Here is a 57,671-nt window from a genome sequence, read left to right as displayed (position 1 = left end):
GAGACCAGCGACCTGAGCATCGTCGAAGTGGGTGACGATGTGTCGCCCCTCACGGCCGGCCTTACTGGCGATTCGTGCCTGAGCCACGGCAGCAGGAACGGCGCTGAGGCCCGAGAATGGTCTGCTGACACCGACTTTGCGGAACTTGAGCCGCGAGACATGCTCCGATACCCGCAGTACGTCGATTTGGCCGGCCACCGCGACAAGACCGATGTCCGACCGTGCCTCTGATTTCCAGACCGATTGCAGCCCGATTCCCGCCAGCGAGGTGCGCGCCGTCTCGGGCGTATCCGGGTCTGGCGCTGAATGCTCGGTCATCAAGACGACAAATGTTCCTGCGGTAGGGAATTGCAGTTGATTGGCGACGTCGACCAGCGTCTGATCGTATCCTGGCTCGCCACTGAACAGCATTGTCAGTAACGCCTGACGCCTGCGCTGGTTCCGTTGCTGGCGCTCGGCGGCGAACGTTTGATAAGCCATCGCGATTTCCTGCGAGTACTTTTCGAAGGTGGTCCACAAAACCGAGGCCGACATGAGTAATGCACGGCTTGCGGGTGCCGGGCCGTCCGCGCCGAAGGTCTCGCGATCCGCTTCCTCGCAGCCCAACACCAACTCCTGCCAGATATGGATGACGCCGATTCGGAAGCCCGACAGCACGGTCTCGAGCGGCATTTCCTGTTCGGCGCGGAGGAGTCCGGTACTGTGCGGCCCAGGAACGGATAAGGAGCGATTCAATCGCACACTTTCGATTAGTCCCTCGATGTTCTGATGGACCGCGGGAACGAGTTCATCGATTGCCATCGCCGCAGCGAAATGCGGCAGTTCGGCACGCAACTTTTCGGCGATCTCGATTGCGAGCTCGTCGAGGCGCGCACTCAACCCTTGGCATACTGCAGCAAGGCGCTCGTCCACTGCGGACAGGGTTTCTGCACCCGTCGGCCCGGCAGCAGTCACATCATTGCCGTCTGCTGGTCTGACGATCACACCTACCTTCGTTCATGTCCATGGCGGCAGACCTTCGCAACCGTGGTCGGCAACACCAGTCTACGCGGGCGGTTCGTCGGACGTCGGCCGACTCGTCGGCCATGCCAGCGATGAGATGAACCTGTACCTGATCGCATTGGCGGCTGAAGCTACCTTGCATGCTGCAGTAGGCCTTCTGCACCCCGCACCGGAGTCGCTCGTAGCGGCCTACCGTGACAGCCGCCGAGGAAACACTGTGCTGACAACGAGCGCACATATTGCGACGCTGACGCTGACCGTCCCGAAGGTAGACATCAGGGCTTCCCATCGGTTGTCCAGTAGTGGATACGTTCGGGTTTGAGAATCATGTTGTGTCGGACTCGACGCCGATGCTCGGTGCATCGAACGGATGCGTAGGAGAGCGGTGTTGCCGGTTTGGATAACGCTAGGGTTCGATCTAGAAGGCCTACTCCCGACGGATATTCGCGTGCCTATTTTTTTGCGAGAGTGACTGCATCGATCTACCACGGCGAAGTCCTGTCTGCTATTCGACGCACAGCAAGCTGCACAACTTCATGTAGAAGAGTACCGAAGGGTCTGTTCGTGAAGATCGAGATCGCTAATAGGAGCAAGTCCAGTGCTCGGTTTTCTAAACTGCGAAGAGCGGAGGTATCTTTTCCGCTGAGAGGGCCGCTTTCAGCGGTTGCGGGTTGGCTGGATTGGCGAAGCGGGAGGTGAGCACGGTGAAGTCTACTGACGGAGTGCAGTATCGTCGCCCCCGCGCCGATTCGGAGCGGAACCGTTCAGAGATCCTCAGCCAGGCAGAGAAGCATTTCACCGATCACGGAGTGAACGCGTCCCTGGAAACAGTGGCGCGTAGCGCCGGAGTGGGCTCGGCGACGCTCTACCGCCACTTCCCGACGAGAGATGCCCTGCTCGCCGAACTCTTGCAGCGCCGAAATGTCCGGATTGATGAAGAGCGCGCGCGTATCAAGACTGTTGCCGATAGCGGCGTGGCGCTCGAGCAGTGGCTGGATGCGTTGGAGAGTTACTTCACCGCCTTCGACGGACTTCCGGAGCCGCTGCGCAACGCATTCGTGGAGGAGCACAACCCTCTCGCACTGACGTGCGAAGGCTTCGTCGACTACACCGAGGAGTTTCTCTCTGCCGCCCAGCGCGACGGCAAGGCATCGCCCACTGCGCGAGGCCGCGATCTTTTCCTCGCCGCACTGGCAGTGAGCTGGGTCCGGGACGCCGCTCTTTCAGACCATTCATCCCCTCGGCGACTTCGCGGGCTGATCGCGAACGGCTACACCAGAGTCTCCGCAGCCGAACGGAGTTGAGGCCGGAGCGCCGGACGGGCAGCGCTCCTATGACACCCCGGCCTCCGCCCGAGCCCGTAATGAGAATCTGAGACTCAGTGGGGCCGGCCATACGGCAGACTCGCCACCGGTAGCGGCGGACAGATGACCACTCGTGCCCCCGGACATCGAGTCCTGAAAGAGACCGTGCCCCTGCCCGTCCGCCGGAAGAACGGAATCGCTGACAGGTATCGTGCCACCGGAGCACTGCTTCATCAGCTTGCTGATGGTTTCCGGCACGCTGCCAGGCGTAGTGGCGGTGAACAGCGAGGACGGGTGGCGAGGCTGATGTTTGTCGGAGACTACTGGTCGGACGAGCATCACGATATCGAACGGATGGATGCCGCCCGGCACATACTGAGCAAATCCTGCTGTCGGAAGGAGCGGCCGAGATCGCGCGGTTGCGTGGCTGATCGGGGACCAACTCGGTGAGGAAGCCGACGAGTCCGAGGTTGCGATCGGAATCGACACCGACTTCAGCGCTGGTGGCCGCCGGTTACACAGTGTTCGCAGTGAATCCCTGGCAGGCAGCCCGTTTCGAGTTCTTCGGCGGGTCTCGGGCGCCGAGAGCGACATCGCCGACGCCCACGTGCTGGCCGACATGGTGCGCACCGACTCGCACCAGCTGCGGCCGGTAGCCGGTGACAGTCCCGGGGCCGAAGCGATCAAGGTCGTTGCCCGGGCGCACATGACCTCGGTTTGGGAATGCACCCGCCACACCCATCGGTTGCGGCATGCACTGCGTGAGCATTTCCCGGCCGCGGGAGGCGTTCGACGACCTCGACGGAAGCCGATGCCCTCGAGTGCTTGGCACGGCCCCGATCCCGTCTCGGCGGCGCGACTGACACGCGGCCAGATCACTGCCGCGCTGCGCAAGGCCCGCCACCGCGACCTCGAGGCCAAGGACGATCGGATCCAAGGCGCGTTGCGCGGTGAGCACCTCGGTCGGGCGGCGGAGGTCACCGCCGCGTATGCGGCGGCTGCCACTCATTTCGCCGTGGCCGTGCTGACCACGCTGAAGACTGATCACGGCGTTGCAGGAGCAGGTCGATGCGCATTGTGGCGGGCACCGAAGATGCTGAGATCATCTTGCCTCAGCCGGGGGTGGAATCGTTGCTCGGTCCTCGGGTGCTCGGCGGGTTCGGGACGACCGCGGCCGCTACGTCACCGCTAAACTAAGGCGCTCAAGACTGTGCCGGTACCAGTCCGGTCACTCTGACTTCCGGTAAGAAGAAGGTCGTTGTGGGCCGGTTCGGCCTTGGGTGATCGGCTCGTCGATGCGTTGAACTCACAGGCGTTCTCGGCGTTGCAGACTTCCCCGTTGCCGCGCCTATTAAGGCAAATTGCGCGACCGCAGTCTTGATCACGGTTCGGTTCTGCGGCGGCTGGCCACCCGGCTCGTCGGCATCCTCCACGGATGCTCACCACCCGCACCGCTTCGACGAAACGACCTCCTGGTCTTATCACGCCCCGAAGGCCGCCGCTGGACTCCCGAGCCCTGGGAGGCCTTTTCGCTGACAGCAAAAGTTCATTCAGACGCTGAACTTGCAAAATGGGGGCATCCCCCGTTTATATTAGTGGGGGCACCCCCCGTTTACGTTGCACGCAGTTGATTCGACGGGTGCCCGTTCTCCAGAAAGCGAGCACTCGCATGACTTCACGCGCCGCCTCCCCTCTTCCCGACTCGGGAACGACGGCCGAAACCCCACGTACCCCTGCTGGGGGTACGACGATAAGCCCGGCATCCGCCAGCAACAAGAAGCTCGCCCGCGCAGAGAAACTCGTTCTCGGCATCCTGATGGCCTCAGCGTTCATCGTGCTTACCAACGAGATGCTGCTCGGCGTAGCTATCCCGACCCTCATCAACGATCTCGAGCTGAACGCGTCAACGGCCCAGTGGCTCACCACGGGCTACCTGCTTGTAATGGCGATTCTGATCCCGACCACAGGGTTCATCATGCGCGCGTTCCACCTGCGAACGATCTACTTGACCTCGATGACACTGTTCATCTTAGGAACGGCGCTCGGCGCAGCAGCTTCCGGATTCGGGCTGTTGTTAGCCGGCAGGATTGTCCAAGCCGCCGGAAGCGCGATCTTCCTTCCTTTGCTGATGTCGACAACGATGCGGCTGGTGCCCGTCGAGCGCCGCGGCAGGTTCATGGCGATGGTTGTCGTCGTCACTGCCGTCGGTCCGGCTCTCGCCCCCGGCATCTCGGGCCTGGTCCTGTCCCAGCTGGGATGGCGCTGGTTGTTCCTGGGCATGCTTCCCCTTGCCCTGCTGGGACTTGCGCTCGGGGCCGTGAAGCTGAAGAACAGCACTACTCGTGAGCCCGGCAAGGTCGATCTTCTCTCCATCCTGCTGTCCGTCATCGGGTTCGGAACACTCGTCTACGGACTCGCAACCATGGGCGAATCGATCACCGGGCACACGAGCACGCCGCCCTTGATGCCGATCCTCGTAGGTGTTGCGGGAATCGCCGCATTCGTTTTCCGCCAGTCGGCGCTACAGCGCAACGGGGAGCCGCTGCTGGACCTCCGCATCTTCCGAGCTGGAGGTTTCGTCATCCCGCTGACCGCGATGCTCGGTCTGACCCTGACCGGCTTCGGAGCCGGGGTCATCTACCCGCTCGTGTTGAGTAGCATCCGCGGACTCGAACCGCTCGACATCGGACTGCTCCTTATTCCAGGAGGCATCACCGTGGCGATCGTCTCGGCCATCGGGGGACAGGTCTACGACCGTGTCGGGCCCCGGCCGCTGGTCATCTCCGGCGCCATCACGGTGGCAATTTCGTTCGCACTGATGACGCGGGTGACCTCCGACACGCCGACCACCTACATCGTCTCCGCCAACATCATCATGTTCGTCGGACAGGCCCTGATGTGGACCCCGCTGACGACGGCTGCGCTGTCTGCCCTCTCCCCGGCTCTGTACCCGTATGGCAGTGCCGCGTTCGGAAGCACGCAGCAGCTCGGCGGCGGCGCCGGAATAGCCGTTCTGATTTCCGCGTACACCTTGGGATCGAACTCCGGCGCCACGAGCGCACTGACTCTCCAACAATCCGTGTCTGCAGCGCAGGCTGCGTTCACCGCCGGGCTCGTCATCGCGTGCCTCAACATCCTCGTGACGCTCTCCGTCCGCCGTCCCTCATCCCCACGAACCCGACCACGACCGAGAACGTCACCTGACGGCTTCATCTCTCACCCATCCTCTCGAAAGGACTGCTCATGACGATCCTCGTCAGCGGCGCAAGCGGCCACCTCGGCCGACTCATCCTGAATAGCCTCATCGCACGTGGCGTCCCCACCCCGGAGCTCGTGGCCGGTGCTCGCTCGCCGCAAAGGCTAGATGATCTGCGGACGCGCGGCATCCGGACCGTGGCATTCGACTACGACGACCCCACCACGCTTCGCGCGGGACTCGAAGGAATCGATCGATTCGTCCTCGTGTCGGTCTCCCAACCCGACACACCTGTCACGCAGCACGATGCAGTCATCGCAGCTGCCGCCGCCGCCGACCTGCAGGCCCTCGCCTACACGAGCGTTTACCGCGCGAGCGAAAGCGCTCTTCCGTTGGCTCCCATCCACGCGGCCGCGGAGCGGGCGATCGCCGCGACGAGCATTCCCGCGGTGATCCTGCGGAACAACTCCTACACCGAGCTCTACCTCGGACCCCTCATGCAAGCACGGCAGACCGGCGTCATCGCGGCTGCCGCCGGAAACGGGCGCATCGCCGGCGCGACACGGCTCGACCTCGCCGACGCTGCCGCCGCCGCGATCCTCGACGACTCCTACCTCGGACAGGTTCTGGAGCTCTCGGGTGACACCGCGTTCTCCTACGCCGACATCGCCGCTGCGGCAACCGAAATCTTCGGCCGCCCCGTCACTTACCGCGCCCTGACGGTGGAACAGCTTCGCGAAGGACTGACCGCCGCGGGACTCGATGCCCACACCGTGGGAGTCCTCACGCGGCTCGACGCAGCGATAGCCGCGGGTGACCTCGACTCGACCGACCGCACCCTGGGCCGGATGATCGGCCGCCCCACGACGACCCTTCACGACGTCCTGCGCGCTGGTTCTGACTCGCCTGCAGGATCCGCGACGAATACGAAGGACATCCCATGACTCACCACACCGCACGACCGCCCGTCGATGCCGCTCTAAAGGAACCTCTCTCGGCCCTCGCCGAGCAACTGCCAGCATCGATGACCCCAGAGATGATACCGATGATGCGCCGGGGTGGTCCGACGGACGTCACCCCTGAGACGATCGCCGAGCACGGTCTTGTACAGAGAGATGTCACGATCGAGGGATTCGAAGGAGCTCCTATCATCGTGAGCATCATCGCCCGGGCGACTCACGCAGCCCACGGCGCCGGAATCTTTCACGTGCACGCAGGGGGGATGGTGGCCGGGACTCGCATGACCGGGCTGGCCGCACTGCTCCCCTGGATCGTCAAACACGACGCCGTCCTGGTGACCGTCGAGTACAGGCTCGCGCCCGAATTCCCCGACCCGTATCCGGTTGAGGACAGCTACGCCGCACTCGTTTGGATGGCCGAGCACGCCGCCGACCTCGGCATCGACCAAGACCGAATCTTGATCGTCGGCGCCAGCGCGGGTGCCGGGGTCGCCGCAGGCACCGCGCTACTGGCGCGCGACCGAAGCGGCCCGCGACTGACGGGTCAGCTCCTGATCGGCCCGATGATCGACGACCGCGACCGCACGGTCTCGACCACGCAGTACGAGGGCATGCCGCCGTGGGACCGGAACAGCAACCGCATGGGCTGGACCGCCCTACTCGGCGACCGCCGCGGCACCGACGATGTCTCCATCTACGCGGCTCCCTCCCGTGCCGTGGACCTCAGCGGGCTTCCTCCCGCTTTCATCGACTGCGGATCCGCCGAGGTCTTCCGAGATGAAGACGTCGCATACGCCAGCGCCCTCTGGGCAGCGGGAGTCCAGGCGGAACTCCACGTGTGGGCGGGCGGAATCCACGGTTTCGACTTCGTGACGCCCCATGCCGCCATTTCGCGCGCAGCGCGTGCGGCACGTGACGGATGGGTGGCTCGCCACCTCAGCAGCCGATAAACCCTCACCATATTCACGGAGAAACTCGCTTCGCTCGACGCGGCGGGCGATCTGGATTCATCCGTTCGCACCCTGAACAAGATAGATCGGCCACCCGACGACATCGCGGACAGACGCACTGCGCGCCGTCCTCTGACCTCGAGCGGCGTGCAGGCCTGGGCCCGAAATCCCAAAGTTGGAAGGAACTTTCATGGAAGACACGAAGGACTTGGTGGCGGTGATCACGGGCGCCAGTCGGGGGCTCGGCAAGGGCATCGCGCTCGAACTCGGCCAGCGCGGCGCGACCGTCTATATCGTCGGCCGGACCACCGTGAGCGGTAGCCAGGTGTCGGCAGGCGGCAGACCGGTGCCCGGCTCGATCCACGAGACGGCGGCTGAAGTCACCGCTGTCGGCGGACACGGCATCGCCGTTGCATGCGATCTCTCCAAGGACGACGATATTCGCGCTCTCTTCGAGCGAGTGAGGGAGGAAAGTGGCTACCTGAATATTTTGGTCAACAATGCTGCGTCGTTGCACGACGAGATGGGCAAGCGTCCTTTCTGGGAAGCTCCGGCCAATTTTGCCGACATCATCAACGTGGGGCTGCGCTGCCACCATGTCGCGACCTATTACGCAGCGCCTCTGCTGATCGAGAGCGGTCGGGGCCTGATCGTGAACATCTCCTTCTACGGCAACGCGAAGATCCATGATCCGGCCTACTATGCGGCGAAAGCCGGGCTGGACCAACTGGCGGCGTCCTATGCGGATGAATTCACGCCGTTGAACATCGCCGCCGTTTCGCTGTGGCCCGGCTTCGTCAGAACCGAGCGTGGCGAAGAGGTCCTTGGCGACTCCAAAGAGGTCTTCGAAGGCATGGGGATGGAAAGCCCGCGGTATGGTGGGCGCGTCCTCAACGCTGTCTGGGACGATCCGGACATGATGACGCTGACGGGCAAGACGCTGATCGCTGCTGAGTTGGGCGAGCGATACGGTGTGTCGGACCTTCCCGGCTTCGATCCGAAATCACTGCGTGAGGTCTACGGATCGCCGCATCCCCGGCTCGATCTCGATTGAAATGATCGATCGCGCGCACAAACTCTTCCGCCAAGCTTCTGCGCGCGATCGCGTAGCGGCGTTATGGCCGCCCGTCGCGACTTTGCCGAATGATCAGACCGTAGGGCAGGTCAGATACGGTCACGCAGCCTGGGAGAAATCGGTAGCCGAATTCTTCGGTCCCCGCGGCGGGCGTCGAGCAGTGCGTTCGCACGATATGCATGGTCGAGTTCGGCGTCGGTGACTGAGCCGACGAACCACCGGTAATACGGTTTTTGCTGAGTGGTTGGTGTGGGCGCTATCGGTGGTTGGTGATGGTGTGGAGGGTCTGGGATGCCTATTCGTCGGCTTGAACATCGAGGTCGCTCTATACGGAATCTGCGTTCTGCGAAACGAGGGGAGGGTCGAAGATTGTGATGTCGGGAGGAGGGCATTGCGGTCTCGATCTCGACCTGTAATCGAGATCCGGCGCATCCCTGTGCGAGGCTGGATGTTCCGACGTCGGCGGTCAACACATTGACATTGCCTGCGGCGCAGAGTGGGTACTCCGATTCGGGATCAACTGCGTCGAACTAGGCGCCAGTCGCCATCTGGACCACGCCCGCTGCGCTGCGGTCGGTGATTGTCGTGCCGGCGATCAACGCACCTCGGTTGTTGTACACGCGAACCAGGTCGCGGTCGATGATTTCCACGGATGCGAGCGTCCGCCGGGTTCATCAGAATCGGTTCTCTCCCTTTAACCTTCGATTCCCGCTGGCGTCACCCATCGCCAGTTGACTGTGAAGTCGGGCGCGGGGTTGTGTTACCAACAGGCATAGGGGATACTTGCGGCCTCGCTCCGAGTGTGGCCACTTGTGTGGTTCGTTCCATGTCGGGTGTCCGGGGCAGTCGGGGAGAGCGTAGCCTGCGATCGTGCTGGAGTAGAGTTCAATTCGCCCGCTCGGCGTTCGAAGTCGGTTGCGCTGCGATGAGCACCGCGGAGATCAAAGCGCGGATCGAGGCAATATTTGTCGACGACCGCAATTGGTCCACCACACGGGTCCGCGCTGACACACTCAGGGGGACAGGATGAATGTGCTGCTTCTGCTGGGTTTGCTGATCACCGCCTTCGCTACCGCATCTGGCGATGCACACCGTCGAGCAGTCCCGCTCTCGCCACTGACTGGCGCGTCACTGAGCCCTGCGACCGTGTGCACCGACCAAAACGGTTGGGGCTGCCCACGCCGGCCGGTGCCGTGGGGACGGAAATCGCGCTGGACACGGGCCGGGCCGGGTCAGGATCACGGACACCGTCGAGGCACTCCCCAAGATGTTGAATGATCAGTTCGTGCGGGTGATCTGGTCCCAGCCCTCGACGGACTCGGGGGTGCGGGGTGCCGGCCCGGTGTAGATGGCGGCGGGGCGGACGAGTTTGCCGAGGCGTTTCTGCTCGAGGATGTGGGCGCACCAGCCGGCGGTGCGGCCGCAGGTGAACATCGCGGGCATCATGTGCGCGGGGACCTCGGCGAAGTCGAGGATGACCGCGGCCCAGAATTCGACGTTGGTTTCGATGGCCCGGTCGGGGCGGCGTTCGCGCAGTTCGGCGAGGGCGGCCTGCTCAAGGGCGGCGGCCGCCTCGTAGCGGGGTGCGTTCAGGCGTTTGGCGGTGGCGCGGAGCACCCGGGCGCGGGGGTCTTCGGCGCGGTAGACGCGGTGCCCGAAGCCCATCAGCTTTTCCTTGCGGTCGAGGATTCCCTTGACCAGGGCGCGGGCGTCGCCGGACTTTTCGGTGTCCTCGATCATCGGCAGGACGCGGGCGGGGGCGCCGCCGTGCAGTGGGCCGGACATGGCGCCGATGGCCCCGGACAGGGAGGCGGCGACGTCGGCGCCGGTGGAGGCGATGACGCGGGCGGTGAAGGTGGAGGCGTTCATGCCGTGTTCGGCGGCGGAGACCCAGTAGGCGTCGATGGCGGCGACGTGGGCGGGGTCGGGGTCGCCCTTCCAGCGGACCATGAACCGTTCGGTGACGGTTTTCGCTTCGTCGATCCGTTTCTGCGGGACGGCGGGCTGGTAGATGCCGCGGGCGGATTGGGCGACGTAGGACAGGGCCATGACGGAGGCGCGGGCGAGTTGTTCGCGGGCGGTGTCGTCGTCGATGTCGAGGAGGGGCTGGTATCCCCAGATGGGGGCGAGCATGGCGAGGCCGGCCTGGACGTCGACGCGGACGTCGCCGGTGTGCACGGGGAGGGGGAACGGTTCGGCCGGGGGCAGTCCGGGGCCGAAGCGGCCGTCGACGAGCAGGGCCCACACGTTGCCGAACGTGACGTGCTTGGAGACGAGTTCCTCGATGTCGACGCCGCGGTAGCGTAGGGCGCCGCCGTCCTTGTCGGGTTCGGCGATGTCGCTGGTGAACGCGACCACACCTTCCAGACCGGCCACGAAATCGTCCAGTTCTTCCGCTCTGGCGGTGATCTCCGCGGTAATCATGTCCTCGTATTCCTCGAATGTTGTAGTGGCGGGGGTTGTTCGGCGGACGGTCAGAAGAAGAAGTGGAAACACGGCGTCGCGCGTCCGCCACCACCGAGGGTGCCGGTTTCGCCGCTGCATCGTTTCAGCTTGAGATCACGGTGTCGTCGGCTACATCCCCGACTTCGGGGTGTCGAACTCCCGATCCTAAGTGCGTCTTCCCTTTCCGCTGCACCAGGCGATACGGTTCCTGGGAAGATTCGTCCACACAGTGAACGACTCTGCAACGGGCTTGCTCCCACTTAAGGGGTTTCCGGATGCATTTACAAGCGTATCCAGCGCAATGCTCGCGGTTCGGACTCCGCAGATCAGACCGTTCACTGAGCGAACGCATCTTGTCACGGAGGTGTGGCATTGGTCAGCGAGCGCGGCTGCGCGAGGGTGACGGACGTGTCGGGTCGCTCTGATGGTGGAGGGGTGCGTGGGTCATGACGCTCCTCGGAGTGTGGCAGTCGTGATTGCGAACCCGGCGATGTATTCCTTGATCGGTTTGTAGAACTCGTAGCCGACCTCGTACTCGCCGCAGGCCCGTAATGCGGAGTAGGCGGCGACCCAGGTCCGAACCTCGTGGGAGGAGTGCCCTGCGACGGCGTCCATCTCGTCCGCGGTGTAGGCGTCGAACTTCTCGACCCGACCTGACCTGCAGACGTCCAAGAAGGCTCGATCCCAGTCGGGGTTGAGCTCCATAATGTCGGCCTCGCCGGCGGCGAACTTGATTGCGGTATCGACGACCCTGGCCTGGCGGGCGGCTCGCGCCTGCGGGGTCGGGTTGCGCCCGTCGGTCAGCATCCGGCGTTGAGCCTCGTTCGCGGTGGCGATCTGCGGTACCGGCGGGTCATGGGAGAGTCCGCCGGAACCGAGGAAGAGAACCTTCTTGTCGGAGTTCTTGAAATATTCGCCGATGGCTTGGCCGAATCGGCGTACACGGGCGACTTTAACGAACGGACGAGCGACCGAGTTCACGAACACGGGAACAATCGGTTTCGCGGCTACATCGCCGCCATAGAGGATTTCCATCGGCTGTACGGCCCCATGGTCGACTGTCATCTTCCGAGAGATCGCGACGTCGACGTCCCGATCGATCACGTATTCGGCCAATTTCTCGGCAATGTCGGTCGGCACGGCGAGTTCGCCGGAGAACGAGTCGTAGTCGCCGCTCCCCGTCGCGTTCAGACCGATGCAGAACGGCGGCATCAGGTCGTAGAAGAAGCCGTTGTAGTGATCGGGGCCGAAGTTGACGACCAGGTCCGGATCGAAGTCGTGCACGAATGCGCGGGCCTGTTCTAACGCGGCGTCGACGCTCGCCTTCACTTCCGCGGGCGGATGGGCGAGGTGCAGAAGCGGGCTGTGAGACATGCACACCAGGGCGTGAGCCATGACGACTATCCCTTTCCTCGATGGGGTTTCAGCGCGTGACGCCGTGGGAAGTGAGGTACTGCGTGATGACGGTGTTGAAGTCCTCGGCGCGCTCAACCTGGGACCAGTGGCCGCACTGGCTGAAAATGTGTGAGTCGGCGTGTGGAACCACATTGAGCAATTCCCATGTCCGGGAGACAGGGATTACTACATCCTGCACACCGTGGATCAACAAGACGGGGATCTCGAGCCGGCCCAGCACCTCGAAGTCCAAAGGCAGTTCATGACGGTCGCGATCGCGGGCGGCCACCACGTCGGCGAGGCGGTCCGAGGCGGTGTCGTTGAGGGCGGACTGGTAGCGCAGGGCCACCAGTTCATCGGTGACGAGCGACTTATCCACGACGAACAGTTCGAGGGTCTTCCGGATCCCGTCCTCTGTGAGGTTCGGGTTCGAGTGTCCGGCCAGGGCACCCGTCAGCTTCGCGCCGCCGGTGCCCATGGACACGATCCCCAGGAGTCGTTCGGGGAAGTCGATGGCGAACTGGAAGGCAAGCCAGCCGCCGAGAGAGTTCCCGACGATCCACGTCTTCTCGATGCCGAGAGCATCGAGCACCCGCACCGCGTGCCGGACCCATTCCTTGATGCCGTACGCGGTGCCTTCGGCGACCACGCTCTGGCCGTAGCCGATGGAATCGATGGCGATACAGCGGCCATGCTCGCTGATGGCGGGTAGGTTCAGCCACCAGTTTGCAGCCGCCGTGACGCCGGTTCCGGAGCCGTGCAAGAACAGGATGGGCGTGCCCTGCCCGAGTTCGTGGTAGTGGGTGAGCTCTCCCGGGGCGGTCTCGATCCACTTGTCTTCGAGACCGAAGAAGGGGTGGGTGGTGTACTCGGGGGTTTCGATGGTTGTCATTGATAGCTCTCTCGGATGTCGTGGCGGGGTCGACGGTCGGGACCTCTAGATGGACACCCGGGTGCGTGTGACCCCCAGCGAAGGGATGCTGTCGGCCGGTTGGCCGGTGAAGGCCATGGCGCGCAGTATCGCATCGAGGGTGGTCGGGGCATGCTGGGTGAGGCATGCGCCGGCGACGAAGCGATCGGGCCGAAGGAACACCAGCGGAGTCGGTCGGTCGTCGAACCACTTCTTCACTCGTCCGGTGTGATCGCCGAGAACCAGCACGTCGGGGTCCATGTACTGCTCTGCCCATGCGCGTTGGGTTTCCGGGACCACGGCGACCAGGCGGGCGCCGAGGGCGTCCAGCTTGTCGAGTGACGATTGCGGCAGTACATCTTTGGGGCTGTTGCCCCAGACGATGACGGACCACCAGTTCCCGATGGCGTCGTCGAGCAGCACGTTCGACGCGAGGCGGGTGTGCACACGGGGTTGCGGGAACTGGACACCGACCGGGGAGACCTTGCTGTTCGCGGTCAACACAGGAATGAGCTTGCTGGTGAGGCCGGCTGTCGCCGTCCCTGATGCCTGGGTTGTGGGGTCGACGAGCACGCCCTGGGTATATCGAGGCATGGGTTTGAAGCGCATGTCCGCGAAGTAACGCTTGACCTGAGGTAAGAGGTTGAGGACGGAGGACGCGGCATCCCGAGCCGTGGCGGCGATCGGGTTGGTGACCTTGATGAACTTCCCGAAGGTCAGAGACAGATCCACCATCGCCTTCGCGTGATCTTTGCGTTCGGTGGTGTAGGTGTCGAGCAACTCGTCATCAGTCTGGCCGGCGAGAACCGCGGCCAGCTTCCATCCGAGGTTCGTCGCATCTCGCATTCCGGAGTTCCAACCCTGCCCCATCCACACCGGCATCAGATGCGCGGCATCGCCGGCGATCAACTGGCGGCCCTTGCGGAAGTTGGATGCCACCCGGCCGTGATGGGTGAAGACCCGGGCCCGGATGAAGTCGAGGTCGGATGGGTTCGGGACGTGGTTGGCGAGGAGTTCGTTGACGTAAGCGGGGTCGGTGACCTGATCTTCGGTCTCCCCGTCGTGAAGCATGAATTCCCAGCGGCGCACCGCATGAGGCAGCCCGATGGAGACGTACGGACGCTTGGGATCGGCGCCGAGGAAGACGTTCGGCGTGCCGAGGGGATCGTTGTTCACATCGACTACCAGCCAGCGTGTGGAGGGGGATTCGCCTTCGAAGCTCACCCCGAGACGCTTACGGGTCGGGGACTTGCCTCCCTCGCATCCGACGAGGTACCGGCCGCGGAAGCGGCGCTCCTCGACCTCGCCGTCCGGGCCGGCGACCAGAGCGATTGCGGTGACCGACTCGCCGTCCTCGATCACGTCCTCGACACGATGCCCGAAGTGCACCTGGACGTGGTCGAATCGCGCGAGTCCCTCGTAGAGCGCTTTGTCGACTTCGGGCTGGATGAACCCGTGCTTGCGCTCCCATCCGAACTCGTCGGTCTGCGGGTTGTTGACCAGGATGACCTTCCCGGCGCCGTTGACCAACCGCATGATGTGCTGCGGATTGGTGTGTGGGCGAACAGTATCCACCAGACCCACGGTCTGGATGGTGCGGAAGGACTCGTCGTCGAGACCCACACCGCGGGGGTAGTCGATCAATTGGTCCATCGCCTCGAGCACCGTCACCGTTCGGCCGTACATGCCGAGAATGTTCGCAAGCATCAGACCCGCCGGACCTGCTCCCACAATGAGAACTTCACTGTCCTCGACGCCACCCTCGGGATCACGAGGCACGTTCCGCGAGCCGTCTCCCGTGCACGCGTCAGTGTTCATATAGCGCCTCTTCCCAGTCGTTAATTGCATGATCGTCACCTATATGTGAACACGCGCACACCCATCCTTGTCAAGGGGCTGGCGGTATCGGAGCACCGGAACATCGAATAGACCCGTACCGTGATCGAACTGCGGTACGGGTCGGTGGAGTCCTTAGCGCCTGGTGAGCGCGTTTTCTGCCGAGATCGACGGTTTACATGGAGTAGCTGCTCAAGTCAGCCGCGACTTTCAGGACCGCATCAGGTGCGCTCTCGATCAGGTCTTTCGACGCGCTGATCAGGGTTAGACATGCGGCGGGTTCACCCGCGGCTCGATTGAGAGGGACGCCGAGACCCCAGAATCCGGGCTCGACCTCGCCGAACGTGATGACGTAGCCGCGGCGCCGACCCTCGGTGACGCGCGGGCTCTCGGCAGGTTGCTCAGGCAGGGCGGCAAGCAGTGCGTATCCGGCCGCGCCGCAGTCGAGGGGATGACGTCCACCCTGTCTGAAGGACAACCGAACATTGGTGCCGGTGGGTTCGACAACGGCGACGGCAACGGCATCGTCAGCCTCGGCCACAAAGAGTGCGACACTGGCGCCGAGCTGGTTCGCTAGCCGGCGCATGGCGGGTGTTGCCTGCTCCCTCAGGCCTGCGTAGACCTCGCGGGCAAGGGCGGCAAGGCCGCCGGCGACGCGATAGCGGCCGTCGGGGCCGCGGTTGATCAGGCGGAACTCGGCGACCGTAGCCAGCAGTCGGGTGGCGATGCTGCGGTGTACTCCGAGTTCGTCCGCTACGTCCTGGATCGTCATTCCGTTCGCGGAATCCGCCACCAACTCGAGCGCGCGAAGGCCCCGCGCGAGGGTCTGCGTGCCTGCTGCGCGAGCGCCGGTGGGATTGCTGTCGGGGGAAGCCACGAACTCACTGTAAGGGCAACCTCGGGCGGTGTTGCGCTGCCAACCCTCCTTCCAACATAAGCGCGACGACTCCGTGGACGGCTTCGACCGTCCACGGAGTCGCCGGTCTCAGGCGGGGCGAAGGATCTGGTCGCCGGTCCGGAGGGTATTGCCTCGGAACACGGCAACCAGGTTCCCGTCTTCCCGACGTACCGCCACGTCGTAGATGCCCGCTTTGCCCGATTGGTGGGCTACCCGGCACTCCGCCAAGAGATTGTCACCGGTGCGGGCAGCGGCAGGGTACGAAATGCTAGCCGTGGTAGTAACATTCGCAAGGTTCGTCGCGCTGGCCGCGTACGCCAGTGCGGTGTCGGCAAGCAGGAAAATGATGCCGCCATGACAGATTCCGAGGCTGTTGGACATGTCCTCGCGTACCGTCATCGCCATCACGGCGAAACCTTCATCCACCTCACGGCACTCGATCCCGTGCGATCGTGCGCAATGATCGCCAGCCATGAGCGCCTGCGCAACATCGGCGGGAAGCGGCGTGGTTGCGATATCAACACTCATACGGCGCCTTCCTAAGTTGTCAGCTCGATCGGTACGTTGCTGTCGCTCTTTGCGCAGAACCCGAATTCGAGGTGTGTGCACGATCGACGCGGCCTGAAGCGTCGGTCGACCCCCATGGCAGCCATACATAGCGGTGTCCGGTTCGAACGTGAGGCCGAACCGGACACGTCCGGGCACATGGTCGAAGCTCGCCAGTCCGGGGACAGCACAAAAACCCGGCCCTGAGGCGGGACCGGCGCGGCCGATCTGGTGCGGGACAACCGGCCGACTCGAGCCGACCCCGGCGAACCGCCGAGGTGTCACCGGGTCGGAGCCGGGTGCTGATCATCGATCAGCTACATACGGGGTGCCATGAATTTCCCGAAATCCAGCGCCCGGATGCCCCTCGGACCACTCACCCCGGTACTTCGACGCGCGCTCCCGCGCACGGGTCGGCCGGCTCTCGAGCCTGCGGCATGCGCGATGTCAATGTGCTCCGATCAGCCCACGAGCGGTCGGGTGTGGTCGTTGAGGAAGATGCCGTCCGGGTCAATTTCCCGACGTACTCGAACGAAGTCGCCGTGGCGCGGGTATACGGCCTCGAGGTACTCACGGGTCATGAGATGCAACTTTCCCCAGTGGGCACGCGCCTCGAACTGCTTGAGTGTGCGGTCGACATCGCGCAGGTAGGGCCAATACTCGACACCCGGGTGGCCAGCGACCGAGACCGTCACGGTGTCTCGTTCGTAGAAGGGGGACATCCACGCCTCATCGCCTTTGACGAACCTGATGAACATCGGGTGGACTTGGTTGGAGTGCTCGCCCCGCATGAGGTCCTGCACCTGGCGAATCGCATCATGAGCCTTGTCGACCGGAATCATGTACTCGAGCTCGAAGAACGGATTGGTGTTGTTCTCCGCGGACAGGACGAAGTAGGACGGGCCGCGCCGTGCACCGACTTCTCGACACCACTCGGACTCCGGGATCGGATCGATCGGATTGAACTGCATGTACATCGCAGTGTTGGCAAGTGACTTCCCCTCAGGGGTGGGGAGGTTGTACTCGCGCGCCGCAGTGTCACTCTGCAACCACATCACCGCATGGTTGCGGTTTGATGCCATCTCCGAGTCCCAGGATCGTTGCGCCTCGTCCCAGTCGACGAAGACCAGTCGCTCCTCGAGGAAGAACCTGGGTACGACCTTCAACTCGATTTCGAGGAAGACGCCCATCACGCCGAGGCTGGTCTGGGCCGCGTGCAACCGGTCGGGATCGTCCTCCCCGATTTCGACCACTTCGCCTCGGCCGTCGACCAGGCGAACCCAGGTAACCATCGACGACATACCCTGCAGCCCTTGGCCGGTCCCGTGCGTAGAGGTGGCCAGTGCACCACCGATGGTCTGGTTCCAGATGATGCCCTGATTGAGCAGCGCAAATCCATGATCCCACAGGTCGGCGACGAATTGCCGGATTGTCGTGCCTGCCCGGACCCGCACTCGTCCCCGCGCCGGGTCAACCGCAGTGATGCCGGTCAGATTGAGAAGGTCGAGCAACATTCCACCGGTTGCAACCAGAGGAGAGAAGGACAAACTGCTGCCGCAGACTCGGGCGGAAAGCCCCATCTTCCGGGCTTGCTTGACTGCGTCGACGACATCTTCCTCGGTATGTGCCTGCACCGTGATCGCAGGTGTCGATTGGATGTTTCCAGCCCAATTCGACCACATCTGATAGTCCTCGGTTGACGTCTTTTGCGGCACGTTTAACGACATCTCGTCACTCCTCGTTGACTGACCGTGAAGGCGCGGTTCAGGAATGCTGACCCTTCGGATGCCCTTACGTTCCGGACACCCAGGGAGCGGTTTTCACTGTACAAACCCGCCGACGGCTAAACAGTACCCTGTTGTGAAGTGGCTCACGATGGGGCTCCTGATGAACCTCACCTCGCGGGTGCAGTGACTTCCGGACACCGGCCGGTTAGTGATTCGAGTCTTCGTCAGGGGGAGATTCGGCTTTCCTGTCGATTTCTACGTAGAAGGCCTTGGTCCAGGCCAGGGTCTCCTCGTATTCCGCCAATGCGCGCGGGAGGTCTCGTGCGATGAGCGCGTCGACGACGCGCTTGTGCCGCTCGTGCACCCCTCGTCGAACATCGCGAAGATCGGGCTGGGGAGTCCGCTTGAAGTACTCCACCCTTACAAGCGACTCGACGACACGGGCACACAACTCCAAAGTCGGGTTACCGGTGAGCGATCCGAGCAATGTGTGAAAGCCGCGAATGTCCTCTGGTGATTTGGGAACCGGTGCATTCGAGTCGATCTCGGCCTTCTCCGTCTCGAGGTGGGCACGCAGCCGGCGCGCGTTCTCGTTGTTCATCCTGTCGACTATCAAGGGAATGAGCGAAAGCTCAATAGTGTGACGCGCCTCCAGTAGTTGTTCCGGAAGGACGCGCCGGAAGGTCAGGTAGCGGACCGCGCTCTGAACGATGCCGGCGTCGCCCGGTGCCGTGACCCAGAGGCCTCCGCCGCGTCCGCGCCGCATCTGCACTACGCCTTGCTGTTCGAGGATGCAGATAGCTTCTCGAAGACCGCCCCGGCTTACCGAGTACTGCTCCATCAGATCGCCTTCAGTGCCGAGGTACATGCCCACAGGCCAACCCTCCGCGACGATGCTCCGGGCGATCTTGTCGGCGATCGAGACGCCGACCTTTCCGCCCAAATACGCGGTGGTCTGGTCTGACACGTTGGCCTCCTAAACAGGGTGATGTTTATCACTCACTGTGACGTTAAGCTCGGAGGAGCCAACATGCAAGGGCCATTAATCGTGACCCTTATTCTCGGATAGAGAGTAGAGATGACGGAGCCCAAAACCAGTCAACTGCACCTCGGGCAACCGAAGCGTGTGACGACCATCGACACAGATACACACCCGGACACGGCGATCGAGATGATGATCGACGACATCCCAGAGCCATGGCGGACGCGGTACTACAAGAACCGCGCGAACGACATCGAGAACACCCGGTTGTTCTATGCTCCGCCGACCGCGGCCCGGATGGACGCGCTCGTCACCGGCAAGCGTCCCGGCGAAGACAAGCAACTGTACGCGGAGCAGGTCCTCCAGGAGTCCAGCACAGACTACGCCTTCCTGATCCCCCTCTCCCGCAGCAAATGGTGGGACCCGGAGTGGGAGTCCGCGCGATGCACGGCCACGAACAGCTATATCGCCGGTGACTGGCTCGGCACTGCCAACAACGCCCACGGCCGGTACCGCGCCGGTATCCGGGTCTCACCCGGCGACCCCGAGCGTGCCATCGCCGAGATCAACAAGTGGGTCGGTCACCCATACTTCTCGCAGGTGCAGTTCGCCCCGGAAACCCTCGTCCACCCCGTCGGGCATCCGCTCTACCGCCCAGTGCTGCGGGAAGCGGCGCGACACGGCCTTCCGGTAGCAATGCACATCACTCGTGAGAGCTCGATGCAGTCGATGACACCGGTAGGCTACAACGCCTATCACATCGAAGTCATGGGATCCTGGTCGCACTACTTCGTGAACCATCTCGCGAGTCTGATCTTCGACGGCGTCTTCGCAGAGTTGCCGGATCTGAAGGTCGTCTTCGTCGAGGGTGGATTCACCTGGGCAGCGCCCGCTATCTGGCGGTTCGACAAGTACTGGAAGGCGCTCGGCGCGGAGATCCCCGAGGTGAAGCGGCGGCCGAGCGAGTACGTTCAAGATCAGCTGCGCATCACCACGCAGCCGCTGGAGGAGCCGAAAGACCCCAGGGATCTCATTCGGCTCATCGAAGCAGCGAATCTGCAGAACGTTCTGATGTTCTCCAGCGACTACCCGCACTGGGACTACGACGATCCACGTCATGTGGCCATGCGCATGCCGGCCGAATGGCGCGACCTCGTGATGTACAAGAACGCGCAGGAGCTGTACGGCCTCCCCGAGACGAGACCGATCGACGAACTCGATCTGAGCGCCGATCCGATGACTCGATACCGGCATCAGCAGATGAAGGACCGGCTCGACAACGGAGGTCGCCTCGTCTCTGCCGTGACGAAGGCTCGGTCTGAGCATGACTTTGTGGGAGCGGACTGATGAAGACGGAAAAGAAGCAGACCCGCACCGTGGTTGCCCGGGTCGAGGAAATGCCGCCGGGATCGATGTGCATCGTCCCGGTGGGCAAGTTCGGCGTCGGCGTGTACAACATCAACGGCGAGTTCTCCGCGATCGTGAACTACTGCCCGCATCGAGGCGGGCCCATGTGCGTCGGTCAGCTGACCGGTGAGACGAAGGCCGGAGAGAAGCCGTACTCGCTCGAATACTCTAGGGAAGACGAGTTCATCAAATGCCCTTGGCATGGATGGGAATTCGAGATCGCGTCAGGAAAAGCCGTCGCGGCACCGGTTCGCGTGCGCACCTATGAGGTCGTGGTCGAGGATGGCCACGTCGTTCTTCTTGGAGCAGGATGATGACTGAGAACCAACCCGCAATCGACAGCTGCATCACGCCGTTCTGGCGCACCGAGCTCGAGCCCCACCAGTGGATGCCCGAGCCGTGGGCCTCGAAGCGGCACCTGCCCGGGATCTTGCGCCAGATGTATTCGGCGCCGACCGGCATCCCTCCGTACGGGGAGTACCTCGAAGCGGCCCGTCCGGAGGACGATCCGGGCGCGCTTCCAGGCTCGGACATCGGGAAAGTCTTGTCCAAGATGGACTCTGACGGTTCTCGGCTCGGAGTTCTGACTCCGCTCACTCGCGGTCCGCAGCCAGACCTCGACATGTCCAGCGTCCTGTGCGGAGCCACGAACGACTGGCTTGCGCGCACTTGGCTCGATGCACCGGAATCCAATGACCGGTTCCTCGGCACGATCCGCGTCAACCCTGCTGACCCGGACGCCGCGGTTGCCGAGATCGAACGATGGGCGGACCATCCCGGAATGGTCCAGGTAGGAGTTCCGCTCGACGCCTGGCGGCCATACGGCCAGCGCAACTACTTCCGCATCTGGGAAACCGCCAGTCGCTACGAGTTGCCGGTCGTCGTCCATGCAGACGGCGGTGCAGCGGCCAACTACAAGCCCACAATGTCCGGATACCCACGCAAGCACATCGACTTCGCCTCACAGGAGTCGATCAGCGCCATGTACCACGTGTCCAGCTTCATTCTCGAGGGAGTCTTCGAGCGCCTTCCAAATCTGCGGGTGTACTTCGCAGACGGCTGCCACGATTTCCTCATCCCGTTCATCTGGCGCATGGACGCTGACTGGGCGATCTCGCGTCACGAGGTGCCTTGGCTGACAAAGGAGACCGAAGGATACATCGACCGTCTCCGCTTCCGCACGAACCATCTGGAAGGACCAGAGGAGCCCAGTGCTGAGTGGCACGCGCTCAGTCGATCCGCTGATCTACTCATGTTCGGAAGCAACTTCCCGCATTGGACGACCACCAGCACGGCTGACGTGACATCGGGACTCTCCGACGACGATCGCCGCCGGATTCTCTGGGACAACGCAGCTGACCTCTACCTGCCGCGGCTGCGCAAGGTCGGGCGTGACGGTCTCCTCACCGACGCGACCGCAGCGGAGAGCGCGCCATGACCATCGAGAATGACCGAACACTTGCGGCCCCAACCGGGGAGCTGACCTTGACCCTAGTCGTAGACAGCTGCACAGCAGCGGCCGACGACGTGGTGGAACTCGTGTTGGCGGCACCGGACGGAGATAGGCTTCCAAGTTGGGATCCGGGGTCGCATCTGGACGTGCTGCTCGAGTCAGGGTTGGTTCGCCAGTACTCCCTCTCGGGGAGTCCTGCCACCCCTGACTGCTACCGGTTGGGCATTCTGCGGGATTCGAACAGCCGCGGAGGTTCCGCCGAGGTTCACGACACCCTTCGCAAAGGGTCCACGGTGACCATCCGCGGCCCACGCAACAACTTCCCGCTCGTGCCCGCGCCACGCTATGTCTTCATTGCCGGCGGGATCGGCATCACACCCATCCTGCCCATGCTGGAAGCTGCCACCATATCCGGGGCCGAGTGGGCCCTACACTATGGAGGCCGCTCCTCCTCGTCGATGGCGTTCGTCGACGAACTCTCGGCGTATGGCGACCGAGTGACCATCTACCCGCAAGACACTGACGGTCCGATTCCCCTGGACGAAATCCTCGGTTCGCTTGATGGGGCGCTCGTGTACTGCTGCGGGCCCGAAGGACTCTTGGCGGCGGTCGAGAGCGTCTCCGAACTGAAAGGTCACCCACGTGCCTCGCTGCACGTGGAGCGCTTCGTACCGAAGGAGATCGAGGCGGGGCCGGCGGCGGGGTTCGAGGTGGAACTGGCTCGTAGCGGCTGCACACTCCATGTACCGGAGGATAAGTCGATCGTCGAGGTCGCGCGTGAGATCGATGTGCTGGTTTTCACGTCGTGTGAAGAGGGGATGTGTGGTTCCTGCGAGACCCGCGTCCTCGAAGGCGAACCCGAGCATCTCGACTCGTACAAGTCGCCGGAGGAGCACGAGGCCGAAGGCACCATGGCGATCTGTGTATCCCGGGCGATGTCGGCCAAGCTCGTCCTGGACCTCTGACTGAGGCTGGACGCGCACAACACATGTTTCAGCAGAGAACCGATTGCTGACTCTGCTCCGACGGATAAGACCGTCGGAGCAGAGTCAGGCCCCATTTCACTATCCTGCCTTCCTCCATCGGAGCACGCCGGAGCGATATCACCGCGCCGGATCACTCGACCTCGTCGCTGTCCGATTCCCGATTCAGCAGGGCACGAACGCAAGGAACATTCGATGGCACTTCGATCCAGTTCAAGAAGCTGGCAGACGGTCAGCGCACCACTGCTCATCGCGATCTTGGTCCTCGCAGAGACCAACCATGCTTTCGAGCAGAACATGGTCCAGATCGCACTTCCGCACCTCTATTCTGACTTCGGTGATCCCTTCATCGTGGGATGGTCGATCACCGGCTATGCGCTCGTCGCAGCGGCTACGGCTGCCACAGCCGGCCGCCTCGGCGATGTGCTCGGTCGCAAACAGGTCCTCGTGGCCTCTCTGCTCCTGGGCACCGTCGGGTCCTTCATCGTCGTGATCTCGCCGACTCTGCCGGGGCTAATAGCCGGACGCGCTGTGCAGGGCGTCACGGGCGCCATTCTCGGACTCGCCTTCGGTATCGCACGAGAAAGGCTAGGGGAGAGGAGAATCGGTATGGCGCTCAGCCTACTCGCGGGGACCGCGCTCATCGGTGGTCCCATGGGTACTTTCGTTGCGGGGGCATTGGTTGACAGCCTCGGCTGGCACAGCATGTTCTACTTCAGCGGGGCGCTCGCACTCATCTCCGCAGCGATCACAGCCTGGCTTCTTCCGTCCTCGGAACGACGTGGCACGCTGCGTGATGTTGACTTCCTCGGCGGAACGCTGTTCGCGGTCGCCGTGACGCTCGTCCTCCTGGGATTCACCTTGATGCGTCGCCCGGGACTGTCGTCGATCGTCCTCCTGAGTTTCGTTGGTGGCATCACAGTCGCGGCGGTGTGGATTGTGTACACGCTCCGGCACAAGACACCGACCATTGACCTACGAACCTTCCGCGACGGTCGCGTGGCAGTGGCCCACCTCGCGATGTTCGTAGTGTCTATGGGCGTCCTTGCATCCTTCCTGGTGTTCTCGGTCGCACTGCAGTCACCGGTTGACGTCGGAATTGGAATGGGGCTTTCCGCGGCGGCCACTGCTGCAGTGATGGGAATCGCGAGCCTGGTCGGCGGTGCAATTCTCAGCCCGCTGTCAGGCACCCTCGCACAGCGATTCGGTGCCGGCGTTCCATTGACTGTGGGAAGCGCAATAATCTGCATCGCCTCGGCATCGCTATACTTCGGCGGCCAGGTCCCCACGCTGCTCGTCGCAGGATGCTCGGCGACCATCCTAGGAGTCGCGTTTCTCTACGCGGCAATACCGATTCTGCTCATGTCGGGCGTCCCCGAAGCACGCACCAGCGAGGCTGGAAACCTGAACCAGGTGATGAAATCGGTCGGACTGGCGATCGGGCCGCTCGTCTTTTCAGCGGTCCTCGCGTCACAGACCGTGCAGTTGGGTGGTAAGCCCTTCACGGCACCCACCGCGTACGCCAGCGCATTCCTGATCGCAGGCGTAGCGGGACTGACCCTGTTCGTTTTGTCGCTGGCCGCCCTCTATTTCGAGCGCTCGGCCAAGAACGGCGGGAAGGCACAACCCGACCGTGAGAACCTGCGGAATGATCGCGACCGGATAGACGTAGAGATCCCGCAGCAAGCGGGTAACCGCTCATGAACGGACAGCCACCGGCAGAGCGCGACCTGCGCGTCCGGATCGAAGCAGGTGCTGTTCTCGGCGTGTGGGTTTCAAGGCCCACCGACAGCATCCTCGAACTCATGGACGGATCCGACGCCGACTATCTCGGTATCGACTGCCAGCACGGTTACGCGAGTGAGGCGGATCTGCCGCGGCTCCTCGTACGGGCTTCCACGACACCGCGTCTCGTTCGTGTGGCGGACAGCCGGCACAGCAGTATCGGCCGTGCACTCGATGCGGGAGCCGACGGCATCATCGTGCCGATGGTCGACACCGTCCGCCAGGCGGAAGCCATCGTGCGGGCGGTTCGATACCCGCCCCGCGGTATCCGAAGTTATGGACCGATCGCTCCGTACCTGAGTCGCGACCACACGGCTTTGGAAAGCGCCCCGCTGGTGCTTGCCATGATCGAGACTGCCGAAGGCCTCGACAATCTGGAAGAAATCCTGGCTGTCGACGGGATCGACGGCGTTTACGTCGGGCCAGCTGATCTGGGAATCACACTGGGCGATGGTCCCGCACAGTTTCCACCCATATCAGTTGTTCGAGAAACCATGAAGCGCGTCGCAGCTTCTGCCGCGGAGGCCGGCAAGTTTGCCGGTGTGCACGCCGGCCTCGGCTCCTTCGCGCGGGACTACCTCTCTATGGGATACCGCATGATTACCCTGGGAAACGAACAGTCCGTGGTCGTGCAGGGGATGGCGGCGGAACTCCGCACGGCGGGACGCGAAGCAGCCGTGACCAGCGCGAAGGCAGGCTACTGACATGCAGTCGTCGACAGATGCCGACGACAAGGACATCGGAGCAGTCGGCGACGTGGTCCATCGATTCGTCACCTATTGGGAGACGCTCGACTGGCAGGCTCTCGCGGAATTGTGGGATCACGCAGGCGACGTGACCTACATGGCCCCCGAAATCGACGACATTCTGGTTGGGTGGGAGACGATTGCCTCTCATCTCGCCCGCACTCGGTCCAGACTCGTCAACGCGACGATCGAGATGCCGCGCAGTCGATTCCGTCTGATCACCGGGGACGTGGCCGTCGCGATCTTCATCGTTCGTTGGCGCATGCAGAGTGTGGAGTCCGACGTGGTCCGCGAGACCGCAGCACGTGTGACGGCGGTACTGCGACGGCGCGGAAGTCATTGGCGGATCGTGCACTACATGGAAGAGTCCTACTTCCTGCCGGAGCGTGCTGAAGCGTCCCACTTCCTGGAAGACCTTGAGTCGCCATTCCGCTGATCAAGAAACTTGTCGGTCATGACGTCACGGCGGGAATCGAATACGAGACAGCGCGGGTACTTCTCAGTGCAGGAACGATTCGATGGCTGCCGATCACGGTTCCGCCTCCGCCAAAGTCTGACCGCTCTCGTGTAGTCAATCGCTGATTCTGGACGGAGACCCCAATGACAGAACAAAGCCGAGCGGCGTCAGGACGCCTGGAGAATAAGGTCGCGCTGGTCCTCGGCGCATCCCGGGAAGGCAACATGGGACAGGCCATCGCCCGCGCGTTCGCCGCGGAAGGGGCGAAGGTCGTCGTTGCCGGACGCAACGAACAGCAGTTGAAGACCCTGGCCGACCAGATCGGTGGCGCATGGACGACGTGTGACATCACCGACAAGGACCAAATCCAGGACATGGTCGATTTCGTCCTCCGCAACTACGAGAAACTCGACATCGCAGTGAACGCTGCTGCGGCCTTTGTCCTCAAACCGTTCGAGGAGCACACAGCGGAGGATATCGACGAGATGACCTCGATGCTGTTCAAAGGACCATTCCAGTTGTTGCAGGTTTTGGTCGAGACGATGAAGAGTGGATCGTCCATCATCAACATATCCTCGGCGGCCGCCACGATCGGCTTCGAGAACCACATGGCGTATACAGGCGCCAAGGCCGGCATGGAACATGTCCTGAGAGAGGTTGCGAACGAATACGGATGTTGTGGTATCCGGCTCAACACGATCGCGCCTGGTCTGACCGAGACGCCTCTCTCGGCCGACTATCACCGAACTCCCGGAGTCGTTGACGCATTCGTCAAGGAGTATCCGCTGGGCCGTTTGAATACCGTTGAGGACGTCGCTCATACCGCGGTTTTCCTGGCAGGTGACGAGTGCTTCATGACCGGCCAAACCCTGCAGGTCAACGGCGGCCTGACCCTTCGGCGCAACCCGACCCGCGCCGAGATCGAAGAGCAGATAAGGGAGGCTTGTTCGTGATGAGTGCGGGTGCGATGACCGTACCCCGGAACCGCTGCAGCGGGTCAGCCCCGGAGCCAAACCGAATCACGGCGCGGCGACCACCATATTCGTTTCGAATTCACGTGTTAAGGAGAAATGCATTGTCTACCAATCAATCTGATACGACAACACGCCGCCCCAAGGTTGCATATTTGGCGAGAATCCCGCATAGCGATGAATTGACGCTTCGTGACATTGTCGTTGTCGTTCAGGCCCTCACAGGGCTCTCGTCCGAGAACGCGAGAGCGTGAAATACGTGCGGATAGCGCTCTGTCGGCACGGCGGACGACACGGCACCGGAGCATAACCACCGCCCGATCTCCGGCCGAACAGTCCTGCCGCCCCTGATGCGATCAAAATGCTCGATTGCGGTCTCAGAACCCTGATCCGGACTCATACGTCGCGGTCGAGGTCGGTGCGTGCGGATTCGGCGCAGCGGGCGCGGATGATAGTGTTGGCCGCCGAGAGGGAGTGAATGCCCAGATCGCGCGCATGGTCGGGTCTCGCGGCCGATGACCCTGTGGCGCTCTCGGTACGAGGAGGTCGGGATCGCCGGCCTGGAGGACGAACAACGGTCGAGGCGATCGCGGACGGTGACCACGCCGCGATTGTGACCGCATCGCTGGCTTCGCCGCCGAAGATTCGCGGAGCGACGCATATTCTCGGGTCGCCGACGATGACCCGACTGGAGCAGCCGGTTGCTGGCCGACCGGGTGAAGATCGGTCACACCACGGTCGCGGGCCTGGCACGCGTACGGTGTCAAGCCGTGGCGTAGTGAGACGTTCAAGTTCTTTATCGACCCGGAGCTGGTCGCCAAGGTCACCGACATCGTCGGGCTGTACGTGAATCCGCAGGACAACGCGATCGTGCTGTGCGTGGACGAGAAGTCACAGATCCAGGCCCTGGACATCGCTACCGGCAAGGTCACCGGGCTGCGCATACCGCGCCATCCATCAGGAGTTCCTCGTCTTCCTCAAACGCGTCGCCCGCGCCTACCCGGAGCGGGAGCTGTATCTGGTGATGGACAACTACGCCACTCACAAGAAGGCCGAAGTCCGGGCGTGGCTGGCCGAACATCGCCGTATCCATGTGCGTTTCACGCCCACCTCGGCATCGTGGATGAACCTGGTGGAGGTGTGGTTCGGGATTATCGAACGTCAGGCCATCCTTGACGGAACCTTCGGTTCCGTCAAGGATCTGACCACTAAGATCCGCGCCTTCATCAACTGATGGAACACCAGCTGCGCGCCGTTCGTCACCGGGCCGTGGAGTTCAAGAAGTTCCTCACCGCAATCGACAAGGCCGTCCCTGACGAGTTGGACGTGCATCTCGTCTGCGACAACCTGACCACCCACAAACGCCGGCAGTGGGCGACTGGCTGGCCAAGCGCCCACGTTGTCACGTCCACTTCACCCCGACCGGGTCCTCCTGGATCAATCAGGTCGAGCGGCGGTTCGCGTTCCTGACCGATCAGCTGCTCCACCATCGTGTACACAAAAGCGTTGCAGAACTGGAGGAAAACGTTCGAAACTGGATCAAGACCTGTGGCATGCCCCCGGTGAATGGGGCCACTCTGTTTTAGAGTCTTGTTGCCCGTGAACTGGGCGGATAGGACGATGGAGAACATGGCTGGACGGAAGCGGAACTCCGCAGAGGACATCGTGCGCAAACTGCGCCGTGCCGACGAGCTCACTGCTGCTGGTAAGACGCAGGAGGAGATCGCTGCGGAGCTTGAGGTGTCGGCAGCGACGATGTACAACTGGCGCCGCCAGTACGGCGGGATGGACACCGACGCAGCGAAGGAACTCAAGGAGCTGCGCGAGCAGAACAGCAAGCTCAAGCGGCTGCTCGCCGATGCCGAGCTGGAGAAGGACGCGCTGCGGGAGGTAGCGAAGGGAAAATTCTGAGTCCAGCTGCCAAACGCCGCGCGGTCGACATGCTCGTCTCCACGATGAGCATGTCGAAGCGGTTGGCATGCAGAGCGGTTGGGCTCGCCCGCTCCACTTACGCCCGAACACCTCTCGCTCAGACACCAGCAGACCCCGATGCCGCTCTGAGAGCGACGTTGCGCGAATACGCCCGCACGCATCCGCTGCATGGTTTCCGTCGCGCCTGGGCGCATCTGAGGCACGATCAGGGCGCTGTGGTGAACAAGAAGAAGGTCCACCGGCTGTGGAAGGAGGAAGGCCTTCAGGTTCGGATTCACCATCCACGCAAACGGTCCGGTGTCAGCTCGTGCCCGCAGATCGAAGCCGACGCCCCGCAGGTGGTGTGGGCTATTGATTTCCAGTTCGACTCCACCATCGACGGGAAAGCGATCAAGATCGCCTCGATGATCGACGAGCACACGAGGCAGTCGCTGCTGAACATCGTGGAGCGGTCGATCACCGCGCAGCGGTTGACCGACGAGTTGGGTAAGGCATTCGCGTTGTGGGGCGGACCGCCGCTGGTGCTTCGAATGGACAACGGTCCGGAGTTCATTTCGACTGTGCTGCAGCAGTTCTGCAGGGATCGGGTAGGGATCTCGTACATTCCGCCGGGCACGCCGTGGAACAACGGGCACATCGAATCATTCAATAATCGTTTGCGGAAGGAATGCTTGAACCGGAATCACTGGACGAGCCTGCTCGAAGCTCGGGTGGTGATCGAGGACTTCAAGGACGACCACAACCATCGGCACAGGCACTCGTCGCTGGGCTACCTCACGCCGGCCGAGTACGCTGCCCACTGCACCCACACCCACTAACCGGTGGGCGGGTGCGAGATCGACTGAACTTCTACAATCGCGACTCTAGAACGACGTGGTCCGACTATCGGGGACCTGCCACCTGGAATGACGACCCGAAGCCGTTTGCCTGGCACAAGACCGCCGAGGAGATCCTCGATTCCCTCGCCAAATAGATCTCACGAATTTCTGAGGCGGGGCACTAAATTAACCCGCATCTCCCACGGCGGTCCTACGCCACCACACGAACCACCCTGGTTTCGACTTTCCGAAGGTCTACGCGCTGCGTGGGCGTCCCTCTCGGCGGGAGTGCGGACTCCACACCGACGGCCAGTCCGCACCCGGCACCATTCGCTTCTCTCACTCGGCGCACAACTGCCTGTCAAGCAGCGGTTTGCTTATCCCCGATAGTGACGAAGTCACTGCAGTGGAAGACGAGCGGCAGGCGAGGCGCCACTACGTCGACGCTATGAACGTCCATGACGGCCAGGACGTGGTCACCTGCTTGATGTTCACTCCGAAGCGCGCATTCGAAGTACCCGACACCGCCACCGATTCGAATGGCGTCGGAGTCGAACGCTGCGTAGTCAAGATCTTTGAAACGGTCAGGTCCAGGAGTCGCCAGACTGCGCGCGATGATTCCCTGCGACTCGCTGAGGATGGTGACTCCGAGTCGCGGACGGTCCCGAAGCGTGTTCCAGGAACGGGAGCCGTTCTGCAACGAAACCGCAACCAGCGGCGGATCCAACGAGACGGGAATGAATGTGCTGAGGACCGTTCCAACGGGTTCCTCGTCGACGAGAGCGCAAAGTGCAACCACGCCACTGGGGACGTGCCCGAACGACTTACGCAGCACTGATGCGCTGAATGCCATAGGCGTCTCGTGGCTTTCCATTGACTTCATCTCAACTCCCTTTTGTAGTGATGTCGCGTTCGGTCCTCGAACCACGTGCACCTTCGATGGTGCTGTTTACCAGGGGCCCGCGGTCGTCGGTGACTACGTCCAATTCTCTCGAACTCGGCGCCGAGCGGCGCGATTGTATCCAAGAAAATAGGTCCCTATTTCTTCCTGCGAATATCCGATTCGATGATGTTCATGCGCTGTGTTAATCGACCGTATCGTGATCGCGGGCTGTCAAATAGAAACCTAATAAGGAGCAGGCTATGCCCAATCAATCATTCGACGTGGTAGGCGACAAGGTGGGTACCTCCACGGCGGACAAGATTGCCCGGTGGATTGTCTCGGAGGGGTGGCCCGTCGGCATGTCCCTCGGGACTGAGACGGAGTTGATGAACCGGTTTGTTGTGAGCCGTGGAGTGTTTCGTGAGGCAGTCCGGATTCTCGAGCAGCAAGGCGTGGTCGAGATGCGTCGGGGCCGCGGCGGAGGTCTCCGAGTGAGCGCACCAAATGACGGTGGAATCGTCCAGGCGGCGACACGGTACCTGACATTCCGTCGGGTGCGTCCGGAACAACAACTTGAGGCGCGGATCGTGATTGAGCTCTCGCTGCTTCCGTTGATTATCGATCGAATGAACAACGAGAACGAACGTACACTTCGTGCCGCCCTGACTGACGAGTGCCTCGACCTGACTCATCCGGGTCCGCCTCCCACCTCACACCACTACCGGGGATTTCACACGGTGCTCGCGTCGCTTGCCGGGTCTGTCCAGATAACGGTGTAACTGGTTGATTTTTAGCTACTTTCGTCCGGCGGACAGGCGTCCGTCGAAGGTGATCTCGAAGGCGTTCAGTGCTGCCTTCCAACGGTTGGACCAGCGCTGGCGGGCAGTGCCTTTGGGGTCGAGGCTCATGATGGCCAGGAACACGCATTTCAGGGCCGCCGCCTCGGTCGGGAAGTGGCCGCGGGCCTTGACAGCTCTGCGGATTCGGGCGTTGACGCTCTCGATGGCGTTGGTCGTGTAGATGACCTGCCTGATGGCGTGGTCGAACTGCAGGAACGGCACGAACTCGGCCCAGGCGTTGGTCCACATCCGGATGATCGCGGGATAACGTTTCTCCCATTTGTCGCTGAACTCGGCGAACCGGTCCAGCGCGGCCTGCTCCGACGGCGCGGTGTACACCGGTTTGAGGTCCTTGGCGATCTCGGCCCAGTCCTTGCGGGAGGCGTAGGCGTAGGTGTTCCGGAGGAGGTGGACCACACAGGTTTGCACGATGGTCTGCGGCCACACCTGTGCGATCGAGTCGGGCAGATGCTTGAGACCGTCGCACACGACGATCAGCACATCCTGCACACCACGATTTTTCAGCTCCGACAACACCCGGAGCCAATATTTCGCCCCCTCCCCGTCGCCGTGCTCGCCGGCCCATAATCCGAGGATGTCGCGGGTGCCGTCCACGGTCACCCCCATCACGACGTAGATCGGCCGGTTGGCCACGTTGCCGTCGCGGATCTTGACGTGGATGCAGTCGATGAACAGCACCGGATACACCGGGTCCAGCGGCCTGTTCTGCCACTCGAGCATGCCGTCCATCACCCGTTCGGTGATCGTCGAGATCGTCTGCTTGGACACCTCGGCGCCGTACACCTCGGCCATGTGCGCGGAGATCTCACCCGTCGTCAGTCCCTTGGCCGACAGCGAGATCACCATGTCTTCCACCCCGGTCAGCCGCCGCTGCCGCTTGGCCACGATCTTCGGCTCGAAACTCGACTCCCGATCGCGGGGCACCTCCAGCTCGACCGGCCCGGCCTCGGTCAACACGGTCTTGGCGCGTCTGCCATTACGGGAGTTGCCGCTTCCCCGCCCGACCGAGTCATTCTTGCCGTAGCCGAGGTGATCGTCCATCTCACCCTCGAGCGCAGACTCGACCACCAGCTTGGTCAACTTCGCCAGCAACCCACCCTCACCGGTGAGCTGCAAGCCGTCGGCCCGGGCCTGATCCACCAACTCCTGCAGCCGCGCATCGCTGACACCCACACGTGCCGAGTTCGATTCGGCCTCACGATCAATCACATCAGTCATAATGGTGCATCTCCTTTCAGAGTTACACCGTTGTTCTTACAGTCCCCGCTTGCCGGCAATCCGACTCTCGAACTCTATGCTCACGTGCTGGTGTCACTGGTTGCAGAGTCGTACTTCAAAGGAATCACCGATGTCGAGAGGCGGCGAGACCTTGTGGATCTGCACGACCGACACACACTGGTTGCCGAAGCGATTCTGGACAGGGACGTCGAGAGAGCAAGCCGTGAGCTCGAGAGAGACTTGACCCACACACTGGGGTTCTTCGCAGACGCACCAGAGCGTGGGGTCCGGAAGTAGGTCGTCCACCGTGCGAATAAAACGACGGCGTCGCGGCGCCAACACAAGTGCCAGCCAACAGCACAAAGGTATGTGCACAGGAAGCGCAAGCCCACATGGGTGGACGGACCACAGCGCGGACCGCGAATCAGGCGCAGCGGTCGACATGCGCGGCGTCAAGTCCACAGAGCAGCGCCGTCCTACGGTGATAACACGGTAGGACGGCGATTCTGGTGAGCACGCATGCGAGGGTTCGTGGTCGTATACCTACCATCGCTACGAGCCCAGGCTGTTGAGCGTAATTTTCAAACGTTTGAGCACCGGCATCCAGCTTGGACGTCGTATTGCCATCCGCGGTATCTACTCCGAGGTAGCGACGCTCTCCGCGGCACTGCAGGCAGCTATGGTGACTTCGTTCGCAATGTCGTTGGCGGCGACAAACCCAAATGTCATCGTTGGGCTCAGGGTCGCGCCCGCCCCCGCATAGCTGTATCCCATCACCGAGGCTGTCGTGTTACCGGTCGCGTACAGCCCTCGAATCGGAGTGCCATCGGCACGGAGTGCTCGGGCCCGTTCGTCAGTAACTAGGCCACCGTTCGTGCCGAAGTCCGCCAGCGTGAGTTTGAAGGCATAGTAGGGGCCGTCCTCGTCGATCGGTGTGAGGTTGGGGTTCGGCAATGTGATATCACCGTTGTAGTTGTCGTAGATGCTCTCGCCCCGGTGGAAGTCCTCGTCCACACCCTGCTTTGCCAACTCGTTGAAACGGTCAAACGTCTCTCGCAGCCTACTGCGGGGCACTCCGATCTTGACCGCAAGATCTTCGATGCTGCCAGCGGTCTCGACAGCGTCCGAATCCAGCCAACTTGCAGGCATCCGTCGGCCGGTCGGTGCAGGGGCGAAGGGGATCTTGGGCAGTGGGAGGTGACCGAAGATGACATACCGATTCCAGGAGCGGTGGTCTGTGATGAGCCACGATTCCATGCGGTCTGCGCCGGACTCATCGCTGGTCATCATCGCTCGCCCGAACTCGGAGTAGGGTGTCGCCTCATTGATGTAGCGCTTGCCGACTGAGTTGACGATGAACTGGGCGGGCATCATCCGCTCGTTGAGCGCGTGAATCGAGCCACCCGCGCGGTGGACGTTGGGGTACCACCACGCGCTGTCCATCAATCCGACGTCTGCCCCCACCTGCTGGCCAGCAAGGATGCCATCTCCCGTGTTGGATGTGGCGCCGTAGCTGCGGGGAGATTCGAGGAAAGGGTGGAACTTTGCGCGCATCTCCGGGCTGTGGTCGAATCCACCGGACGCGAGGATGACACCCCCTCGGGTTCGGACTCGACGGTCGACACCCTCGTGTCGGACGACCGCACCGATGACGGAGCCGTCTTGGTCGGTAATGAGCGACTGTAAGGGGGAGGCCAGCCACATCTCGAGGTTCTGTTCACGGAAGGCAAGCATGAAGCGGGCCATGAGGGCCTGTCCGATGGCGACCTTCCGTTCCCCGAGCAATCGGGCACGGAGTGTGCGTCCGATCAACTTGAGGAACACCCCCTTGCCCTTCCACGACTGATGCAGACGATAGAAGTGGCGGAGCTCCTCGGGGGCGATCCACATTCCCTTCGGAGGTCCCGCGAGCGAGGATAGTAGGGACTTTTCATCGGCGCCGAGTTCACGGAGATCAATCTGTCGGATGTTGATGACGCTTCCCTCCGACGAGCCGCCAGGGAGTTCGGGGAAGTAGTCTGGATATCCCGCCTTCCACATGAACTGCATACGGGGGCTAATCTTTTCGAGGAAGTCCATCATCCGGGGTGCGTTGTCGACGAACGCGCGGATCCGCGCCTCACTCACCTCGCCATCGGTGAGGGTGCGCAGGTAGGTGACGACGTCCTCGGGGTCGATCGTGTGCCCGGCTCTGACCTGCGCAGGTGCGCCAGGAATCCACACCCCACCTCCGGACAGCGCGCTTGTACCCCCGAATTGGTCCGCCTTCTCGATAAGGAGCGGCTCCAGTCCGCGAGCCTTCGCCGCGAGAGCAGCAGTGAATCCACCAGCCCCTGACCCGACCACGAGAATGTCCACGGTTCGTTCGAAACCTGAATCCGTCTCACTCATCCGTCATACCTCCACGTTCTTGGGACGCTCACAGGTCCTGCCACGTACGGATCAGGGACCTTCCGGCATCGACGGCGGTGATGTTGTCGATGAGGAGATGCTGGGTTACCACGTTGGCATCGCGGACCGTCCTACCCAGAGCGCTCGGGTTTCGGAACGCCTGGCTCGCTGCCCAGATGCGCGCAAATGAGATGACCTGCTCTAGTGCATGGTGCGCGTGGGTGGCAGAGTGCTGCATCCGAACCCGGATCTCGTCGGTGAGGTGCAGATCCTCCGTTGCCTGTCGCTGTGCCTCAGTGCAGGTCGTGACGAGATAGGCGCGAGCGCTTTGGTACGCAGCGTCCGCTTTGGCGAACTCGAACTGGAACACGGGATATTCGTCGACCGGCACGGGATACCCCCGCCGTGGCTTCCCGCGGGTAATAACAGCAACCTCTCGGAGCGCCCTACGCATGACTCCAAGTGCGACCGCCGCGTGGCCGGCGACAGCGAACGCGTCCTTGCCGATGAGGAAGATGCCCTCGCTACGAACGGGATCGATCGAGTACGCATCCATGACACGACGGTCGGGAATGAACACATCCTCCACACGCATGTCATGACTGCCGGTGCCCTTCAACCCAGTGACATCCCAGTTGGGAAGAATGGTGACGGCGCCACGATCTGCAGCACCGAATCTGGTGATCTTCTTCCCATTCGCGTCCAACACGGGGTCGCCGGCATCGTCGACTACGGCGAATCCGACACCGAACCAATCGGCGTGGGTACACCCACTCGCGAACGGCCACTGGCCGGTTACGCGATAACCTCCCTCCACGCGAACTCCCATGCCGCCGGGGAACGCGTGGCCAATCGGAATGCCCTTCATCGAGCCACCGAACATCTCCCTCGGCCCCTCTGCCGGCATGTAGCCAGTCATCAGGTAGGCCGCGACCGACGATGCCATCGTGATCCACCCGGTGGACGCGTCCGCGAACGAGATCGCCTCGGTGACCTCAACATAGTCAAGGATATTTCCGGTTCCACCCTCGCTCGGCGGAAGTGCCGCCCACAACAGCCCGTCGCTGCGGAGCGCGTCGACGACCTCTGGCGAGATCGTCCCCGTACGTTCGATCTCGTCCGCGGCGCTCTCGATGATCGGTGCGAGCTGGTGTGCCTTCTCGGCAAACGACCCACTGCGTGGCGGCGCGGACGCCTCGCGTGCTGTACCGCTCTCGAGCGTGCTCGATGACATGGAACTCTCCTCTACTTCGATGTCGACGCTGAATCACGCACCTGTGCACAGTGTGACGTCGCAATTCGGCAAGCCGCTGATGTTGTGGCGCTGCCGCTGTGCATGCCTTCTCGAAGCGCACGCAACTGGCGATTCTTACAAACGGCCACGGGATGCGGTCTATGTGATCTTGCGTCCGGCGTCGACTAGAGGTCAATCAAGCTCTCAAATAGGCCTCTATTTATAGCCCGCACAGGAAGTATTTTGTACTGCATACGCCGGTAGCTGTGAGGCATATTGGTGCGCTATTCGACCGATCGAGGAGGTAAAGGATGGGCCCTGAGGGCACAGGCTCAACAGCCTGGGGGCGTTGGGGCGAGGAAGACGAACGCGGAGCCCTCAACCTACTGACCCCGGAGCGGATCCTCGCCTCGATCGGTTCGATCAGTCACGGTCGGGTCTTCCCGCTCGGATTGCCTGTTCGACGGGACGGGGTGCCGTTCTTCGAGCGCCGAGGTGCCACGCAGCGACTCACCCTCTATAACGCCCAAGACGCGGACCAGTGGGCCGAGTCGGGTGCTCCTGCTGGTGCGGGGGCGAATGCCGACTTGTTGATCAGCCCGATGCACAATGGCACCCACATCGACGCGCTCGCCCACGTTTTTGACGACGGCAAGATCTACAACGGGTTCGCGAGCGAATCGTTCACAGTTGCGGGCGGCGCATCTCGTTGCGGTATCGACAAGGTCGGCGGAATAGTCGGCCGTGCAGTGCTCCTCGACATTCCAGCCAGCCAAGGCTTGCGCTACCTCGAACCGGGAACCCCCGTCACTGCGGAGATGATTGTTCAGGCCGAGAAGCGGCAGGAATCGTCAATCGGAATGGGGGACATCGTGCTCCTGCACACCGGCTGGATGCGCTACTTCTTCGAAGAAACTGCGAAGGGCGCGAAAGTGGACCTCGCCGTGCAACCTGGGCTCGGGCCATGTGGAGGCGACTTGCTGATCGACCGTGACGTTGCGGCCGTTGGTGCCGACAACCTCGCCGTCGAAGTTATGTCTCAGCAGAGTTCCTTCATCGAACTTCATCGTAAAATGCTTGTCCAACACGGTATTACCTTTGTTGAGGGCCTCAACTTGCAAGATGCGATCAGTGCTGAGGCGAAGGTCGGAATGCTTGTCATCGCGCCACTGATGATCTCCGGAGGCAGTGGCAGCCCTGTAAATCCACTGCTCATCGTGTAGTGGGGCGGTGTCCGGTTGCGCGGTGAGGCAAAGGATTCGGCGGTCAGTGCGAGCAATGCCGCACAGGATGGTACCCCCATGCAAGGGCTTCTACAGTGCGATCGGATGCGTGAAATCGGATACCTGTCATGACTACCGCTAGGCGGCGTAGGAGCTCGCGACTCGTGAATGTCGGCAACCAATACGCCCAGTCCAATTCGGCTAGAGCCCGGCTGCCTGGGTTGGAATACTGCTGTGCGGGAGTATGTTTCGGCCAATGCGTGGCGGCGTCGATGCTTGACAATCGGCCCGCTTGCGACGAGAGTGCATGATGCCGGTGATCCAGTTCACACTAACCATGGGGCCGGCCTTCCGATGCCGGTCGGGCGTGAGCTCGACTGAAGAGAGAAAGTAGTTTCCTATGACCAGCACTGTTGTCCGGGGTGGCCGTTTGGCCGCAGCCGCCGATCAGCTTCGCGTAGCTGAGCAGATGCTTTTCGCGCAGCAGCAGTCCGATCATCACATCGCCATCGAGATCACCGAGGATATCGACAACATCATCGGAACCTTGGCGGAGGAGGGTCCGTACGCCTACACCCTGATGGCGGAGACTCTCGAGGACGGAAAGATTCGGCAGCGTCTCGTCCAGAGTAGGGACGGGATCCGCGAGTCGTACGTCGATCTCCACGACGCGGTCGGGCTGCGCAAGTGGACCTCGACGACCCAGTTCCTCTCGACCTGGTACAACTTCCACGCGGGATGGGCCCAGGTGGAATCGAAGACCGATGGACAACGGTCCGACGTCGAGTCACTTGTTCTTTTCCCGACCATGGGCACCACTGGCATCACGGGAGAACTGTTCTGGCTTCGCGCAACCACCGGCGGCGACCGGCGGGAGGGTCAGTCCGTCGGCGAACTGCGTCAGGAACTGCTGAACGACCACGACGCGTACCTCGACGCCGCTCGGGCCGGTGACGTCGACGCGATGCTCGCGACGACGGCCACCGACGCGCAGATCGGCGTCCGGGACTACCTCAGCGACACACCCGGCTCGATGGTGGAACTCGATGGCAGTGCCGCGGCTGCGGACTACCTCCGAAAGTTCTTCGCCGCGTACACGATCGAACGTATCGATGTCGTCCAGCGGCACGTCGAAGAATGGTACGTGTTCGCCGAGCTGCGTTGGATTCTAACCTCTGTCGCGGACGGCAGCCGCTCGACGTTTCTCACCGCCGATTACGCCGAGATCGGCCCCGACCACAAGACCATCGCACGCATCGGCCACGGAACCGAACAAGTCCAACTCTGACCGCACACTGGATCGATCAACCACCCGGCTCCGAAGGTGGCAGGGGCTGGGTGGTTGGCCAGTCTCGAGACCCGGCGTGAGGTCAGTCAGCCGAGTACGTGGACTGCTTTCGTTCCACTTTGGTCGTCGAACCCGACGGCTTGGCTCGGAGCCAAACGAACCATTGGAGATAACGTGAATGTCCACGACTATTCTGTCCGCACTGCTGAAGGCACCATCGAGAATCTGCGCGTGCACCGCGGCAAGCTGCTGCTGATAGTCAATGTCGCGAGCAAGTGCGGTTTGACCCCCCAATACGAGGGGCTCGAGACCTTGAACCGAGAGTATTCTGGCCGTGGCCTTCAGATCGTCGGGTTCCCGTGCAATCAGTTCGGAGGCCAGGAGCCCGGGACCGACGCTGCTATTCAGGATTTCTGCCGCACGAACTTTGATGTGAAGTTCCCGGTCTATGCAAAGGTCGATGTCAATGGCGACAATGCCGACCCCCTGTATGAGTATCTTCGCTCGCAGGCTCCGGGAGACTTCGCTCCGGACGGAGGATTTCTTTACGAGCACGTGAGCAAGACTCGACCGGAGTCGATCGGTACCGACGAAGTTAAATGGAACTTCACGAAGTTTCTGATAGACCGCGATGGTGGAGTCATCCGTCGATTCGAGCCGATGGTTACCCCTGAGGAAGTCGGCAGAGAAATCGGCGAGTTGCTCTAACCCCGCTGCCGCGCGGCAACACGACGTGACCAAGGACAGGGTCTTCGGAGGCGAGATGGTCTGTGCGAGAACCACTTCGTAGCTTCCGCTCGCAACAGGCGACCGAGGTTCGGACGTCTTATTCGAGCCGTCCGGCATCGGCAAACCCCCACTGCAGCGGCGATCGATGTGCTTTGCGCTGCAGGACATGCAGTGATCCAGGCGCGGTTCCCTAACGACGTGCCTGCGCATGGTGCCCTTCCGCATTGTAAGCGAAGGTGCTCACGGCGCCTTGTCAACATCGCCGTGGGCTATGCCAAGGTCTCCACGACGCCGGCATCGACGACCGAATCCGTGCCGGGCGCGCTGATAGGCAACCGCATTTCGGTCCGGCGTGCTCGACGCAGGAGCCGAACAGCCGCTCGGAGGCGCGGTGAATATGGTCACGTCCGCTCCGTCTGAGAGCAAAATCGAGGTGCCGGAGCTCGGACTCGAAATGGACCCCGGCCGCCAAATGCGATGTATCAACGTGGCGTAGAACGGGTTGCGGTAAGCGTCAATCGAACTTGGCAGGGTTCTCCGATCCCGTGACCAGGGTGGCATGGTCGCAGTAGATTGCGCCCAGCGCGGAAGAATGCGCGCTGGGCGTCGTCGCCTCTGTCTTACTGCCAGTCGAGGATCTCCTCGTGTGCTTTGACTGGTGGGTAGTGGCTCATGTGCTCAGCCATCAGCTGCTCGGCTTGTTCAGCATCGCCACGAATGATCGCTTCTCCCAGTGGTATATGTTCGCTCGTCAACTGCTTCCATGTTCGGGAGTGTTCCTGCTCGGACCGCCTTGGATTAAGGATGAATTGAAGTGAGACGCTGAGGGGACCAAGCACGGGCTCGTGGCTGATGACTGCAACCAGGCGGTGGAACGCTAGACTCTCGGCTAGGAGATCGCTTCCTCTCGGCCAGGGCTGGTCGGTTCGGTGTATTAGCTCAGCAAGCTGCTGGCGTTCGGCTTCGGTGGCGTTGAGGGCGGCCAGTCGTGCCAGTGTTGGTTCAATTGACCTGCGGGCCGAGGATACGTCCGCATAGGTCACTCGCCGAGACATGAAATGCAGCGACAACTGGCTGGCTAGGTTGCTGGTGTCGCTACGCCTGACCTTCGGGCCACCGCTACGCCCAGGCTTGATTGTGATCAAGCCATTGACCTCGAGGATCCGCAGTGCCTCTCGCAAGGTGGGGCGGCCGACTCGGTACTGCTCCAGCATCGCGGGCTCGGGAGGTAGTGAGGCACCCTCGCTGAGGCCCCGCTGCACAATGTCGCGGACGATTGCTCGCGCAATTTGGCTCGCAACTTTTTCGCCGGACGCTCGTTCGATGACGAATCCCTTGGGGTCGTCAGCCGGCAATGTGTCAGTGGGTGGTTCGGCCATGTCAATAATGGTAAGTGCCGAGTCGGCCACCGGGGACTGGGCATCATGGGACGGTGTCATGTCTGCCTCAAGTTCTCTGAGTACCGTGAAGTGCCTCCGGGTCTGATCGAGACATCCAAAGCTCGCAAGGATGTTTCACATAGTCGCACGGAACTACCTCGATGAGGTGCGCCAGCGTGCTGCCCTTGGCAGTGGAGGACAAGTCCACGACCTGGGCGGTGCCCTCAAACGCATCGAGGACGGCTCGGTGTTCTCGGAAGCGGCTTCGGGCCGGGCCGGGCCGACCAGTAGGTCTGGGCGGGCGCCGACAGAACGTTACTCGTTATCTGTCCGCAAAGCACGTGTCGCTCGCCACTCAGCGATGTTGGCGGCGTATCCGCTCCATCCTCCTCTACTCGACACCGTCGGCAGCCCCGATGGCTTCTGCGGCGGGATTCGCGTCGGAGAGAATGCCGATAGCGCGCCCGGGCTAATCGTACGACACAGCGCTGGGGCGCCGAACCCGACTTCACAGCGCGCGTCGGCGGCAGGTCCACGAGGGAGTGGAGATCAGCGAGCCTTCGACAGGTAAATGCCCGTCCACGGCAAGCTGATCACTGGAACCGCTGGCCGGTGAGCACTGTTTCCGCCTGGAGTGATGATTGATTCCTAGGGCTAGATCGTGCCCCGAACGGTCGGTGAGGTCGCCTGTAGCGCTGATGGGGTGTGTCGTGCCGACGAGCACTGATCAATAGGCCGTCGCTGGGCGCCTCTGGGCTCAAACAGGTTTCATCCAGAAGAGGAGAACCGAAGGAGGGATGATCGATGATCTTCGTCGGAGACGATCGGGCCGAAGACCTTGTGCGACGTGCACTTGATGGATGACACGGAAGGCGGCTGTTGTCGCGTCGGCTGCCGGAAGGGCTCGCCGGCATCCGCACGCTGCAAGAACTGGTAGCCGAGCACGCCGAAGAACCAGGGCAAGTAGTCGTTGGCATCGAAACCGACCGTGGCCTGTGGGTGCAAGCGCTGACGGCCGCCGGGTACCAGGTGTACGCGGTCAACCCGCTCGCAGCGCGCCCGCTACCGCGACCGCCACCACGTCTCCGGCGCGAATTCCGACGCAGGCGACGCCAAGTTGCTCGCGGATCTGGTGCGCACCGACCGGCACAACCAGCGGCCGCTCGCCGGCGAGAGCCCGAACGCCGAGGCGATCAAGGGTCCTCGCCCGCGAACACCAGAACCTGATCTGCCCCCGCACCCGGCACACCAACGCACTGCGCTCAGCGCTGCACGAGTACTACTCGGCCGCGCTGGAGGTATTCGACGACCTGCACGACCGCGACGCGATGGCCGTGCTCGATCGCGCGCCGACACCCGCCGAGGCCACACACCTGACCCTGCCGGCGATCCGCTCCGCCCTCAAAAGGGCTAAGTCGGCACCGGCGGGCCTCGACACCCGGGCCCGCGACATCCAGGCCGGGCTGCGCGGTGAGCAGCTCGCCGCCCACCACCGGTCTCCGCCGCGTTCGCCGCCACCACCCGCGCAGCGGTCGGCCCCATCACCGAGTTGAACCGGCAGATCACCGAACTCGACTCGAGGCGGAACTCGCAAGCATTCTGAAGCACATCCGGACGCCGACCCCTACCGCTTCCTGCGAGGACTTGGTGTGATACTCGGCGCCCGGGTGCTCGGTGAGTTCTTCGGACGTCCCTGATCGCTACACCACCGGCAAGTCTCGTAGAAACTACGCCGGGACCTCCCCGCTGACGGTCGCGTCGGGCAAAGAACGCGCGGTGCTCGCCCGCCACGTCCGAGGGCCGGTGCCTCTACGACGCCATCGATCAATGGGCGTTCTGCGCATTCTCGTCCAGCCCCGGCGCCCGCGAGCTGTACGACCAGCGGCGCCGACGCCGGCACCTCGTCGGCATCCTCCACGGCTGCTCCGCCACCACACCGACTACGACGAACACCTTGCCTGGGACCACCGCCGCACTACCCCGGCTGCTTGACGACTGACAGCCCTGGGATGTTTCTAGCGTCTAGGGGCTGCCCACGGTACAGCTCAGCCCCATCGCGCGGAATCTGTACTCACCGGGCGTGCGGATTCGCGTCATTGACCGCACCAGGTGTGTACGCATCGAACTTGGTCGCGATCGCTCAGTCGAAGGCCTTGCTGATGGCAGGGTGCCCGAAGACGGCAAATCGGTCCCGACGCCCGTTTGTCTGATTCCGTGCAGGACCGGCTTCCGTAGCCACAACCCGCCGCCGCAGCAAGGAGGGAGTTGGCACAGTGGCTCGACTATCGACGTTGGACCCGCTGACTCGCTCAGCCGGAGTTGCGCGGTATAGGCGCAGGCAAGAGACTGGACGCCCGGTTCCTAGAGCGTGTCTGCTATTTGCGGACACGGTGATGAATAACAATCGCGCCAAGGAGTACGCCACCGAGGAAGGTGGTGGCGTACTTGTCGTAACGCGTGGCGATGCCACGCCACTGCTTAAGACGCCCGAAACCACGCTCGACGGTGTTGCGTTCGCGGTAGAGGTCCTTGTCGAATGCAGGCGGTCGACCTCCGTCCGGCCCCTTGGCCTTGCGACGTCGAATCTGGTCACGGCGTTCGGGAATGGTGTGCGCGATTCGGCGTTCCCGCAGATGCTTTCGAGTGCTCGGGTGCGAGTACGCCTTGTCGGCCAGCAGCCGGAACCTTTCGGTGTCGTGAGCGCGATGCGCGTCGAGCAGCGGCGCCAGGTACGGGTTGTCGCCCGCCTGACCCGGCGAGAGCAGCAACGTCAGCGGGCAGCAGAACGTGTCGGTCAGGGCGTGGATCTTGGTGCTCAGCCCACCCCGGGAGCGGCCGAGTGCGTGGTCGGCGGGTTCGTTGGCCAGATTCTTGTCATTCGACCGAGCCCCCTGTGTGCGCATCGGTCAGGGCGCCGGCGGCGTGCTGGTGGGCGCGGACGACGGTCGAGTCGATCGACAACAGACGTTCGAGCTGCCCTTCTCGTTCGGGGGCTGCCGCCCGTACCGCGGCGAACATCCGCACGTAGGTGCCGTCGTCGGACCAGCGGCGATGACGCTCCCAGATCGACTGCCACGGGCCGAAGCATTCGGGCAGATCGCGCCACGGTGACCCGATACGGAATCGCCAGACGATTCCCTCCAGCGTCAACCGATGATCGTTCCATGGACGTCCCCTCCGTCCCGCCAAAGAAGGAAGGACGGGTTCGATCACAGCCCACAGGGCATCGGAAATCTCGTTGGCACGCAACACAGGGACAGTCTCGAGCATCCAACCGCCAATATTTGGCAGACACGCTCTAACCGGCCGCGGGACCCCGTGCCGATCCGTTCGCCATAACGAAGCTTTGACGTAACAGTGAGGCATAACCTGGAGTCAGTGACGTTCATGCTCACTCCTATGCATGAATCGCGTGCCGTGAAGTTGACAAAGTGATGGATGCAGACGACCCGCTCAGGACGCAGAGGGATGGAGCGGTGAATATCGCGTCAGACCTAAGGTCCGCAGGGTTCGGCGATGCTTCGGAGATCGGTCGTGGTGGTTTCGGAGTTGTGTACCGATGCGTGCAGACCGTTCTCCACCGCACCGTAGCGGTGAAGGTTCTCACCGCCGACGTAGGCGACCCGAACTGGAGACGGTTTCTGCGTGAAGAGCAGGTGATGGGCCAGTTGACCGGGCACCCCAACATCGTGTCTGCCCTTCAGGTCGGGGTTACCGAAGGTGGTCGACCGTTCATTGTCATGCCTTACCATGAGCAGGGTTCGCTCGACGATCGGATTCGCCGTCACGGGCCGTTGCCGCTGGAGGAGGTGCTTCGGCTCGGGGTGAGACTGGCCGGTGCGCTCGAGACCGCGCATAGGCTGGGGATCGTGCACCGGGACGTCAAGCCCGCGAACATCCTGCGCACCGACTATGGAGAGCCTGCGTTAACGGACTTCGGCATTGCGCGCATAGCAGGCGCGTTTGAATCGGCAACCGGTGTCATCACAGGCTCACCCGCATTCATTGCCCCCGAGGTCCTCTCGGGACAAGCACCAAGCCCCGCCGCCGACATCTATGGTCTCGGAGCCACTCTTTTTTGCGCGTATACCGGTCACGCCGTCTTCGAACGCCGCAGCGGTGAGCAGGTTCTGGCTCAGTTTCTGAGGTTAGCCACCGAACCCGCGCCGGGTTTGCGGGAGCAGGGTCTGCCCGATGACGTCACTGCCGCCATAGAACGTGCGATGGCACGCGCACCCCAAGACCGGCAGGCAAGCGCCGCCGCGCTCGGCGAAGAATTGCGCGACGCCGAGCAGCGACACGGATATCCCGCGAGCGAGATGGCACTTCATGACCCAGCAGACACCAAACCACCAGGCCGAACACCGACGCCACCTGAAAATCGACCGAGGACGGCCAGCAGAATCCGGGGAGATTCGCCGCTTGAGCTCACCAGTTTCATCGGGCGTCGCAGTGAGCTGTCTGAAGCTAAGAACCTCCTGGGATCCTCTCGGTTGGTGACGTTGACCGGAATCGGGGGAGTGGGGAAGACCCGGTTAGCGTTGAAGGTCGCTGCGAGCGCACAGCGGGGCTTCGCGGACGGTGCCTGGCTCGTCGAGCTCGATGAAACTGTCGATTACTCACTGGTAATTGAGAAGGTCGCCGCAATATTCGGCCTGCGGGATCAGGCCGCGAGACGTACCGAAGACGTCCTGGTGGAGTTCCTGTCCAGCCGCGAGGTGTTGTTGTTGCTGGACAACTGCGAGCAAGCTGTCGGCGCAGTTGCCGGGTTGTCCGCTACCCTGCTCCGGGCATGTCCACGCATACGCATCCTGGCCACCAGCCGTGAGGCGCTCGGTGTCGGAGGTGAGGCGGTGCTGCGAGTACCTCCGCTGACGGTTCCTGACCCTAACCCACCTGCGATCCGCGGCTTGTCTCGTGTCGATGCGGTAGCGCTCTTCGTAGAGCGCGCCGCCACCATGGTGCCGACCTTCACCCTGAACGAAGACAACTACACCGCAGTGGCCCGGATCTGTCACCGCCTCGATGGGCTGCCCCTGCCCATCGAATTGGCGGCGGCTCGACTGCGCGTGTTATCACCCGAGCAAATTCTCCAGCGGTTGTCGGACCGGTTCGCCCTACTCACGCGAGGTAGCCGGAGTGCGCCATCACGGCAACAGACACTACGGCTGTGCATCGACTGGAGTTATGACCTGTGCAACGCCGCCGAACAACTTGTCTGGTCCCGACTGTCGGTTTTTGTCGAGAGCGTCGACCTCGAGGCGGCGGAGCAGGTTTGCGGTGAGGGGCTGACATCGGAGGAACTACTCGACCTAGTGACCGCCTTGGTGGACAAGTCCATCTTGGTGCGGGAGGAGCACGGAACGGCCGTGCGTTTTCGGCTCCTGGAGACCTTGCGTGATTACGGCAGGGAACAGGCGCAACATGCCGGCGAGTATCAAGACCTGCGCAGGCGGCATCGAGACTGGTACATGCGGCTTGCACTCTCCGGTGAGGCGGAGTGGATCAGCTCCCGGCAACTCGAATGGATTGCCAAGTTCGATCGGGAGCAAGCGAACTTGCGTGAGGCGATGGAGTTCTGCGTATCGGACAATCCCGAAACCGGACTGACGATGGCCGCGGCGTTGTACCCCTTCTGGCTGGCACGAGGCTCTGTGGGCGAAGGTCGCCGGTGGCTCGACCGCTTGCTGTCCGTCGACGCTGTAACACCGACACTGGGCCGGGTGAAAGGCTTGTTCGCTGACAGCGTGTTGGCCGTGGTGCAAGGCGACCTCGAAAGGGGAGCTGATTTGGTGGCAGAGGGGCACAGATTGGGCCCACATTTGCAGGATCCGCTCGCGCAAGATCTCATCAATCTCGCAGCGGGGATCCTCGCGCTCTTCAGCAACGATCTCCTCCAGGCATGCCCAATTCTGGAAGATGCAGTCGAGGCATTTCGAACTCGAGACACTCCGGCTCTCCAGATCGATGCGTTGGACGGTCTCGGCGTGGCCTACGAACTGCGCGGTGACCCAGCCCAAGCTTTGAAATGCTACGAGCAGGTGCGGGCTATAACTGAGTCGTGCGGGGAGGTCGTGTACCGATCTCAGGCACTGTGCTCGATGGCCGTGGCCGTGTGGATGCAAGGGGACAGTTTGGGGGCAACGTCCCTCCTGGGGCAGAGCCTCAAGCTGTCTCAGCTGCTCTCTGATCGCATGACCGCAGCGGCTTGCCTGGAGCTCCTGGCATGGATCACCGCAAACGACGACGTTCGCCGTGCCGCCGTCCTCATGGGAGCTGCAGATGAGTTGGCACGTTCGGTCGGCTGCGTATCTGTTATGTTCCCCAATCGAGCCGTGCACCACGAGGACTGTATTCGAGCAGTTCGACATGTATTGGGATTGCAGGGATTCGAGGATGGACTACGGAAGGGTCGGTTTCTCGACCTCGACGCAGCCATCGCTTATGCCCTCGGCACTACTTCGACACCGCAACCATTGGCCGATGCGCCAACCAATCTGACCAAACGGGAGCGTCAGGTCGCCGAACTAGTTGCGGAGGGCTTGACGAACCGGAAAATCGCGGACCGTCTGGTGATATCACCGCGAACCGCGCAAGGACACGTCGAACACGTCCTCACCAAACTCGGCTTCACCTCCCGGGCCCAGATCGCGGCATGGGTTACAGAACAAACTCACCGCTAAGGTCGCAGTCGTACCTCCGACTTGGAGTGGCCGCACCAGCCACATAACGTTGACACAGTTACGGATCGACAAGTGTGAAACGGGTCTGAACGTGAGGCTCGCCGTCCTCACGTCACGTCGTCGCCGTTGCCGATCTACTCGTCGATCTATGCGGACCGGGACAGATCGACCAGGTGAAATTCGTACCCCCGCATCGAACGCGCCGTGCGGTATGTCCGCGACAACCACTGGGCGGGTATGGAATTCACAACTCTCACGGAGGCCCACAACTCTCACGGAAGCACAGCATCGTGCCGAAAACATGATGTCGCCAGAGGGCCGGATGCGATGCACGGCAGCACGCATCACGGTAGGACCGGGCCGCCAACGCGATCCCCGGCCGCGTGCGGCGCCGTGGGTAAGCGCGCAGCGCTCGTGCCCGAGCAGGTCGAAGGGCCCGCATAGGTTTGCACCTCGGCCACCCACACCAGCCGACCGGAGTTGTGGTCGACGACTATCAGATACTTGTGTCCAGCCCAAGTAGGAGATCTCACGAGCGTTTGTGGGGGACTCCGACTTCTGATCCGCCGCAGCCCGAGCAGCAGGTTATGGGCGGGCTGCGGTGTCGGACCACACCTGTTCCGCGATTGCCCCGACCTTGCGCCACGCGGTGCGCATCACTTCGCAGGTCGCGCCCCTCAAGTGTGTGTGGTTAGACTACGCCACGGTCGGGACTGGGCCGACTCTGGTCGAACGCGTGGGTGTGCCCGGCCCTGCCGGACCGGGCACACGCACGCGTTCGCGGCAGCTCACTCGCGGGGCATCGGCCTCAATGAAGTGCGGATCAGGCCGCAGTCTGGGCCCGCCATCCTCCGTGCCGTCGTCGTAGCCAACGCGCACTCCACACAGGAATCAGGGACCCAGCTGCGGCTGGACCGCGACGGCGATCGGCCCGGACGCGTCGTCGAAATCGACGTACTTGGGGCATCATCTTTTCACCACCAACATCACCTTCTGCGCTTCGCGCACGCCGTTGTCCGCACATGGAGCAGACTGGCCCTGGATAAGCCAGAACGCCCCTGGGACAACAGGGTGCGCCGTCGACGTTTCAGAGTGCGATTGGTTCGGTTCCGTGTCCGAGGCGGGCGACGATTTTGCGGTCGGCATTAATTTCGGAGTAGTCGACGGTAAGAAAGGTGAGGCGGGTGCCATCGGTGACGGAGGTGACTGTCCAGCGGAGTTCGGCGAAGATGTACCAGTCTTCAACGTGGCGCTGGATGACCTCGATGCTTTCGGGTGTGTAGGTAGCGAAGAAGGTGCGGAGGTGCTCCTCTGCGGCCTCCCGACCATCGAGTTCGACGATCGCTCCTGGTACTTCGCTTGGGTAGTTACGGATTCCGAGTTGCACTCCAGGGGTGGTGAAGGCAAGCATGGCGTCGATGTCGCCGGCGAGGGCTGCGGCGAGATAGGCGTCGTGGTCGTTGGTTATGGCGCGGCGGACGTCGGCGGAGGTTTGTCCCTCTCCTGGTGTGGCGCCCGGGGAGGCACGGAGCCAGAACAGTTCGCCGGTGATGCCGGTACCGCCCATGGTGGGGAAGAGAACCAGTGATTCGACCTCGACACGTTCGCCGGTGGCCTTCATTTCAACTGTGGCCCAGCCGGCGTGGAATGTGTACCAGGTGGAGAGGTACTGCGTGATCGATTGCCAGGCACGGAGTCCGGTCGTGTCGTGGAGGTTGATGTAGCAGGTGCGGATGTCTTCTCTGGTCTCAATGAGTGGTTGTCTGAACTCACCGTCGTCTTTTGCTTCTGCGGTCAGGGTGTAGGCGTAAGGGCCTTCGGGGGAGAGGGTGCCGAGGAGGTCATCGATGTCTTCGGTGATCTCGACCTCGATGTGAGTGACGGCTTGCTTCTGAGCGAAAAGTAGCTGGTCGGCGACGTTGAGAATGTTGGCGGCGTGCGCGCGGTGAATGTTGTTGTCGGGGACTGTGGTCGTCACGGCGTTTCTCTCTTCTTTAACATGTGGATCGGTGGTTCGACACTTCGCCGGGTTGATGTGAAGTGCCTCACCGTTGATGTGAACTTTGGTCTCGCCACCTATCCGGAGTCAAGCATTAAACAGGCGCAGGTTTTACATTTGATGTTAATCGGCATTCGAACAAGCCGGGCAACTACCCAACCAGTTCCACGAGTAAATCAAGACACCGCAGAGGTCAAGGGTGACTGCAGCGAACGGCACTGCGAAGACGATAAATTTGGAGGCCTTTGGTGATGGGGCTGGGCAGTAAGACCTGGAGGAGATCGACGTCGATCTCTTACATCAGGGCCGCCTCCCCCGCTGTTCACGGAGCCGTTCCCATCACTTGATGCACGAAATCCCGGAGGAGAGCTTGCTACGGGTGATCAATCACATCGGCGATCGGCCGTTGAGACCAGTGATACCCAACTATAGAGAAAGTTCCGAGCAGTCAACCGTCTGTGGCTGGAGTGACTAATTAGGGCCCCAATAACTCTGAGCTCAACTCCTGCTGCTCATCGTCTTGACAGACGAGGATGACGACAGCCAGAGTTCATCCATCGCATGATGCAAGTCACACCGGACGGTGTAACAAGGACAACGCCGCCTATCGAACTATGAAGTCGCCGCGTGAAAACCACCCCTCGCGCATTTTCCCTTCCCCACCAGAGCTTGGTAGTGGGTAGACGCCGCGCCACAGCATCTCGACGGCGGCTGCCTGACATGCATCGCACACCTGATGCGACATGCGCATGCCGATCGCAGTCGATACACCGCAAAGAAGGAGATCTATCAGTGCCGACAGTTGATAATATCGGGTCAGGTCCGAATCACGTCGATGACGAGTTACGGCACCAGCCGTCGCGAAAGGACGCAGAAGTGAGTGTACCTGCGAAGCGGTCGGCCGCGATGCTGGTTGGTCCCGGCGAACTGGTGATCGAGGAGCACCCAATCCCGGAGGTTCGAGACCGCGACGTTCTTGTCAAGGTGGATCGCGGAGCGATCTGCGGTAGTGACCTGCACGCCGTATACGACGGTCTGGGCTTTTTGGTCAATCAGCACAAGCCGGAGCCCGGCGGTCCAGGCCATGAGGGTGTCGGGACCGTCGTCGAGACACGGTCCGAGCGGTTCCAGGTGGGAGACCGCGTGCTCATCCTCAATGTGGGCTCCTTCGCCGAGTACACCGTCGTTTCCGAGGACTGGCTACTGACCCTGCCCGAGGATCAGTCGTTCGCCCGGATGATCATGGCCCAGCAGCTGGGCGTGTGCCTGTACGGGATGGACCGGTTCTGGCCGCGAGACAGGGAGGCCGGGAAGGTGGCAACGCTGATCGGTGCCGGCTCGATCGGTCTGAACTTCTTGCAGTTGCTCAAGCTTTGGGGCTTCGAGACCGTCATCGTCTCCGACCTGGAGCCGGCACGTCTGGATGTCGCGCGTGAACTCGGAGCGACCGAGGTAGTTCTCGCGCCGGCGGAGTCAGTCGTCGAGATGACCCGAAAGTTGACCGGAGGGCTGGGCGCGGATCTCGTGGTGGAGGCGGCAGGGTACGACGAGACCCGTGCCCAGTCGGTCGAGGCGGTGCGGGAGGACGGCCGAATCGGGTTCTTCGGGTACCCGGAGTCCTATGAGCCATCCCCGTTTCCCTTTGGAGACGCGTTCTGGAAGGGGCCGATCTCGATTGAGATCGTCAAGGGCGCCCAGCGAATCAAGGGGCTGCCGCACTTCCACGAAGCGATCAAGTTGATCAGCGACGGAACGATCCCTGTCGACCATCTGCTCGGTGCAGAGTATCCGCTCGACGAGATCGCGACTGCCTTCGAAGCGGCCCGGGCCAGGAAGCACATCAAGGTTCAGCTCGTCGTTTGACGGAACAAGGGAGAGGAACGGCCAGGGCAGGGACGCGAACCGAGCGTCGGCCCTGGGTCGTGCTTCGTTACACCTGCCCCGGGACCGCTGTGGCTGAACCGATATTGGAGGTAGCCACAAGCGGTGAGGACAAGTCCGGGTGACTCGCCGGATCTCGGTGGGAATGATGGAACTTGGATACGGCGATGTGGTCAGGCGTGGGTGTGAGTGGTCGGAGCTGGCCGACCGCGCGCCTTGGTCTTGGCGGACTTGCGTGCAATGAAGTCGTCGGCGCCGTGGTTGGGGTAGAAGTCACCGCCTTGGGGGCTGTTCCAGGCCGCGACGAGCATTGCGTGTTCGATGGAGACCAGCGTGCGTCTTCATCGGGCCCCGGCGGGACGCGACCCGGTGGTACTAGAGCGTGTCTGCTATTTGCGGACACGGTGATGAATAACAATCGCGCCAAGGAGTACGCCACCGAGGAAGGTGGTGGCGTACTTGTCGTAACGCGTGGCGATGCCACGCCACTGCTTAAGACGCCCGAAACCACGCTCGACGGTGTTGCGTTCGCGGTAGAGGTCCTTGTCGAATGCAGGCGGTCGACCTCCGTCCGGCCCCTTGGCCTTGCGACGTCGAATCTGGTCACGGCGTTCGGGAATGGTGTGCGCGATTCGGCGTTCCCGCAGATGCTTTCGAGTGCTCGGGTGCGAGTACGCCTTGTCGGCCAGCAGCCGGAACCTTTCGGTGTCGTGAGCGCGATGCGCGTCGAGCAGCGGCGCCAGGTACGGGTTGTCGCCCGCCTGACCCGGCGAGAGCAGCAACGTCAGCGGGCAGCAGAACGTGTCGGTCAGGGCGTGGATCTTGGTGCTCAGCCCACCCCGGGAGCGGCCGAGTGCGTGGTCGGCGGGTTCGTTGGCCAGATTCTTGTCATTCGACCGAGCCCCCTGTGTGCGCATCGGTCAGGGCGCCGGCGGCGTGCTGGTGGGCGCGGACGACGGTCGAGTCGATCGACAACAGACGTTCGAGCTGCCCTTCTCGTTCGGGGGCTGCCGCCCGTACCGCGGCGAACATCCGCACGTAGGTGCCGTCGTCGGACCAGCGGCGATGACGCTCCCAGATCGACTGCCACGGGCCGAAGCATTCGGGCAGATCGCGCCACGGTGACCCGATACGGAATCGCCAGACGATTCCCTCCAGCGTCAACCGATGATCGTTCCATGGACGTCCCCTCCGTCCCGCCAAAGAAGGAAGGACGGGTTCGATCACAGCCCACAGGGCATCGGAAATCTCGTTGGCACGCAACACAGGGACAGTCTCGAGCATCCAACCGCCAATATTTGGCAGACACGCTCTAGGTGACCGTCGAGCGGGCACGGACAGCGCGGCGGTCCCGAGGGCGCTCTCGCGATTCTGGTTACCAGGCCGGGACTCAACGACTTCACCCGTCCCGCGAACTTGTCCAAGCCAGGCACGGTACCCCCAGGAGGCGCGCGACGGAGAAACGCGCCCATCTCACCCCCGGTTTCAGTGAGGAACGAGCAACAACGGGGCCCTATTTACTGCTTGAGCCGCTTGAACGCTGTGACCTAGCCTACATTTAGAAAATCACTGGTAGCCAGACGATTCTGCACAGTGTGAATCAATCTCAGGCGCTTCCGAAAATACGCTACAGAGGGTTTCTGGCGTGTTAGGAAACGTCAAAACTGACACAAAGGAGAATACAGTGCGCGTGTTTGTCGGAATGACGGGGGTGATTGGGCGATGACGAGCGTTCTTACGGGTAGGCGATCGTCGTCGGTGATGGTCGTGCTTCTCATCGCGGCCATCGTCGAGTTCCTCGAACTCAACATGATCTACGTAGCCCTTCCCGCCATGTACAAAGAGTACGGCGATCCCGCCATCGTTGGGTGGCTGGTCACGAGCTTCGCTCTCGTCGCCGCGGTCGCAGCCGGCATCGGTGGTCGATTGGGGGACGTGCTCGGCGCTCGACGGGTGCTGGTCGGCGCGCTGGCGGTCGCCGTGCTCGGGTCGGTGGTCAGTGCGCTCGCAGTGAGTTTCCCTATGCTCCTGACCGGACGTGCATTGCAAGGGTTCTCGGGGGCGATCTTGCCTGTCGCTTATGGCGAGCTTCGGCGGGTCATCACTCCGGCACGGCTGAAGACCGCGATCGGGCTGCTGTCCGGAGGTGCCTTCCTCGGCGCCGCACTCGGCTTCCTTTCAGCAGGTCTCGCGATCCAGTACTTCGGCTGGCGATCGATCTTCTGTTTGAGCGCGGGCCTTGGCCTCGCCAGCGCCCTGCTCTGCCTGACGCTTCCGCGACCCACCGCTTCGACTTTGCGGGTCCGGGACATCGATTTCGTCGGTGGCACGCTCTTCGCCCCGGCGGTTGCGGCAATACTGCTTGGCGTCACCCAGCTGCGCTCGTGGGGAATCGGCGATCTGCGGACCGTCGGCCTGCTCGTCGCCGGGATCGTGCTCCTCGGCGTCTGGGTCAGCTACGAGCTTCGGCATGCGAATCCCTTTTTTGATATCCGGCTGTTCCGACGTCCCCGGTTCCTCGCCTCGTGCGTCGGCATTGCGCTTTTCTCGGCAGGGGTATTGTCCCTCGCCGTTCTCGTGTCCCCGATCATGCAGCAGTCCGCCGCAACGGGCATCGGATTCGGACTCAGCGCCTCGGTCTACGGCTTCATATCGATGGCGCTCGGCGTCGTAGGATTCGCCTTCTCGCCGATCGGCGGGTTGCTCTCGCAGCGCGTCGGCGCGGCGCGGGCGGCAATCATCGGCGCGACCGTCTCGACCATTGGCATCGTCGGAATGATGGTGACACTGCATAGCTCCGTGGCCGTCTTCTTGCTTTTCATGGTGCTGGCCGGGAACATCGGTTGTGCATTGACATGGGCAAGTTTCCCCAACCTTGTCGTGGAGGGAGTTCCGTCGTCACGAACCAGCGAAGCAACGGGAATGCTGCAGGTCGTGAAGCAGGTTGCGCAGGCCGGCGGGCTCCAGCTGATCTCGGTCCTCCTCGCCGGTGGCGCGGTGGCGGGCCCCGGCGGAGCAGCTGTGCTGACCGAGAGCAGTTACCGGGCGGCACTCTGGTACTTGGTCGTGGTCAGCGTCCTCGTAGTCCCCGTTGTTTACCTGGTGCGACGAACCCCGGCGGAGGACGTTTCCGAGGTCGCCGAGACGACCGTCCCCGTGCGTGCAGGCGTCGTCGGCGAACCGTCCTGACGGGTCCCGGGAGGACAATTCGATGGCCCTCGGTGCGTGTGGCAGAGGCGATCAATTTACTGCCCTCGGCAGCATCTTTCGTGTCGACGTGCTGTCGGTTCTCCCGGTGCCGGATTGGAAATCTAGCCCGGATTTTAGTGCAAGTCCACAATGTGGAATGTGTAGATGCCGGTCAAGAGGTCGGAGGCGACCCCGTAGGCGGACAGCACCGACCGCCGGATCCCGCGCCAGAAATGGTTGGCGGACTGCGACTTCGACGCCAACCACAACGTCAACCCGGCCACCATCAACAGCCTCGCCAGCTGCGTCTGTGTCCGCAAGGGCGAACCATTGTGTGTTCCCCGCCGGCCGAAGAAGATCACCACCTCACTCGCCCGTGGCGAGACCCGCACCTGCCGTCCGATCAGGTAGATCGGCACCGAATAGTGGCATTGGCGCACCGTGACCCGCGAGTATCGGTCCACCCGCGGCGTCAACCACAGGCCGGGCTCGAACTCCTCGGCGGGGAGCGGCCGCAGCAAGGGTTGTTCGGTGGCGAAGTCCTCACCGACGGCCCGGATCGGGGTATCGATCCGCCGGCCGTCATGCGCCCGATTGTTGCTGGTCACTGAATCTGCAGACGATGGCGTCACCGAAAATGCAGAGGCAAATGTCGGCGTTCGTCGGCACGTTGACGGCGTCGTCGGCACGCTGACGGTGGCCATGTCGTTGTGAGTGTCGATGCTCGGCACGATGACGGACCGATACGGGCATGACAGAGCCCGGCGGGCCGGATGCGTCAGCCGCTGCGCGGCGGGGACAGCAGACGCCCCTGGGTGTAGATGCCGATCAGATCCCACGGCGGATCGGTGAACCCGAAACGGCGACGATCTTCGACGGCGGCGGCGGACAGGATGCACAGGGTGTGCAACAGCAGGTTCCCGGCGTACCGGATGGCGGAGAACACCTCGCTGGCGATCTGAATCAGCCGCCGATTACCCTGGTGGCACATCCACTGCACATGCTCATCGGTGGCGCGGCGCAGCCAGCGGCGCACCGTCGACTCCGGGCGGTCCATCCGCTCGGCGATACGCCGGAATCCCATGCCTTTCGCTTTGTGGGCCAACGCATTTCCGATAACTTCGGTGGTGTCGGGGCGACGGGCCTGCAGGGCAGTGGGCAACAGGATATGGGTGGCGCCGCAGTCGCGGCAGCGGACCCGCTGCGGGCGCACGGTCACGGTGGCCGTGCCCAGCGAGCGGACGGTGCGCACCCGTCCGTACCCCCACCGGGCCACCCGACCCTGGCAGGACGGGCACCGCATGGCGCCGGCATCGAGGTAGGTGTCGGCCTCCTCGGGCCGGCGAACGACGATCACAGTCGATAGCTCCGCTCATGGTTGGTTCAGTCTTGACTACCACACCGGATCGCACCAGGGGTCAGTTCGTGTTGGAGCCAGCATGTTTCGCGTCTCGCCGTCATTGCGGATGCCGATGATGGTGCGGCCGTCTGTGCGCGATCCCGAATCGCCCAATCGGGTAGCTCCGCCCCGGGGGATCGTGGTGGTCGGCACGTTGATGGTGCAGACGATCGTCCGTCGGTCCGATGCCCGTCGGCATCAGCGGTGACGGTAGGCGGCTGGGTGGTCGTCATACCGAGAGACGCTCAACACCGATCCACCGCGGCGGGGCGGGCATTGAGCTCGTCCAGGGTGTCGACCTTCACACCGGGGCCAGGTGTCACGGCGGAAGCGCCTCACCTCACCCTCCACACCGCCCTCTCGTGGGCCTTCGAGACTCGGTGCACCGCCTGCCCGAGTGCGACAGCCGGAGGGTGAACAGGAAGCGCTTTGTCCGTACCCCGGCCAGATCGATCCACACGTCCGCGAAATCGACCTTTGCCGCCGCACCGGGAAGACAGTCTTGCACGAAGGCCGTCGCGGGTTCCCCTCCTGGACTCAGCGACGATCTCTGGCGTCGGCAGACGACGTAGTCCCGCACCGACGAGTACGAGGCCTCGCAGCCGTGCTCGTCGATCAACCTCAGCCAGATCCGCTTGGCCGTGTACCTCTGCTTCCGCGCCGCGGTCAGGTCCGTGACCAGCATGTCTTCGCTCACCGCCTTGAACCGTTTGAGCTTCGCCGCGATCCTTTACCGGCCTCTTAGGGGAGGCGGACTTGGAGACTCCAAGACCGCGCGCACCGTTCGACGACCCAGACCATGACGGTCCGCCAGCGCGCGGATCGACAGGCACTCGCACCGCGCATCACGGCGGATGTCCTCGAACAGTTGACCCGAGACTCCACCCCGACCCACACGGCCGCCGGTGTGGGCGTCTCGATCATCGCGCCCACACCCGTCACCAGGATTCACACCGACGAAACAGCCACCCCGGACGTGTCGCGGTGGGGCCACTTCGAGCCGTCACACCCCTCACATAAGGGTCGGCTGGGTCCAACTTGAGCCGCCTGACCGGGCCCACATCAGAACTGCCAGAGCCAGTAGAGCGGGAGTGCTGTCCGAGGCAGTGGGATGAATTGATGCAGGCACCGGCCCGGAAGATCAATTCACCACGGGAAGCGAGGCGGCTGCGGTGGTGACCCATGAGTCAACTGGTGCCACAGAATCCGTCGGATCGTTCCGGGACGGCGCGGCCGGGCTCGACCTCAATGTCGACGCCGAATCACGCATCTGTGCGGGTGCTTGACATCGAGTCGTGCATGTAAGCCGTGAAGGCCAGGAACGAGCGATCCATCAGCTGCCGACGTTGTGGTGCTGCCGCTGGTCATACCCTTCTCAAGGCGCACGAAACACGCTGGTCGCACAGATGGCCCCGGGATACGGTCAAGTTGATAGTGCGTCCGGCGCGAGCAGTGGTCAATCGAACAATCAAATAGGCCGCTGTTTACAGCCGGTCTTGGAAGTATTTTGTACTGCATACGCTCGCAGCTGACAGGCA

The 57,671-nt window shown here is 62.6% G+C and carries 40 protein-coding genes and 4 pseudogenes (1 of these 44 running past the window's edge); 24 read left to right on the top strand and 20 right to left on the bottom strand.

The features are described 5' to 3' along the window. Positions 1–984: the 5' portion of a CdaR family transcriptional regulator gene (locus I1A62_RS01090; RefSeq protein WP_219453536.1), read on the bottom strand. Its footprint begins 342 nt before the window's first position; only the first 984 of its 1,326 coding nucleotides appear in the window; the start codon lies at positions 982–984; its stop codon lies beyond the left edge, outside the window. Between the two features lie 722 nt (positions 985–1,706). On the opposite strand from I1A62_RS01090, the gene I1A62_RS01085 reads away from it, so the two are divergent. The 6 genes from I1A62_RS01085 (at position 1,707) to I1A62_RS01060 (ending at position 8,465) form a co-directional block, all read left to right on the top strand. After that, positions 1,707–2,306, top strand: a complete 600-nt coding sequence (locus I1A62_RS01085; protein ID WP_219453535.1) for a TetR/AcrR family transcriptional regulator — start codon at positions 1,707–1,709, stop codon at positions 2,304–2,306. Between the two features lie 619 nt (positions 2,307–2,925). After that, positions 2,926–3,498 (top strand): IS110 family transposase, encoded by a 573-nt coding sequence (locus I1A62_RS45605; protein ID WP_257890327.1) that lies wholly within the window; start codon positions 2,926–2,928, stop codon positions 3,496–3,498. 477 nt (positions 3,499–3,975) lie between these two features. Next, on the top strand, positions 3,976–5,553 hold the full coding sequence (locus tag I1A62_RS01075) for a DHA2 family efflux MFS transporter permease subunit (RefSeq protein WP_219453534.1): 1,578 nt from the start codon (positions 3,976–3,978) through the stop codon (positions 5,551–5,553). Beyond that, positions 5,550–6,446 (top strand): NAD(P)H-binding protein, encoded by an 897-nt coding sequence (locus tag I1A62_RS01070; RefSeq protein ID WP_219453533.1) that lies wholly within the window; start codon positions 5,550–5,552, stop codon positions 6,444–6,446. Before I1A62_RS01075 ends, I1A62_RS01070 begins: the two co-directional genes overlap by 4 nt. Positions 6,447–6,655: 209 nt before the next feature. Further along, complete coding sequence (locus I1A62_RS01065) at positions 6,656–7,411, top strand: alpha/beta hydrolase fold domain-containing protein (RefSeq protein ID WP_308340732.1); 756 nt, start codon at positions 6,656–6,658, stop codon at positions 7,409–7,411. Positions 7,412–7,601: 190 nt separating this feature from the next. Beyond that, the gene (locus I1A62_RS01060) at positions 7,602–8,465 is read left to right on the top strand and encodes an SDR family NAD(P)-dependent oxidoreductase (RefSeq protein WP_219453531.1); all 864 of its coding nucleotides are present in this window, start codon (positions 7,602–7,604) and stop codon (positions 8,463–8,465) included. A gap of 551 nt (positions 8,466–9,016) precedes the next feature. Here the strand turns inward: I1A62_RS01060 and I1A62_RS01055 are convergent. The 9 genes and pseudogenes from I1A62_RS01055 to I1A62_RS01015 all read right to left on the bottom strand — a co-directional run. Then, a pseudogene (locus tag I1A62_RS01055) lies at positions 9,017–9,139 on the bottom strand (molybdopterin dinucleotide binding domain-containing protein); the annotation flags it as partial. Positions 9,140–9,764: 625 nt separating this feature from the next. Continuing rightward, on the bottom strand, positions 9,765–10,910 hold the full coding sequence (locus I1A62_RS01050) for a citrate synthase 2 (protein WP_257890326.1): 1,146 nt from the start codon (positions 10,908–10,910) through the stop codon (positions 9,765–9,767). A gap of 465 nt (positions 10,911–11,375) precedes the next feature. Further along, a complete protein-coding gene (locus tag I1A62_RS01045) occupies positions 11,376–12,326 on the bottom strand; it encodes a 3-carboxyethylcatechol 2,3-dioxygenase (protein ID WP_219454985.1) in 951 nt (316 codons plus the stop codon). 28 nt (positions 12,327–12,354) lie between these two features. After that, positions 12,355–13,218, bottom strand: coding sequence for an alpha/beta fold hydrolase (locus tag I1A62_RS01040; RefSeq protein ID WP_219453529.1), 864 nt, complete (start codon positions 13,216–13,218; stop codon positions 12,355–12,357). Between the two features lie 45 nt (positions 13,219–13,263). Continuing rightward, the gene (locus I1A62_RS01035; protein ID WP_219453528.1) at positions 13,264–15,054 is read right to left on the bottom strand and encodes a bifunctional 3-(3-hydroxy-phenyl)propionate/3-hydroxycinnamic acid hydroxylase; all 1,791 of its coding nucleotides are present in this window, start codon (positions 15,052–15,054) and stop codon (positions 13,264–13,266) included. A gap of 193 nt (positions 15,055–15,247) precedes the next feature. Next, positions 15,248–15,949: an IclR family transcriptional regulator gene (locus tag I1A62_RS01030; protein WP_219453527.1), complete on the bottom strand. Its 702-nt coding sequence runs from the start codon at positions 15,947–15,949 to the stop codon at positions 15,248–15,250. 108 nt (positions 15,950–16,057) lie between these two features. Continuing rightward, entirely contained in the window at positions 16,058–16,498 is a 441-nt protein-coding gene (locus tag I1A62_RS01025; protein ID WP_219453526.1) for a hotdog fold thioesterase, read from the bottom strand. A 479-nt stretch (positions 16,499–16,977) separates the two neighbouring features. Continuing rightward, complete coding sequence (locus tag I1A62_RS01020; RefSeq protein WP_219453525.1) at positions 16,978–18,243, bottom strand: D-arabinono-1,4-lactone oxidase; 1,266 nt, start codon at positions 18,241–18,243, stop codon at positions 16,978–16,980. 205 nt (positions 18,244–18,448) lie between these two features. Beyond that, a complete protein-coding gene (locus I1A62_RS01015) occupies positions 18,449–19,210 on the bottom strand; it encodes a FadR/GntR family transcriptional regulator (protein WP_257890325.1) in 762 nt (253 codons plus the stop codon). A 111-nt stretch (positions 19,211–19,321) separates the two neighbouring features. On the opposite strand from I1A62_RS01015, the gene I1A62_RS01010 reads away from it, so the two are divergent. The 10 genes from I1A62_RS01010 (at position 19,322) to I1A62_RS00960 (ending at position 29,777) form a co-directional block, all read left to right on the top strand. Further along, entirely contained in the window at positions 19,322–20,572 is a 1,251-nt protein-coding gene (locus tag I1A62_RS01010) for an amidohydrolase family protein (RefSeq protein WP_219453524.1), read from the top strand. Further along, a complete protein-coding gene (locus tag I1A62_RS01005; RefSeq protein ID WP_219453523.1) occupies positions 20,572–20,946 on the top strand; it encodes a Rieske (2Fe-2S) protein in 375 nt (124 codons plus the stop codon). The genes I1A62_RS01010 and I1A62_RS01005 overlap by 1 nt, the downstream gene beginning before the upstream one ends. Beyond that, a complete protein-coding gene (locus I1A62_RS01000) occupies positions 20,943–22,070 on the top strand; it encodes an amidohydrolase family protein (protein WP_257890324.1) in 1,128 nt (375 codons plus the stop codon). Before I1A62_RS01005 ends, I1A62_RS01000 begins: the two co-directional genes overlap by 4 nt. Then, positions 22,067–23,050 (top strand): PDR/VanB family oxidoreductase, encoded by a 984-nt coding sequence (locus I1A62_RS00995; RefSeq protein WP_219453522.1) that lies wholly within the window; start codon positions 22,067–22,069, stop codon positions 23,048–23,050. Before I1A62_RS01000 ends, I1A62_RS00995 begins: the two co-directional genes overlap by 4 nt. A 213-nt stretch (positions 23,051–23,263) precedes the next feature. Beyond that, positions 23,264–24,772: an MFS transporter gene (locus tag I1A62_RS00990; protein WP_219453521.1), complete on the top strand. Its 1,509-nt coding sequence runs from the start codon at positions 23,264–23,266 to the stop codon at positions 24,770–24,772. Further along, positions 24,769–25,557 (top strand): HpcH/HpaI aldolase/citrate lyase family protein, encoded by a 789-nt coding sequence (locus I1A62_RS00985; RefSeq protein ID WP_219453520.1) that lies wholly within the window; start codon positions 24,769–24,771, stop codon positions 25,555–25,557. The genes I1A62_RS00990 and I1A62_RS00985 overlap by 4 nt, the downstream gene beginning before the upstream one ends. 1 nt (position 25,558) lies before the next feature. Next, entirely contained in the window at positions 25,559–26,035 is a 477-nt protein-coding gene (locus I1A62_RS00980) for a nuclear transport factor 2 family protein (RefSeq protein ID WP_219453519.1), read from the top strand. Positions 26,036–26,199: 164 nt separating this feature from the next. Next, positions 26,200–27,009 carry an SDR family NAD(P)-dependent oxidoreductase gene (locus tag I1A62_RS00975; protein WP_219453518.1) on the top strand — a complete coding sequence of 270 codons (810 nt, stop codon included), beginning with the start codon at positions 26,200–26,202 and terminating at the stop codon, positions 27,007–27,009. An 868-nt stretch (positions 27,010–27,877) separates the two neighbouring features. Further along, positions 27,878–28,261 carry a transposase gene (locus I1A62_RS00970; protein WP_219454982.1) on the top strand — a complete coding sequence of 128 codons (384 nt, stop codon included), beginning with the start codon at positions 27,878–27,880 and terminating at the stop codon, positions 28,259–28,261. Between the two features lie 395 nt (positions 28,262–28,656). Further along, positions 28,657–29,777, top strand: a protein-coding gene (locus tag I1A62_RS00960; protein WP_374710692.1) for an IS3 family transposase whose coding sequence is annotated in 2 segments (ribosomal slippage) — positions 28,657–28,924 and positions 28,924–29,777 — 1,122 coding nt in all. Because the reading frame shifts where the segments join, the coding sequence is not laid out codon by codon here. Between the two features lie 361 nt (positions 29,778–30,138). Here I1A62_RS00960 and I1A62_RS00955 read toward each other — a convergent pair. Beyond that, on the bottom strand, positions 30,139–30,660 hold the full coding sequence (locus I1A62_RS00955; RefSeq protein WP_219453516.1) for a flavin reductase family protein: 522 nt from the start codon (positions 30,658–30,660) through the stop codon (positions 30,139–30,141). Positions 30,661–30,920: 260 nt separating this feature from the next. On the opposite strand from I1A62_RS00955, the gene I1A62_RS00950 reads away from it, so the two are divergent. Next, positions 30,921–31,439, top strand: a complete 519-nt coding sequence (locus tag I1A62_RS00950) for a FadR/GntR family transcriptional regulator (RefSeq protein WP_219453515.1) — start codon at positions 30,921–30,923, stop codon at positions 31,437–31,439. Positions 31,440–31,454: 15 nt separating this feature from the next. On the opposite strand, the gene I1A62_RS00945 is transcribed toward I1A62_RS00950, so the two are convergent. The 3 genes from I1A62_RS00945 to I1A62_RS00935 all read right to left on the bottom strand — a co-directional run bounded on the left by I1A62_RS00945 (position 31,455) and on the right by I1A62_RS00935 (position 36,363). After that, on the bottom strand, positions 31,455–32,738 hold the full coding sequence (locus tag I1A62_RS00945) for an IS256 family transposase (RefSeq protein WP_219453482.1): 1,284 nt from the start codon (positions 32,736–32,738) through the stop codon (positions 31,455–31,457). Between the two features lie 636 nt (positions 32,739–33,374). After that, entirely contained in the window at positions 33,375–35,129 is a 1,755-nt protein-coding gene (locus I1A62_RS00940) for an FAD-dependent oxidoreductase (protein ID WP_219453514.1), read from the bottom strand. A 28-nt stretch (positions 35,130–35,157) separates the two neighbouring features. Continuing rightward, positions 35,158–36,363, bottom strand: coding sequence for an acyl-CoA dehydrogenase family protein (locus tag I1A62_RS00935; protein ID WP_219453513.1), 1,206 nt, complete (start codon positions 36,361–36,363; stop codon positions 35,158–35,160). 311 nt (positions 36,364–36,674) lie between these two features. Here I1A62_RS00935 and I1A62_RS00930 point away from each other — a divergent pair, with 311 nt between their 5' ends. The 3 genes from I1A62_RS00930 (at position 36,675) to I1A62_RS00920 (ending at position 39,582) form a co-directional block, all read left to right on the top strand. After that, a complete protein-coding gene (locus I1A62_RS00930) occupies positions 36,675–37,586 on the top strand; it encodes a cyclase family protein (RefSeq protein WP_219453512.1) in 912 nt (303 codons plus the stop codon). Between the two features lie 400 nt (positions 37,587–37,986). Continuing rightward, on the top strand, positions 37,987–38,874 hold the full coding sequence (locus I1A62_RS00925; RefSeq protein ID WP_219453511.1) for a nuclear transport factor 2 family protein: 888 nt from the start codon (positions 37,987–37,989) through the stop codon (positions 38,872–38,874). Positions 38,875–39,048: 174 nt separating this feature from the next. Further along, positions 39,049–39,582 carry a glutathione peroxidase gene (locus I1A62_RS00920; RefSeq protein WP_219453510.1) on the top strand — a complete coding sequence of 178 codons (534 nt, stop codon included), beginning with the start codon at positions 39,049–39,051 and terminating at the stop codon, positions 39,580–39,582. Positions 39,583–40,223: 641 nt separating this feature from the next. Here I1A62_RS00920 and I1A62_RS00915 read toward each other — a convergent pair. Then, positions 40,224–40,982 carry a FadR/GntR family transcriptional regulator gene (locus I1A62_RS00915; protein WP_219453509.1) on the bottom strand — a complete coding sequence of 253 codons (759 nt, stop codon included), beginning with the start codon at positions 40,980–40,982 and terminating at the stop codon, positions 40,224–40,226. A gap of 804 nt (positions 40,983–41,786) precedes the next feature. Here I1A62_RS00915 and I1A62_RS00910 point away from each other — a divergent pair. Further along, positions 41,787–42,974: pseudogene (locus tag I1A62_RS00910) on the top strand (transposase). A gap of 383 nt (positions 42,975–43,357) precedes the next feature. On the opposite strand, the pseudogene I1A62_RS00905 reads toward I1A62_RS00910, so the two are convergent. Then, positions 43,358–44,234, bottom strand: a pseudogene (locus tag I1A62_RS00905) (IS5 family transposase). 182 nt (positions 44,235–44,416) lie between these two features. On the opposite strand from I1A62_RS00905, the gene I1A62_RS00900 reads away from it, so the two are divergent. Next, positions 44,417–47,665: a protein kinase gene (locus I1A62_RS00900; protein WP_219453508.1), complete on the top strand. Its 3,249-nt coding sequence runs from the start codon at positions 44,417–44,419 to the stop codon at positions 47,663–47,665. A 1,087-nt stretch (positions 47,666–48,752) separates the two neighbouring features. Here I1A62_RS00900 and I1A62_RS00895 read toward each other — a convergent pair. Beyond that, on the bottom strand, positions 48,753–49,643 hold the full coding sequence (locus I1A62_RS00895; protein WP_219453507.1) for a nuclear transport factor 2 family protein: 891 nt from the start codon (positions 49,641–49,643) through the stop codon (positions 48,753–48,755). Positions 49,644–50,456: 813 nt separating this feature from the next. Between I1A62_RS00895 and I1A62_RS00890 the strand changes: the two genes are divergently transcribed. Continuing rightward, positions 50,457–51,527 carry a zinc-binding dehydrogenase gene (locus tag I1A62_RS00890; RefSeq protein ID WP_257890323.1) on the top strand — a complete coding sequence of 357 codons (1,071 nt, stop codon included), beginning with the start codon at positions 50,457–50,459 and terminating at the stop codon, positions 51,525–51,527. 407 nt (positions 51,528–51,934) lie between these two features. Here I1A62_RS00890 and I1A62_RS00885 read toward each other — a convergent pair. Continuing rightward, a pseudogene (locus I1A62_RS00885) lies at positions 51,935–52,811 on the bottom strand (IS5 family transposase). 495 nt (positions 52,812–53,306) lie between these two features. Between I1A62_RS00885 and I1A62_RS00880 the strand changes: the two are divergent. Continuing rightward, positions 53,307–54,734 carry an MFS transporter gene (locus I1A62_RS00880; RefSeq protein ID WP_257890322.1) on the top strand — a complete coding sequence of 476 codons (1,428 nt, stop codon included), beginning with the start codon at positions 53,307–53,309 and terminating at the stop codon, positions 54,732–54,734. A 134-nt stretch (positions 54,735–54,868) separates the two neighbouring features. Here the strand turns inward: I1A62_RS00880 and I1A62_RS46980 are convergent, their stop codons facing one another. Together I1A62_RS46980 and I1A62_RS00870 are read right to left on the bottom strand one after the other, a co-directional pair. Then, positions 54,869–55,342, bottom strand: coding sequence for a hypothetical protein (locus tag I1A62_RS46980; RefSeq protein WP_374710658.1), 474 nt, complete (start codon positions 55,340–55,342; stop codon positions 54,869–54,871). A 170-nt stretch (positions 55,343–55,512) separates the two neighbouring features. Further along, positions 55,513–56,091, bottom strand: a complete 579-nt coding sequence (locus tag I1A62_RS00870; protein WP_219453505.1) for a DUF6431 domain-containing protein — start codon at positions 56,089–56,091, stop codon at positions 55,513–55,515. Positions 56,092–57,671 lie beyond the last annotated feature (1,580 nt).

Origin of the sequence: Rhodococcus sp. USK10 (assembly GCF_019378875.1) — a bacterium.
Classification (GTDB): domain Bacteria; phylum Actinomycetota; class Actinomycetes; order Mycobacteriales; family Mycobacteriaceae; genus Rhodococcus_F; species Rhodococcus_F pseudokoreensis.
The sequence above is the reverse complement of the archived record's forward strand: the minus strand, read 5'-3'. Positions and strand labels throughout refer to the sequence as shown.

Bases quoted from the DNA above. Each gene is read 5' to 3' on its own strand.
- I1A62_RS00935 (WP_219453513.1), bottom strand. From the start codon at position 36,363: ATGTCATCGAGCACGCTCGAGAGCGGTACAGCACGCGAGGCGTCCGCG.
- I1A62_RS00930 (WP_219453512.1), top strand. From the start codon at position 36,675: ATGGGCCCTGAGGGCACAGGCTCAACAGCCTGGGGGCGTTGGGGCGAG.
- I1A62_RS45605 (WP_257890327.1), top strand. From the start codon at position 2,926: ATGGTGCGCACCGACTCGCACCAGCTGCGGCCGGTAGCCGGTGACAGT.
- I1A62_RS01010 (WP_219453524.1), top strand. From the start codon at position 19,322: ATGACGGAGCCCAAAACCAGTCAACTGCACCTCGGGCAACCGAAGCGT.
- I1A62_RS01025 (WP_219453526.1), bottom strand. From the start codon at position 16,498: ATGAGTGTTGATATCGCAACCACGCCGCTTCCCGCCGATGTTGCGCAG.
- I1A62_RS00995 (WP_219453522.1), top strand. From the start codon at position 22,067: ATGACCATCGAGAATGACCGAACACTTGCGGCCCCAACCGGGGAGCTG.
- I1A62_RS00955 (WP_219453516.1), bottom strand. From the start codon at position 30,660: ATGAAGTCAATGGAAAGCCACGAGACGCCTATGGCATTCAGCGCATCA.
- I1A62_RS01000 (WP_257890324.1), top strand. From the start codon at position 20,943: ATGATGACTGAGAACCAACCCGCAATCGACAGCTGCATCACGCCGTTC.
- I1A62_RS01075 (WP_219453534.1), top strand. From the start codon at position 3,976: ATGACTTCACGCGCCGCCTCCCCTCTTCCCGACTCGGGAACGACGGCC.
- I1A62_RS00980 (WP_219453519.1), top strand. From the start codon at position 25,559: ATGCAGTCGTCGACAGATGCCGACGACAAGGACATCGGAGCAGTCGGC.
- I1A62_RS00915 (WP_219453509.1), bottom strand. From the start codon at position 40,982: ATGGCCGAACCACCCACTGACACATTGCCGGCTGACGACCCCAAGGGA.
- I1A62_RS01060 (WP_219453531.1), top strand. From the start codon at position 7,602: ATGGAAGACACGAAGGACTTGGTGGCGGTGATCACGGGCGCCAGTCGG.
- I1A62_RS01040 (WP_219453529.1), bottom strand. From the start codon at position 13,218: ATGACAACCATCGAAACCCCCGAGTACACCACCCACCCCTTCTTCGGT.
- I1A62_RS01045 (WP_219454985.1), bottom strand. From the start codon at position 12,326: ATGGCTCACGCCCTGGTGTGCATGTCTCACAGCCCGCTTCTGCACCTC.
- I1A62_RS00925 (WP_219453511.1), top strand. From the start codon at position 37,987: ATGACCAGCACTGTTGTCCGGGGTGGCCGTTTGGCCGCAGCCGCCGAT.
- I1A62_RS01020 (WP_219453525.1), bottom strand. From the start codon at position 18,243: ATGTCGTTAAACGTGCCGCAAAAGACGTCAACCGAGGACTATCAGATG.
- I1A62_RS01005 (WP_219453523.1), top strand. From the start codon at position 20,572: ATGAAGACGGAAAAGAAGCAGACCCGCACCGTGGTTGCCCGGGTCGAG.
- I1A62_RS00975 (WP_219453518.1), top strand. From the start codon at position 26,200: ATGACAGAACAAAGCCGAGCGGCGTCAGGACGCCTGGAGAATAAGGTC.
- I1A62_RS00940 (WP_219453514.1), bottom strand. From the start codon at position 35,129: ATGAGTGAGACGGATTCAGGTTTCGAACGAACCGTGGACATTCTCGTG.
- I1A62_RS00945 (WP_219453482.1), bottom strand. From the start codon at position 32,738: ATGACTGATGTGATTGATCGTGAGGCCGAATCGAACTCGGCACGTGTG.
- I1A62_RS00950 (WP_219453515.1), top strand. From the start codon at position 30,921: ATGCCCAATCAATCATTCGACGTGGTAGGCGACAAGGTGGGTACCTCC.
- I1A62_RS01050 (WP_257890326.1), bottom strand. From the start codon at position 10,910: ATGATTACCGCGGAGATCACCGCCAGAGCGGAAGAACTGGACGATTTC.
- I1A62_RS00990 (WP_219453521.1), top strand. From the start codon at position 23,264: ATGGCACTTCGATCCAGTTCAAGAAGCTGGCAGACGGTCAGCGCACCA.
- I1A62_RS01070 (WP_219453533.1), top strand. From the start codon at position 5,550: ATGACGATCCTCGTCAGCGGCGCAAGCGGCCACCTCGGCCGACTCATC.
- I1A62_RS01035 (WP_219453528.1), bottom strand. From the start codon at position 15,054: ATGAACACTGACGCGTGCACGGGAGACGGCTCGCGGAACGTGCCTCGT.
- I1A62_RS00880 (WP_257890322.1), top strand. From the start codon at position 53,307: ATGGTCGTGCTTCTCATCGCGGCCATCGTCGAGTTCCTCGAACTCAAC.
- I1A62_RS00985 (WP_219453520.1), top strand. From the start codon at position 24,769: ATGAACGGACAGCCACCGGCAGAGCGCGACCTGCGCGTCCGGATCGAA.
- I1A62_RS00900 (WP_219453508.1), top strand. From the start codon at position 44,417: ATGGATGCAGACGACCCGCTCAGGACGCAGAGGGATGGAGCGGTGAAT.